Below are 56,005 nucleotides of genomic sequence, written 5' to 3' on the forward strand. Positions count from 1 at the left end.
GGACGACTATCTGCCAAAACCGTTCAACCCGCGCGAGCTGCTCGCCCGGATCAACGCGGTGCTGCGCCGGCACGCGAGCGGTCTCACGGCGGCCTCCACCGCGACGCGGCTGAAGTTCCAGGGCTGGACCATCGATCTGCGCCTGCGGGAGTTGCGCGACCCCGAGGGCGCGCAGGTGCCGCTGACCAGTGCAGAGTTCGACCTGCTGCAAGCCTTCTGCGAGCGCGCCGGCCGTGTGCTCGGCCGCGATAGCCTCCTCAACATGACGCGCGGCCGCCCCGGCGGAAGTTTCGGCCGCAGCATCGACGTGCTGGTCAGCCGTCTGCGCCGCAAGCTCGACCGCACCGAGGGCACATCCGTGATCAAGACCATCCGCACCGGCGGCTACATCTTCACACCGAGGGTGGAGGAAGCATGAGCCGCGCCGCCGACATCCTGACGCTGTTCAGCTTCAGGCGGATCAGCGGTCAGATCGCCGCCCTGATCCTGGTCTCGCTGCTCCTGATCCACCTGCTGATCGCCGGATACTTTCTGCTCAATCGGCCGAAGCTGCTGACGGACACGCCGGTCGAGCAGTTCGAGCTGATCGCGCGGATCATCACCAACACACCCAAGGCGGAACGCGCTCTCGTCCTCGACAGCATCGGCCGGACCTTTCCGGCGCTCAAGCTGCAATTGCGGGACAGTGTTTCCACTTCCGTTACGCCGCTGCCGGCGCGGACACCCCTGCCCATCCCGTCCGCGCTCGGCGGCCGGGCCGAGCTCATCCGCGGCACCGGCGCGGAAGACGATCGCGTCTGGTTCTATCTCGCCAAAGACGACGTGCTCGAAGCGACGATGGGATTGCCCCAAATACCGGCCTTCGTCAGCGGCCTCTGGACCTCGACGCTGCTGTTCCTGGTGGCGAGCGTTACGCTGCTCGGAATCTGGGCCGGCCGCGCGCTGTCCTCGCCGCTGTCGGCCTTCGCGCGCGCGGCGGAGAATTTCAGCCTGAACCGGGCCTCGCCGCCGCTGCCGGAAAACGGACCGGAGGAGATCAGGTCCGCGGCCAGAGCGCTGAACCGGATGCGCGAGCGCATCACCGCACTGATGAACGACAGAACGCGCATGCTCGCGGCCATCAGCCACGATTTGCGCACGCCGATCACGCGGCTGCGGCTGCGCTCGGAATATATCGAGGATCCGGCGCAGCGGACGCAGACCGTGCGTGACCTCGACCAGATGCAGTCGATGCTGGAATCGGTGCTCTCCCTGCTGCGCAGTGAAAGCCCGGTGAAGCCGACGCTGGTGGATGTCGCGGCGCTGCTGCAGATGGTCTGCGAGCAGTTTTCCGACTGCGGCCATGCGGTGACTTATTCGGGCCCCGATCGCGCGGCCTTCGTGCTTCGGCCGGACGAGATCATCCGCGCGGTCACCAATCTCGTCCAGAACGCAACGCGCTTCGGAACCGAAATCGAGGTTGCCTTGTTGGCGGCGGGGGATCATCTCGTCATCGACGTGTCCGATAACGGACCAGGCATCCCCGACGAAAGGAAAGCGGCCATGCTGGAGCCCTTCGTGCGCGGCGAGGACGCCCGCACCATGGACGAGACGGCCGGATTTGGCCTCGGCCTCTCGATCGCGCAGGCGATCGTGACCGCGCATGATGGAACCCTCGAGCTGCTCGACAACGCACCGAAAGGCCTGCGCGTCCGCTTGCAGCTCGCCAAGACCGGCGCGGCGCCGGAGGCGTCCCGGCCATAAAGTCGCGGCAATCGTCGGGCTTGTCGGCCTCACCCTCCTTCATCCTGCTTCCCCGGAGTTCCAATGTCTTCCGCCGACCGGCCGGCGACACGCCTTGCGACGCGGCTTGCCTTCCTCGTCGCGGGCTTCGGCATCGCATGCTGGGCACCGCTGGTGCCGTTCGCGAAGACGCGGCTCGGCGTCGACGACGGCGTGCTCGGGCTGCTCCTGCTCAGCCTCGGCATCGGCTCGGTCGTCGCGATGCTGCTGACCGGCATCATCAGCGCGCGCTACGGCAGCAGGCCGATCATCATGGCCGGCGGGCTTGGTCTCGCGCTGGTGCTGCCGCTGCTGGCGATCGCGAGCACGCCCGCATCGCTGGCACTGGCGCTGTTCGCCTTCGGCGCCGCGCTCGGCTCCATCGACGTCGCCATGAACATCCATGCGGTGGAGGTCGAGCGCGCCGCAAAAATTCCGCTGATGTCGGGCTTCCACGCGCTGTTCAGCATCGGCGGTTTTGCCGGATCGGCGCTGATGACCGCGCTGCTCTCCTTGCGGCTCGGCGCGCTCGTCTGCACGCTGATCTGCTCGGTCCTGATGCTGGCTGCGATGGTGGTGACGTCGCCGCGCCTGCTCCGCTCGGTGCAGGTGCAGGACGGGCCGCTCCTGGTGCTGCCGCACGGCTCCGTGCTCCTGCTGGCACTGCTCGGCGCCATCACCTTCCTCGTCGAAGGCGCGATGCTGGATTGGGGCGCGCTGCTCGTGATCGGCGCGGGTCTCGTCCCGGAGGCGCAAGGCGGGACCGGCTACATCGTGTTCTCGATCGCGATGACGATCGGGCGGCTCGGCGGCGATGCCGTCGTCGCGCGCATCGGAGACCGCGCGACATTGTTCTGGGGCAGCCTCATTTCGATCGGGGGCTTCGTGGTGCTGCTCACAGCTCCCGTTGCGGCGGTTGCGATGGCCGGCTTCCTGCTGATCGGCCTCGGCGCCTCGAACCTCGTGCCGGTGCTGTTCCGCCGCGCAGCATGGCAGACGGTGATGCCAACGGGGCTCGCCGTCGCCGCGATCACGACCGCCGGCTATGCCGGCATCCTCATAGGTCCCGCCAGCGTCGGTTTCGTCGCCCGCCTTGGCGGATTGCCGACGGCGTTCTGGCTTCTGGCCGCGCTGATGTGCCTGGTCACACTGACGGCCCGCATCGTCACGCGCCCCGCGTGAATCGTCTCAAAACCTCTCCAGCCCGATCGATTTGATCATGCGCGCCAGGCTCGCCGAAGTCGCCTCGACGAGGCGCTGGAATTCGGCCGGCTTCGAGTCGCTGTCCGGCTCCATGCCCTCGGCGCGGTAATTGGCCTGCATCGCTTTGTCGGCCATGGCGATGCGCGTCGCCTGCGCGATCCGGTCGATGATCGCATCGTCAGTCTGCCGGGGCGCGAACAGGCCGAACCAGCCGTCATAGCGGAGGCCCGGCATGCCGGATTCGATGGCGGTCGGGATATCGGGGGCCACGCTCAGCCGCTTTTCGGTGGCGACCGCGATCATCCGAATCTTGCCGGCCTGGCTCCACTGCTGCAATTGCACTGACATCACGGCAATGATGAGGGGGATCTGGCCGGCGAGGAGGTCGTTGCTGGCCTGCGCGATGCCCCGATACGGGACATGGACGATGTCCAGCCCGCCCGCCTGCAGCTTGAAGGCTTCGCCGACCAGATGATTTCCGCTGCCGATACCGGGTGTCCCGTAGGACAGCTTTCCCGGATTGGCTTTCGCGTAGGCAATCAGCTCACGCAGATCCGTGACGGGCACCGACGGATGGACGACGAAAACGAGCGCGCTGGTGATGAGGCGGCAGATGGCGCGGAAATCGTCCATCGCATAGGACGGATTTTGCGATAGCAGCGGAATGGCCGCCTGCGTGCTGTCGTTTCCGAGCAGCAGGGAGTAGCCGTCGGGCTTCTCGCGCGCGACCGCCGCCGTCCCGATCGCGCCGCCCGCACCGGTGATGTTTTCGATGAAGACGGGTCCAAGCAGCGACGACATCTTCTCCGCCCAGGGACGCCCGATCTGGTCGCCAGATCCGCCTGCCCCATAGGGAATCACCAGTCGAATGGGACGAGAGGGATATTCGGCGGTGCGCCCGATGCGCGGAATCGCCGCAAGCGCAGCTGCCCCCGACAATGCATGGACGATCTGTCGCCGCGAGAAAGAGAGCATGTTGGAATCCGGACTTCGGGTGTCAATATGGAGGCGGGACCGGCTCCCGGACGATTCCATCGCAGCAATCGGCGACCGGCGTCAATGCTCCGTCCGGACTATTGGACGGCGTCGCCGCCATGCCGCATGCTCTAACCCATTACTTTTAAAACAATATTTCGGAAGGTGGCCGACCCACGCGGTCCACGCAGGGCTGCCGACCCTGCCCACTGCTTTCGGCCAGTTTACTGTACGGTTCGTTCTGATAGACCACAAATGAATACCTTTTGACTCCCGTCGAGGGGGTAATGGTGCGTGCCGGATCGTAGCGAAGACTCGTCCATTTCATTTGGGCCATTTCGACTGTTTCCAAAGTCCCGGCTCTTGGAGAAGGAGGGCGCACCGCTCCATGTCGGCGGCCGTGCGCTCGACATCCTCATTTTCCTGGCCGAGCGGCCCGGTGAAGTCGTCGACAAGAGAGAGCTGGTCAAGCGCATCTGGGCCGACGTCAATGTCGACGAGGGCAGCCTGCGCTTCCATGTCGCAGCGCTGCGCAAAGCGCTCGGCGATACCGGCAAGTCGGCGCGCTACATCGTCAACGTGCCTGGCCGCGGCTATTGCTTCGTCGCCTCGCTCGCCCCGCCGGCCTCGCCCGCCGCGCAGCCGACCATCGATATCCTGCCTCCCCGCGCCCTCCCCGCGCCGCTCTCGAAAATGGTCGGACGGGAGGAGGTCGTCGAAAAGATATCGAACGGCCTCTCGCTGCATCGCTTCATGACGCTGGTCGGCCCGGGCGGCATCGGCAAGACGGCCGTCGCCATCGCTGTCGGGCATCGCCGCTCCCAGGATTTTCGCGGGCGCGTCTTCTTCGTCGACTTCGGCCCGCTCCGGGATGCCAGCCACGTCGCAACCACCATTGCCTCCGCGCTCGGCCTGACCATCAGCGCGGAGAATCCGACGCCGGCCCTGCTGACGTTTCTCAAGGTCGGCCCGGCCCTGCTGATCCTCGACAGCTGCGAACATGTGCTGGACAATCTGGCCCCGCTGGTCGAGCACATCGTTCGCGAGGCGCCGCAGCTTCGCGTTCTCGCAACCACCCGCGAATCGTTCCGGAGCGAAGGCGAGCGTATCTTCCGACTGTTCCCGCTGGATTGTCCGCCCGAGCGCGAAGGACTCGATGTCGCCGAGGTCCTCGCCTATCCCGCCGCCCAGCTCTTCGTCGAGCGCATCGCGCAGAGCTCCGGCCCGTTCCAGCTCAGTGCGGACGAAGCGCCGCTGGTCGCGAGCATTTGCCGGCGCCTCGACGGCATTGCGCTGGCGATCGAGCTCGCGGCGGGGCGGGTCAATGCCTACGGCATCGCCGGCACCGCATCGCTGCTCGACAGCCGCTTCTCGCTGCAATGGCGCGGCCGGCGCACGGCCGTGCCGCGGCACCAGACCCTCGCCGCCGCACTCGACTGGAGCTACGACCTGCTGCCTGCGGCCGAGAGCGCGACCCTGCGCCGGCTGTCGGTGTTCGCCGGGCCTTTCGCCCCGGAGGCGGCTGCCGCGGTTGCATCCGGTGACGGCCTCAGCGCATCGGAAACGTTGGAGGCCATCGACAGCCTGGTCACCAAGTCGCTGATCTCGCCGTCGGGCTCGCGGACGCTGCGCTATCGCCTGCTCGACACGACGCGCGCCTACGCGCATGGAAAGCTCAGCGCCCTCGGCGAAACCAGGCAGTTCGCACGCCGCCATGCCGAGCATTTCCGCGATTTCTTCGCCCACGCTGAGGCCGACACGTCGACGCCGCTGCCTGAATGGCTCGGCATCTACGGCGCGGAGCTGGACAATGTGCGCGCAGCGCTCGACTGGGCTTTCGCGCCCGACGGCGACGCCGAGCTGGGAATCGCGCTGACGGCGGCCGCGGTTACGCTGTGGGTGCGGCTGTCCCTGTTCGCCGAATGCCGCGAGCGAAGCAGGACGGCACTGGCGGCGCTCGGCGACACCGGCGACGACCGTATCCGCATGCAGCTCCTGTCGGCACTCGGCTGGTCGCTGATGTATGGCGAAGGCCGCGCGCGCGAGGCGCGCCCGATCCTGGAGACGACGCTCGAGCTCGCCGACAGGCTCGACGACAAGGATTTCCGGCTGCGCGCGCTGTGGGGCCTGTGCATCGACCAGTTCAACAACGGACAGTTCGGCAAGGCCCGTACGTTCGCCGATCGTTTTGCGAACGCGGCGGCGAACTCTCCCGACCGGACCGACGTGATGCTGGGCGACCGGCTCACGGCCGTCGCCCTGCACTATCTCGGCGACCAGAATGACGCGCGCCTGCGCATCGACCGTGTGCATGCGTCGCTGCATGTGCTGGCGGAGAAGCCGAAGATCTTCCCGCTCGACCTGAGAATATCCACGCAATATTTCCGCGCCCGCATCCTGTGGCTGCAGGGTTTTGCCGACCAGGCCCAGGCGCTCGCCGCCAGAAACATCGAGGAGGGCCGCGCCAACGGCCACGCCCTGACCTTCTGCAGCGTGCTGGGGCAGGCCGCCTGCCCGATCGCCTTCTGGGCCGGCGATTTCGACGCTGCGGAACGCCACGGCACCGAGCTGCTCGAGCACACCGAGCGGCACGCGATCCGGGTGTGGGGACTGTGGGCGCGGGCCTTCAATGCGGCGGTCACCGCCAGGCGCGGCGACGTCGCGAGCGGCCTGCCGCTGCTGCGCGAGGAGCTCAACCGCGCCGGCGATGCCCGCTTCCTGCCGCGCTTCCTTCCGCTTCTCGGCGAGCTTGCGGCCTGCTTTGGCGAGGCCGACCAGCTCGACCGCGGCCTCGACGTGATCGAGGACGTCTTGACCCGCTGCCACGACCGGCAGGAGCTCTGGTATCTGCCGGAGCTGACCCGCATCAAGGGAGAATTGATGCACAGGAGCGCGAAGCATTCGAGCAATGCCGAAGCGCTCTTTCGCGAGGCCATGGGCATCGCGGCCCAGCAGGGGGCGCGCTTCTGGGAGCTGCGCTGCGCGACCAGCCTCGCGCGGCTGATGGGCGAGGCCGGCCAGAGCGCAGACGCTCTGGCCGTTCTGGAGAACGTCTCCGGATCGTTCACGGAGGGTGCCGAGATCGCCGACATGCGCACCGCGCGCGAATTGATGGCGCAACTGCGGAACTGATCGCGCGCTAGCCTCCCACCGCCGCCGCGCGGCGCGGCAGCTTCCAATCCGGTCGGATGAAGTGACAGGTGTACCCGTCGGGATAGCGCTCGAGATAATCCTGATGCTCAGGCTCGGCTTCCCAGAACTCGCCTGCGGGCGTGATCTCGGTGACCACCTTGCCGGGCCACAGGCCCGAAGCCTCGACGTCGGCGATGGTGTCTTCGGCAATCCGCTTCTGCTCGTCGCTGGTGTAGAAGATCGCGGAACGGTAGCTCGTGCCGAGATCATTGCCCTGACGGTTGAGCGTGGTCGGGTCGTGGATCTGGAAGAAGAACTCCAGCATGGTCCGGAAACTCGTCTTCGCGGGATTGAAGATGATTTCGATGGCTTCGGCGTGGCCTTCATGATTGCGGTAGGTGGCGTTCTTCACGTGGCCACCGGTGTAGCCGACGCGGGTGGAGATCACGCCCGGCTGCTTGCGGATGAGATCCTGCATGCCCCAGAAGCAGCCTCCAGCCAAAACTGCGCGCTCAGTCGTCATCTGTCCGCTCCCAATTGATCGCTCCGTCCGTTCTGCATCCGCCGCATCATATGCCTTCGGCCGCCCGGCCGAAAGCCGCGCGTGTCCACCCGGTTCCTAGAACCGGATGGACATTAAAACGCGCCTCTAGCCCAATTTAGCGTCGAGCGTGATCGCGGCGTTGAGTACTTTCGACACCGGGCAATTCTTCTCGGCTTCGCCCGCGATCTTGGCGAAACCTGCTTCGTCGAGGTTCGGCACTTTTGCGCGCAAGGTGAGCGCCGACTTGCTGATCTTGAAACCCTTGCCCTCGGGCTCGAGCGTGACGGCTGCTTCCGTCGAAAGCTCGTCCGGCGTGAAGCCTGCGAGCTGCAGGCCGAAGGCGAGCGCCATGGTGAAGCAGCCGGCATGGGCCGCGGCGATCAATTCCTCGGGATTGGTGCCTTTCTCGTTCTCGAAGCGGGTCTTGAACGAATAGGGCGTCCCGGCAAGCACGCCGGATTCGCTCGACAAATGGCCCGCGCCATCGCGACCGGTGCCCTTCCAGACTGCTGTTGCCTTGCGGATCATCTCAGTTCTCCTTGTTTGTTTTCAAGCACCGGCGCTCCGTACCGGTGGAAGGCGACATCGGCGTGACCGCCTGCCGTGCTCCCAACCGGTCGAGCGCTGCAGCGGTTCCGTCAGGTCCCGATCTGCCCACGTGGAAGCCGAGCCGGCTCGCGACATCGACGAGGTACTTCGTCTCGGCGATGGCCTCGTTGTCGAACGAGAATGCAGTTGCTTCAGGATGGCATCTCCTGGCCGGCCTGCTCGCGCACGATGTAGTCGGCATACCAGTCCGCCCAGTTCTCGTCGTGACCGCCGGTGCGCTTCTCGTGCTCGCCATGCGCCACTGAGGCGCGGCGCAGCGCCGCGGCGAGATCCGTTTGCGATGCGAATGTCGTGTCGTCTGCCGCGATGCGTCCGGGCAGCCGTGTCGTGACCTCCTGGAACAGCCAGCCATTGCCGTCGGGATCGCTGAACGAGGCGAATGAGCTGTAGCTGCCGCGCTTCGGGTCAGCGCCGCTGACCCTGACGCTGCCGAAGAGGTATGGCTCATCGGGTCCTGCATGAACGTCGCCGGCACCGTGGAAGGATTCGCTGACGGCAATGCCGCGGTCGAGCAGATCCTTCCGCGCGGCCTCGAGATCAGAGACGATCAGATACAGACCTCGCGCCGAGCCTGGCGCGGCCGCCGTGACGTTCCGGCCGAAGATCACCGAACAGGCAGAGCCCGGCGACGTGAACTGGATCACGCGCCACTCATCGCCTGAGGCGAAATCGGCGTCCAGTCGCCAGCCGAGGCGCGCGTAGAACGTCTTGGCGCGGTCGACATCGGACACCGGAATGACGACGACTTCGAGCTTCATATCAACGTTGCGCGATGTCGAAGGCTTGGACGTAGCGTCGCGGTCGATTTCGAGTGTGGTCATGTCAAACTCCCGTGGTGTGAGTTGAGGCGATCCTTCAAGCGGCTGGCGTCACGATGGTCACGCGCGTGCCGCCCTGCCCAGCCTCGCCATGCAGCCGCGCGTGGATGCTGCGGGCGAGCCCTTCGAGGATTCGACTGCCGGTGCCCTGGAGCGGAGCGGTCGCGCCAATGCCGTTGTCGGCCACCGTGCAAACCCAGGCGCCGTCGCGTCGCGCGACGTCGATGCGGATCAGGGCACCATTCTTGTTCGGGAAGGCGTGCTTTGCCGCATTCGTGACCAGCTCCGTCAGCATCAACGCGAGCCGATGACATTGAGATGCCGGCAGCACGCCGCCTTCGACTGCGGCCTCGCAGCGGATGCCCGCCGGCTCCAGCACCGCCTCGGAGAGCGCCCCGCACAGATTTTCGAAGAAAGGCGCGACGGAGACCGCCGAGGGATCGTCGTTGTCGGACAACAGCTGATAGAGCCTGCCGAAGGCGACGATGCGCCGCTCGAACCGATCTACCGCCAGCGACACGTCTCGGGTGCCGGCCCGCGTGAAGTCGCGGCGAACTGACGCACCCAGCAGCGTCAGCGTGTTCTTCATGCGGTGATGGGATTCCCGCAGCACGAGCTCCCAATCACGCGACCGATCGTCGAGACCTGCGACAAATTGCGATCGAACGGCACTGCCGTTCGGCATCGAGCCGATGGCGGACATGATGGCCTCTCCGTTGCAACAGGATCTAACTCGAAGGCTATACTGGATGCGTCGCCCGCGATTTGCCCGTTAGACGTTGCAAGATTCTGTTATGATCGCGGCATCGCAAGCCTGCAGCGGAGGCTGTCGTCACGACGGTCAAGTACACTGACGAATTGTCGCGGGCCGCGTCGTAAGCCGCTCGCGCTTAAGCAAAATTTGCGACGGTTATTCCCTGGAGGCTGCGGCGATCGCCACGCCATTTCGCCACTTTCGAGCAGTTTACTCGCAATGTCGTTCTGCTAGACCAAAGTTGCAGACAGCAGCCTTTTCACTGGAACCATTGGCTCGTGCCGGACACTAACGACCAGGATTCGTCCATTTCCTTCGGACCATTCCGGCTGTTTGCAAAGTCGCGGCTGCTGGAGAAGGACGGCGTCCCGCTTCATCTCGGCGGCCGCGCACTCGACATCCTGATTTTTCTTGCCGAACGCGCCGGCGAGGTCGTGGACAAGCGGGAGTTGATCAAGCAGGTGTGGTCCGACGTGAACGTCGACGAAGGCAGCCTGCGCTTCCACATCACGACGCTGCGCAAGGTCTTGAATGACAAGGCCCTGGGCGATGCCGGCGAAGGATCGCGCTACGTCGTCAACGTTCCCGGACGCGGCTACTGCTTCGCTGCCCCGCTGCCCCGCCCCGCTGCTTCGGACGGCCGGGCCAGCCCTGTCGCTTCGCCCCACGCGCTGCCGTCGCCGCTTGCGCGCATGATCGGTCGGGACGACGCCGTCGAGAAGATTTCCGCCGAGCTCGCCCTTCATCGCTTCGTCACCATCGTCGGCCCCGGCGGGATCGGCAAGACCTCGGTCGCAATCGCCGTCGCGCATCGCGAGCTGGAGGCCTTCCACGGCCAGGTGTGCTTCGTCGATTTCGGCGCGCTCACGGATGCCCGCCTCGTTCCCGGAACGATCGCCGCCGCTCTCGGCTTGACGGTCAATTCCGACGACCCGATGCCGGGCCTGCTGACCTTCCTGCGCAGCCGGCGCACGCTGCTGGTGTTCGACAGCTGCGAGCACATCCTCGACGAGCTCGCGCCCGTGGCCGAGCGCCTCGTCCAGGATGCAAGCGAGCTGCACGTTCTCGCCACCAGCCGCGAATCCTTTCGCAGCGAAGGCGAGCGCGTGCATCGGCTGTTTCCACTGGAGAGTCCGCCGGAGCGCGACGGGCTCGGCATCGCCGACATCCTTGCCTATCCCGCAAGCCAACTCTTCGTGGAACGCATTGCCGAGAGCCTGAGCGAGTTCGAGCTCAGCGAGGAGGACGCGCCGCTCGTCGCCGAAATCTGCCGGCGGCTGGACGGCATCGCGCTCGCGATCGAGCTCGCGGCCGGGCGCGTCAATGCCTATGGCATCGCCGGGACCGCCTCGCTGCTCGACAGCCGCTTCTCGTTGCTATGGCGGGGACGGCGCACGGCGATTCCGCGGCACCAGACCTTAAGCGCCGCGCTCGCCTGGAGCTATGATTTGCTCCCCGCAGCCGAAAGCGCGACGCTGCGCGGATTGTCGGTGTTCGTCGGGCCGTTCACGCTGGAAGCCGCGCTGGCCGTCGCGGCTTGCCAGGGCATCGGCGAATCCGAGGCGGTCGAGGCGATCTCGAACCTGCTCTCCAAATCACTGATCGCAACCTCGCCTGCGGAGCGGCGGCTGCGCTATCGTCTGCTCGACACCACCCGCACCTTTGTCGGCGACAAGCTCGTTGCGAACGGGGAAGCGGACCGCGTCGCGCGCGCACACGCCGAATATTTCCGCGATCTCCTGCGCGACATCGCGCTCAAATCCTCTGGGCTGCAGACGGCGGGCGGTTTCCTGCCCTATGCGGACCATTTGCCCAATGTCCGGGCCGCGCTGACCTGGAGCTTCTCGGACAGTGGTGACCGGGCGCTCGGCGTCGATCTCGCAGCCTCGGCCGCCCAGTTCTTCCTCGAGCTGACCCTGCTGACGGAGTGTTTTCGCTGGACGCAGCAAGCGCTGACCGCTTCCGATACCGGCACGTTGGACGCTCGCCAGGAGATGGCGCTGCAGGCCGCGCTCGGCGTCTCCGTGATGTTCACGCAAGGCAATACGGAGGCGGTCCGCTCCGCTTTCACGCGCAGCCTCCAGCTTGCCCGCGAGCTCCAGGACCTGCACTGGCAGCTCTGGCTGCTGCGCGGCCTGCACATCTACCTGACCAGGGTCGGAGATTTCCACGGCGCGCTCGGCACCGGCGTCGATGGCGAGAGTGTTGCGCGCAAGCTGAACGATCCCGCTGCCACGCTGAACGTGGAATGGATGCTCGGCGTCGCGCATCATCTGATCGGCAACCAGGACAAGGCCGTGCAGTTCTGCGAGAGCGCGATGGTGCACAATCCCGGCTCGCAGCGGCTGAATATCGGACATCTCGGCTATGACGACCGCATCGTCGCGCTGGTGGCGCTGGCGCGCGGGCTGTGGCTCACCGGGCGGCCCGATCGCGCGATCGAGGCGGCCAGATACACGGTTCGCGAGGCCGAGCTGCTCGAACAGCCGCTCACGCTCGGCATTTCCCTGATCTGGACCATCTACGTCTTTCTCTGGGTCGGCGACTGGGCCAATGCGGAAACCTTGATAGAGCGGCTGATCGATCATTCGGCGCGGCACTTCCTCGGTCCCTATCACGCGGTCGGGATCGGCCAGAAAGGCGAGCTGCTGCTGCGCCGCGGCGACCTTGCCGGCGGCATCGAACATCTGCGACGCAGCCAGGCCACGCTCTATGCGACGCGGCACCGGATCATGACGACGGTGTTTGCGACGGCGCTCGCGGAGGGTCTCGCAGCGCAGAACCAGACCGGCGAGGCCTTGCGCACGATCAATGAGGCCATCGGCCAGATTCCCGATCACGGCGAATCCTTCGACATGCCGGAGATGCTCAGGGTCAAGGGCGATATTCTCGCCCGCTCGGGCAACGCGGCGGAAGCCGAAAGCTGCTTGCGCAAATCGCTCGATCTGTCGCGCCGGCAATGCGCGCTCGGCTGGGAGCTTCGCGGCGCGATCAGCCTCGGCCGCATCTGGCACCAGGAAGGAAAAGCCCGCGACGCACGCGACCTGCTCGCCCCGCTCGTCGCGCGCTACCACGAGGGCCTCCAAACCCGCGATCTCGTCGCCGCCGGGGAGCTCCTGGGCGCGCTGAATTGAGAGCATCTTCAACGGGATACAATCATCCTGCCCGCTCGCAACTCCTAACAACTTCTAACACGCCAAGCCGCAAGCGCCCCGCCATGGTGGTGGCGCTTCACGGTGAATATGGCGCGACATGGCTCTTCTCGACGACGTAATCGATGCCAGCGGCGGTCTGGCGCGCTGGAACAGTTTGAACCGGTTCACGCTCCATTTGTCCGTCGGCGGAACGCTGTTCGCAAGCGCCGGACATGCCAGGGAATTCAAGGATGTGACCGCGGAAGGCTCGACCCGGACGCAATCCGTCCGGTTCACCGGCATCACCGGCGGGGAATACTCGGGCTCCTTTCAACCGGACGCGATCACGATCGAAAGCCCCGATGGCGAGGTGCTGCGGACCTGGGGCAATCCAAACCTGGCATTCCCCGAGGCCGGCTCTGCTGCGCTCGCGGACGAGCTGCACCTCGTCTTCTTCTGCGGCGTCGCGATCTGGAATTATCTGACCAATCCATTCCTGCTCGCCCGTCCCGATGTCGTGCTGGAGGAACTGCCGCCGTGGCAGGAGAACGCCGAAACCTGGCGGCGGCTGCGCGCGCAATTTCCCCCGAGCCTGATCACGCTCGCGCCCGATCAGATCTTCTATTTCGATGAGAACGCGCTGCAACGGCGGACGGATCACGATCTCTTCGGGATGAAGGTCGCTCACTACTCCTGGGCCCATGACAGTTTCGGCGGCATCGTGGTGCCGACGCTGCGGCGAGCGCAGACGTTGCAGCCTGACGGAACGGTGATCGCAAAGCCCGTGCTGATGGATGTCGAGATTTTTGATGCCGTCTTCGAGTAACAGCAGCGGCGCGCCAACGAGTGCGCAGGCCTCGGCAGACGATCTGCGATCAAGCCGTCGCTCGATCAGCTATCACAGCGTCGAGATCCAAGGCCTCAAGATCTTCTATCGCGAGGCTGGGCCCGCGGACGCTCCGACCGTGCTGTTGCTCCACGGCTTTCCCTCGTCATCGCGGATGTGGGAGCCGTTGCTGCCGCTGCTCGCGGACAGATATCACCTGATCGCGCCGGACTATCCCGGCTTCGGCAACAGCAGCGCGCCGCCGCCATGCGACTTCAGCTACACATTCGACAACATCGCCGGCGTGATCGCAGAGCTCACGGCGAAGCTCGGACTCACCAGCTACGTCCTGTTCATGCAGGACTATGGCGGTCCGGTTGGCTTCCGCATGGCGCTGGCACATCCCGAACGTATCCGCGGCATCATCATCCAGAACGCGGTTTCTCATGAGCAAGGGCTGAGCCCGCTGTGGGAAGCGCGTCGCAAATACTGGGCTGATCCCGCGCATGAGTTCGAGGAGCTCAAGGCCAACTTCACGTCCCTGGAGGCGACGCGCCAGCGCCACCTCGGCTCCAGTCCGCGTCCGGAGCGCTACGACCCTGACACCTGGATCGACGAATACGCGTTTCTGACGCGTCCCGGCCAGGCGGAGATCCAGACCACGCTGTTCCTGGACTACCGGACCAACGTCGCGTCCTATCCGAAGTGGCAGGACTGGCTGCGCAGGACGCGGCCACCGACGCTGGTGGTCTGGGGCAAATACGATCCCTCCTTCACCGTCGCCAGCGCCGCCGCCTATCGCGACGATGTGCCCGATGCCGAAGTTCACATGCTCGATGCCGGTCACTTCGCACTGGACGAGGCGACCGACGAGATCGCCGGGCTCGTGCGCGACTTCCTTGCGCGGCTCGACGGGCAAAGGGGCTGAAAGGCGATGGCGTGGCGCCCTCGCACCAGCCCGACCGGCACAAGAAATTGAAAAGCTTGACGAAGTCAGACCAACTGCGACGAGCTGTCACACCCTGTGCGCTCGCACAAAATCTAACACATCCTAATCACCACTAACGGGCTTCTTGTCGGGCCCACGCCTATCCTCCGAGCATGGAAAGCCTTCTCGAAAGCCAAGTGAGGGCTTTGGCCTTGAAAGTTTGCCGGTCGCCGCCAGCGACCGCGATGCGGAGAGGATGAGCGATGTTTACCGACTTGCAGGCGGCACATGCCTGGATCGATCTTCAGGCCGGCCCGCGGGATCACCAGGTGCATCAGGCAGCACAGCCGATTCCCAGAGAGGGCGGATGGCGCCGGCTCGAGCGTGGCCCGAATGCGGCGATCGAGGACATCACGATTTCACAATGGGAGGATTTTAGAGACAGCTCGTCGCATGCCGCGACAACCCCGGAGGATTGCTATTTCGTCGGCATTGCCCTGAAGACAACGCGCGCGAAATTGACGCGCGAGCGCCAGATCATTTTCGACGGCACCATGCCGGCCGGAACGTTGTATGCGAGCGCGCCGTCGAGGCATCTTAGCGTACAATTCCTGGCGCCCTGCGCCTTCCTGCACTTCCACATCCCGGTGGACCAATTCCCGGCTCAATCGCCCGCGACCGACGGGCTTGGCGACCTCGTCCTGCTGCGCGACCCGCTCGCTACCGAGCTCGCCAAGGCGCTGATCGAGCATGGCGATGCCGCGGACCGTCAATTCGCGCGCTGTATCGGCCAGACCCTTGCGATGCATCTCACCCGGTTGGAGCCACCGCGCGCGCGGGTCAATGCGTTGCCGAAATGGCGGCTGCGACGCGTCGAGCAGCATATCGCCGAGCATTTCGACCGCAGCATCAGCCTGTCCGAACTCGCCGGCGTCGCCGGGCTTTCCAGGATGCACTTTGCGGCGCAATTCCGGGCCGCGACCGGCTATCGTCCGCGCGAATATCTGCTCAATCACCGGATCGAGCATGCGAAGACGTTGCTGGCGACGACCGGGCGGCCGCTGGCCGAGATCGCGCTTGCCGTCGGCTTCTCTACGCAGGCGCATTTCTCGACCGTCTTCAAGCGTATCAGCGGCCAGTCCCCGGCACGTTGGCGCCTCGTCAGCAAGGGCGAGCACTGTGAGATCGAAGCGCTGCCGCGGCACCGGCCCGCTGCGGACAGGGACTGGATCGCCAGCGCGGCTGCGTAGCTCGTCATTCCCGTCTTTGGCGCAAGCGTCCTGCCACTTGCGCCGGCTCGCACCCTCTTCCTCCCGGGTCTGTGAGCCAATTGGGGCCGTCCCTGCTCCCACACAGGACGGCCCCTTTTTCCTGGCGTCGGGAATCACCCATGTGCGCCGCTGCGGCCCGACTCGTACAGGAACCAGACCCGTCGTTCGGCCTCGTCGATCCAGTTCTCGATCAGGCTTGCGGTTGCGACATCGCCATATTCGTCGCAGAGTTCGTGCACGCGACGCATCTCGCGCGTGAGCTGCTGGTTGTCGCTGCGCAACTCCGCCAGCATGTCCAGGGGATCGACATAGTCCGCATCGTTGTCGAGGATGCGCTGCTCGCGCGCGATCTGGCCGATCGAGCGCAGCGTCGTGCCACCGATCTTGCGGGCGCGTTCTGCGATCTCGTCGGTCATCGCAAAGATCTGGTCGGCCTGCTCGTCCAGCAGCAGATGATAGTCGCGAAAATGGCTGCCCGACATGTGCCAGTGAAAGTTCTTGGTCTTCAGATAGAGCGCGAAGACGTCGGCGAGCAAAGCGCGCAGCGCGGCGGGAATATCGCGGTTCGCGTTGGCGCCGAGATCGGTCGGGCTTTGAAGGTCTGCTTTGGTCATGTTCGTTGATCCGTCGGTGAGGAGACGAACCCTTAGCAGCGCCGTGCGGGTGGTTCTTTCGACATGCATGCGACGATTTCAAATTCGCACGCGGGGGACTCTGCCCGATTAGCGAGAACGCGTAGCCCGGATGGAGCGAAGCGTAATCCGGGATCTTGCCACAAGCAAAAGCGGTCCCGGATTTCGCTGCGCTCCATCCGGGCTACGCCCTGCGCCTCCTACACCGGATCGAACGCCCGGATCGGCGGCAAATTGCCGGTGAACTTCTCGACCTCGACCGTCGTCAACTGCCCGGTGCAGCCCTGCGCGAAGGACGAGGTACCGATGTCACGGGTGAGCACGTTGGGATTGCCGTGGACGCAGAGCGGGGCGTCGTCCTCGGGATCCATCGGGTCGTACCAGGCGCCGGTCGGAAGCTGCACGACGCCGGCCGCGATGCCGTCGGTGACGTGGACTGCGGCAAGGCACGCGCCGCGGTCGTTGAACAGGCGGATGATGTCGCCGTCCTTGATGCCGCGCGCGTCGGCATCGCGCGGGTTCATGCGCGCGACCTCGCGGCCGCGATGCTTTGCTCCAAGCGAATGCCCGCCGAAATCGAGCTGACTGTGCAGGCGCGTCACCGGCTGGTTGGCGACGAGGAAGCACGGCGCGCCGGGCTTGGGCATGTCGGTCTTCTCCAGCCAGACCGGATGGCCGGGACAATCGGCATCGCCATGCGCCGCGATCTTCGCCGAATAAATCTCGATGCGGCCGCTCGGCGTCGGCAGTGCATGATTGACCGGATCTTCGCGGAAACGGCGCAGCCGGCCGCCGTCGTCGGGCTGCTGCGGCACGACCAGGCTGCCGCGGCGCCAGAATTCGTCGAAGTCAGGCGCCTCCAGGCCACGCTTGGCAAGCGAGGCGCGGGTCGGCTCATAGAGATATTCCAGCCACTGACGCGACGTGCGCCCCTCGGTGAAGGGTTCGCGGGCCCCTAAATGTTCAGCGAGATCGGCAAAGATCTCATAGTCGTCCCGCGCAAGGCCGAACGGCTCGGCGATCTGGTGCATCGCGACCATGAGAGGATCGTTGGTGGAATAGCCGATGTCCTCGCGCTCCAGCGTCATGGTCGACGGCAGCACGATGTCGGCATGCCGCGCCGTCGCGGTCCAGGCAAGCTCGTGCACGACGAAGGTGTCTGCTTTCGCAAACGCCTTGCGCAGGCGGTTGATGTCCTGGTGGTGGTGGAAGGGATTGCCGCCGGCCCAGTAGACGAGGCGGATGTCCGGATAGGTGCGCGTCTCGCCATTGTAGCGATAGGTGGTTCCAGGATTGAGCAGCATGTCGGCGATGCGCGCCACCGGAATGAAATCGGCGACACCGTTGCGGCCCTGCCCCAGCGTCGGCCCCGGCACGTCGTTGACGCGGCGGCCGTAATAACCGATCGCACCGAGCGAATAAGCGTAGCCGCCGCCGGGAAGGCCGATCTGGCCGAGGGCTGCCGCCAGCACCATGCCCATCCACAACGGCTGCTCGCCATGTTCGGCGCGCTGGAGCGAGTGCGAGACGGTGATCAGCGCGCGCTTCCCGGCGGCGCGGCGCGCAAGCTTGCGGATGGTGTCCGCCTCGACGCCGCAAATCGCGGCGGCCCATTCGGCATGCTTTGTCTGACCATCGCTCTCGCCGGTGAGATAGCGCAGAAAGACGGGCCAGCCCTCGGTGTAGCGATCGAGGAAGGCCTGGTCGTGCAGCCCTTCCGCGACCAGCGTGTGGACGATGCCGAGCATCAGCGCTGTGTCGGTGCCGGGCACGCAGTTCATCCATTCGGCACCGGACTCGACCGGCAGATCGTCGCGCAGCGGGCTGACCAGAATGAATTCGCAGCCGCGCCGGCGCGCCGCCGCCATGGCGCCGCGCTCGACATGCTTGCTGATCGAGCCGCCGGCCACCATCGAATTCTTCAGCGCCATGCCGCCGAATGCCAGCACGACATCGGTCTCGGTCGCAATCTGCTCCCAGGTGACGTTACGCTTGGTGATGTCCTCGTAGCCCGCCAGGATCTGCGGCAGCAGCACCGAGGACGCGCCGGAGGAGTACGTGTTCACCGAACGCACATAGCCGCCCATCGCGATGTTGAGGAAGCGATGTACCTGGCTCTGGGCATGATGGAAGCGGCCCGCGCTCGACCAGCCATAGGAGCCGCCGAACACGGCGCCGGGTCCGCGCGTGTCGCGGATGCGGCAGAGTTCGCCGCCGAGAAGGTCGAGCGCCTTCTCCCAGCTCACCGACACGAATTCGTCGCGGCCGCGGCGGTCGTCCGGGCCGGGCCCGCGCTCGAGCCAGCCGCGGCGGATCGCCGGCTGCGCAATGCGCGCCTGGTGACGGAGCGCACCGGGGAAATTATCGATGATGCCGTTCGGATCGGGATCGCCCGCATAGGCCCGGACCTCGAGCCCGGCCGCGCCGTTGCGCGCCGAGAATACACCCCAATGGGAGGTGTGCGGCTTGAAGCCGTCCGAGAGGTCGAGGCCAGGGTCGGGGAAGCCAATCGTATCGTCCATCGCGAGATCCTTGTTCCGGGGCATGGCGCGGTTCAGCTGCCCGAGTCAATTCCGGTGGCAGTATACCGATCCACCCCCCGATGTCGTCGGGCTCAGGGTCGGCGGAAATGCTGGGCTCTCGTGCGCAACTACATCTTGGTGAAGGTTCAGCGGGCGATCGACGACGATTCCGCCGCCAATTTATTCTTTTATTTTCAAAGCCTTATCGGATCGTCATCGGAGTGCCCCGGTCGAACCATTTGCAAGCACGCGAAATCTCCCGCAGCGACACCGACATGGAAATGTGCGATATGCCGCCCGTCCCCTCAAGCAAACATCGGCCTCATCATGATCCAGCGCGTCTTGCCCTATGAAGGACTCCTCCACGAAGTGGTCGAGCACAACGGTGTGCTCTACATCGGCGGAATCGTCCCCGAGGACACCAGCCTCGACATGTCGGGCCAGGCCAGCGACGTCCTCGGGCAGCTGGCGCGCCTGCTGAAGACGCTCGGATCAGACCTGGCCAACGTCCTTCAGGTGACCATCTACATGACCGACCTGAAGGAGAAGGCGCAGTTCAATGCGGCCTGGAAGGCGCACTTCGCGGAAGCGCATCTGCCGGCACGGGCCGCAATCGGCGTGGCCGATCTCGGTCCAGGCGTGAAGCTCGAGATGACCGCGATCGCTGCGCGGCAATAGCCGCGCGCGGGCGGTTGATCAGATGACCTTCCTCCCCGGCGTCATTCCTGGAGCGCTTCCTCGCGCCGCGCGCGGATCGTCGGCAGCATGATCAGGATGATCGCAATGGCGGCCGCGGCCAGCAGGCTTGCCGAGATCGGCGACGTCAGCAGCACGGTGGCATCGCCCCGCGACAGCACCATGGCGCGGCGGAAGTTCTCCTCGATGGCCGGGCCCAGGACCAGGCCCAGCAGCAGCGGCGCCGCCGGCAATTGCAGCTTGATGAGAATGTAGCCGAACACGCAGAACACAGCCGCCTCATAGACCTCGAACGTTCCGCTGTTGATGGAATAGACGCCGATCGAGCAGAACACCATGATCGCGGGGAAGAGATAGCGATAGGGGATGGTGAGCAGCTTCACCCAGAGGCCGACGAGCGGAAGGTTGAGGATCAGCAGCATGAGATTGCCGACCCACATCGAGGCGATCAGGCCCCAGAACAGCGTCGGGTTCTTCGTCATCACCTCCGGGCCCGGGTGGATGTTGTGGATGTTCATGGCGCCGACCATCAGGGCCATCACGACGTTGGAGGGAACACCGAGGGTCAGCAATGGAATGAACGAGGTCTGGGCGCCGGCATTGTTCGCGGACTCCGGGCCCGCAACGCCCTCGATGGCACCCTTGCCGAACTGCTCGGGATGCCGGGACAGCTTCTTCTCCAGCGTATAGGACGCAAAAGACGAGAGCACCGCACCGCCGCCGGGCAGGACTCCCAGCAGCGTGCCGAGCGTCGTGCCACGCAGCATCGCCGGCACCATGCGACGGAAGTCGTCGCGGGTCGGAAACAGGTTGGTGATCTTCTGCGTCACCAGCGACAGCTTATCGTCCTGCTCGAGGTTCTTGACGATCTCGGCGAAGCCGAAGATGCCCATCGCCAGCGGCACGAAATCGAGACCGTCGAACAGCTGGGGAATGCCGAAGGCAAAGCGCTGGCTGCCGCTGTTGAGGTCAGTGCCGACGAGGCTCAAGAGCATGCCGAGCACGACCATGCCGATGCCCTCGATGAACGGACCGCTCGACAGCACCGAGGCAAGGATCAGGCCCAGGATCATCAGCGCGAAGAATTCCTTGGGACCGAACAACAGCGCAGTCGCGGTCAGCGGACCTGCGAGGGCTGCAAGAGCGAGCGTCGCCACGCATCCGGCGAAGAAGGAGCCGATGGCGGCGGTCGAGAGCGCGACGCCAGCGCGGCCCTGCTTGGCCATCTGGTAGCCGTCGATCGTGGTCACGACGGACGAGGACTCGCCGGGCAGATTGACCACGATGGCCGTGGTCGAGCCGCCATACTGGGCGCCGTAATAGATGCCGGCGAGCATGATCAGCGCGGCGTCCGGCTGCAGCGCATAGGTGATCGGCAGCAGCATCGCGATGGTCGCAAGCGGACCGAGCCCGGGAAGCACACCGATCAGGGTGCCGAGCAGGCAGCCGAAGAAGGCGTAGAGCAGATTGGCGGGCTGGGCCGCCGTGGCAAAGCCGATCGCCAGATTGTGGAAGAGATCCATCGCCCGGCTCGCTCAGTTGAGAAGGGACGGCCAGACGGGCAATGGCAGCCCGAGACCATAAACGAAGACGGCAAGGCACAGCACGATGAGCACCGCCGCGTTCGTCAGCGCGCCGATCCAGGTGAATTCGTGACTGGCCCTGCTCGACACCATGATCAGAACGAACAGCGCGCCGACCAGGCCAAGGGGGAACAGCAGGGCACCGAACAGGATCACGGATCCGGTGATCCAGGCGAGGCCATTGAGGTCCCATGCGCGCAGCGCCTCCCGGCCCGCAGCCGGCTTCATCGCGCCGAGGATCACGACGAGACCGATGGCGGCGAGCACGATCGCGAGCAGGCGCGGGAAATAGCCCGGCCCCATCTTCGCGGCCGTGCCTGCGGGGTACTGCAGCGCCGTCACGAAGAAGAAGATTGCAAAGGCGAGAAACAGGGCGCCGGACGCGAAGGCCCGGTGATTGCGGATCGCCAGTCCCTTCATGTCCGCCCTCCCTCACCCGATGCTTTGCCGCCCTCGCCTGCACCGGCCTTTGGGGCACGCTCCTCGAGGGCCTCCATCAGAACCGGCACGCCGATGGCGCAGGCATGGACGCCGAGATGCGCCGTCATCTGGAGAACCTGGCGGATCTCCCGCTGGTCGATGCCGAGGCGCAGCGCCCGCCTGATCTGCACACGCAGCCCATGCGGATCGAGCGCGGTGAAGCAGGCGTTCAATGCGATCGAGATCAGACATTGCGAGCGCCGGTCGAGACCGTCGCCTGCGGACCGGTCCGCGAGGAGATCCAGCAGGACGGCGAAATAGCCGGGATCGCTCCGCAGCCACTGCTCGCAGAATTCCGGCCAGTCCCCGAATTGCGCGACGTAGACATCGTGCAACGCCTGCTGCTCCTTCGTGAGCTCGGAACGATCCGGCTGGATTCCGGCGCTCGCCAATTCTTCCGCGAGGATGCCGATGCCGACGTTGCAGCCGTCCAGCCCCTGAGCCGTCGCCAGACGAAACACGTCGATGATCTCCCGCGCTGTGGCTCCCGCCTGAAGCGCAAGGCGCAGATGCAGCGCGAGGCCTGAGCGGAACAGATGCGTCGACGATCCGTCGAGCGCGACGTAGATCAGCTCGCACATCTTCGGCGACAGCGGTCCGTTCTCCGCGGCATAGCCGGCATATTTGCCGTAAGTCTCGAGAAACGCAGGATCGAGCCGCAGCAGTCCCTCGGTCCAGGGCCGCCAATAGCCGCGCGCCTTGATGTAGGCCTCTTTCAGCACCTGCTGTTCCGGCGTCAGGTCGGACATCGCGCTTGTCCCGTCAGGCAATGTTAGTCAGGGTGATGCCGCCATCGACGGTGAGCACCTGCGCCGAGATGAAGCCGGCCTCGTCGCCGGCGAGGAAGCAGATCGCCTTGGCGATGTCGTCGACCGTGCCGAGCCGTCCCAGCGGTGTTCGTGCGACCCGGCGCGCGTCGAGCTCGGCATTGCGGTTGCGCATGGTTCCTTCGGTCGGAATAGCGGAGGGCGCCACCGCATTGACGCGGATGTTGCGCGCACCGAGTTCGGCAGCGGCGGCCCGCGTGATGCCCATGACGCCGGCCTTGATGCCGCTGTAGACGATGCTGTTCTTGGCCGAGATCAGGCCGGCGACCGAGGCCACGTTGACGATGGCGCCGCCGCGCTCAGCATCCATGACCTCCGCGGCTGCCTGGATTCCCCAGATGATCGCCTTGAATCCGATGTTGAGCATGCGATCGACGGTTTCCGGAGCGATGTCCGGAACGGATTGATAGCGCACCCACGCCGCATTGTTGACGAGGATGTCGAGGCGCCTTTGACTCTCCGCCAATCCGAGAACCGCCTGCCGCATGCCGTCGCGGCTGGAAACGTCCTGCGTGACGGCGATCGCGTTGCCGCCCGCTGCCTTGATCGCTTCCACGGTGCTATCGACGAATTCCGGCTTCAAGTCATTGACGCCGACAATCGCGCCGCGCGCGGCGAGCTTCAACGCAGTTGCGCGACCGATGCCGTTTCCGGCGCCGGTGACGAGTGCGACGCGGCCGGCAAGCGTGTGATCCCTGGTTTCGGTCATGGCTGTCTCCCTCACGCTCCTGCCTCGGCAAACGGAGCAACTTCCGATACGTAACGGCGGCCGAACGTGCTGATCAGGCCGCTGGCATCACCCTGTGCCTGGAGCGTGCGAATGCGGCGCAGATGGCGATGCACCGGCACGTCCCAGGTGAAACCCATGCCGCCATGAATTTGGAGCGCGCCCTCGCTGATCGAACTGCCATAGGTCACTGCTGCCAGGAACGCGGCATCGCGCTGCACCGGACCGCCATCCCTGGACAGGCTGCGCGTGATCGCGTGACGGATGCTCTCGAGACCGAGCTTCTGGCGCGCCAGCGCATGGCGGATGGCCTGGTTGTAGGACAGAGCGTGACCGAACTGGCGGCGTGTCGACGCATGCTCCTGCGCGAGCGCCAGACACGCTTCGGCCGATCCCAGGATGGCCGCGGCACGAAGCACATTGGCATCCGAGCTGAGCAGATCCCAGGTGCCGGCCGGCAGGATGGAGCCGATGGGAACCTCGACCTTCTCCAGCCGCACCACGTGCTCCGGCACCGTCAGATCGAGGCCGGCCGCGTCCTCCACCACAACGCCTTTGGCATCGGCCGGGATCAGCGCCGCGGCGCCGCCGCTCATCCGCACCAGGATGTGGTCGACCGACGCCGCGCCAGGCGCGCGCGCGAGCGAACCGTTCAGCAGCAACAATCCGCCGTCCCGTTCGGAAATAGCCTCACCCTGCCAGGCGATCGTTGCCAGTTTCTCGCCGGAAACGATCGCGGCGGCAAGACGCGTCAGCGATGATTGGAGCAGCCGGCCGACGAGAATGGTCTCCAGCAGGGGAAAGCCGAGCAAACCGGAGTGAGCGGCCGCGATCACCGGCACCGCGAAACCGAGCGGCAGGGCCAGTCCGCCCACCTCTTCGTCCGCGATGATTCCGAGCAGACCATCGCCGGCGAGATTTTGCGCCTGCTCGCGTACGCCCAGACCGGCACAGGCGGTCACTGCGCGTGCCGCGGTTGCCGCGAACTCGTCGGGCTGAAGTCCTTCGGCCATGCTCATCATTGTCCTCTTCGAATACCTTGCGACACCAATCGTTCACTAGGCGAGATAACCGCCGTCGACCGGCAGGATGACGCCGTTGACATAGGAGGCCATCGCCGATGCCAGAAAGATCACCGGCCCTGCGATCTCGTCGGGCTGTCCCACACGCTTCATCGGGGTGCGCGCCATCAGCCCGGACAGCCTCGCCGGATTGTCGCGCGTGCTCTCGCTCATCTCGGTCGCGATGATGCCGGGCGCGACGGCGTTGACGCGGATGCCATCGGGCGCGAGGTCGCGGGCAAGCGCCTGCGTGAACAGCCTCACCGCGCCCTTGGATGGCGAATAGCCGAGCGCACCATTCATGCCGCCAAAGGCCGCGACAGAGGCGACGTTGATGATGGTCCCTCGCGTCTTGCGCAGCGCGGGGATGAAGGCGTGAACCACGTTGAAGGTGCCGTTGACGTTGACGTCGAAGACCTGGCGCCAGTTCTCGTGGGCGCGCGGGCTGTCGATCGGCTCACGAATGATGATACCGGCATTGTTGACGACGACATCGGCAGGGCCGATCTCCTCGTCCACGCGCTTCGCCACGTCACGACACGCTTGAGCATCCGTGACATCAAGGGAATAGGCGACCGCCTCTTTGCCTCCGTCCCGTAACTCGCGAGCGGCGGACTCTGCCCGGTCCTGCCGCAGATCGATCAGGACCACCCTCGCCCCGGCAGCGGCGACGCCGAGCGCTATGGCGCGTCCGATCCCCTGGCCCGCCCCCGTCACCACGACGAGACGATCGTGCAGCAGGCCCGCGACCTTGCCCTGCGTGGCCATTATTTGCCTCGCGACAGCTGGAGGATGCGGTCGGCGATGATGCCGAGCTGGATCTCGGTCGTGCCGGCATAGATCGTCTCAGCGCGGGCCGCGAGATAGATCGCCTCGAACCGTCGCCGCGCCACCTTGATCGCCGGGTTCTGCGGCAGCGAGGCCTGCGACAGCAGTTCGATCGCGAGCGCGGCAAAGCGCTGATGCGATTCGCTCCAATAGAGTTTTGCCAGGCTGCCGCGCGCGCCGATCTTGTCGCCGCTCGCGAGCGCCTCGACGGCGGTCTCGACATGCGCCTTCAACACCTCGATCTCGACGGCGACCTCGCCGAGCCTGACCGCGTAGTGCCGGTCCTCAACCATCGCCGACAGCGCAATGTCAGCCTTGCAGGCCGAAATCAGATGACGCAGCTCATTCTCGAAGCGCCAGGCGCGATACATGCGGTTGGTCGCCCGCTCGATCTCCAGCACGCGGATGGCCGCGGCCCAACCCTCGTCGGGCGCGCCGATCGCGTCAGCCTGGGCAATTTCGACCTCGTCGAAGAAGACCTCGCAAAAACTTTCGCGACCGTCGATCGACTTGATGGTGCGCACGCGCACGCCCTTGGCATCGAGCGGCACCGCGAACATGGCAAGTCCGCGATGGCGATCCTCCAGCGGTCCGGTGCGCGCGAGCACCAGGCAGCGTTGCGCGCGATATGCGCCGCTGGTCCAGATCTTCTGGCCGTTGATGCGCCAGCCATCGCCGTCCCGCGTGGCACGCGTGCGCAGACCCGCGAGATCGGAGCCGGCCTCGGGCTCGGAAAATCCCTGGCACCAGATGTTGCGCATCTCGAGAATCGCCGGCAGGAAACGCCGCTTCTGCTCCTCGGTACCGACGGCCAGGATGATCGGGCCGGCGAGCTCCTTGCCGATCGAGTTGACGCTCTCCGGCATCGCAAGCCGCCCGATCTCCTGATTGGCGACGAGATGTTCGCGCAAGGAGCGGCCGTGCCCGCCATAGGCCCGCGGCCAGGTGATGCCGGTGAGGCCGGCGCGGTACATCGCCGCCTCCCAGGCGACGGACTGCGGCAGTGTGGGCGGCGCGAACGCGGCGCTGTCGCTGCGGAAGCTGGCGGGCAGATTGGCATGCAGCCAGCGATGCATCGCATCGCGATAGGCTTCGCCCGTCAGGCTCTCGCCCGCGATGGATTGCGTCGATACCGCTTCAAGTACACTCATCGCCTGCTTCCCGCTTTTCGCCATACGTCCCGTCAAGTCCTGCCGGCTATTCGTTCTTCACTGCGACTTTGAGAAGGTCGCAGGCACTTTCCGACGCCGGCCGCCACGCATCCTCGGGCGCGATCGTGCCGGTGATCTCGTAATAATCGTAGGTGTACTTGGACTCGGCCGGCGTCTTGATCCGGGCGACGTAGAGCGGACGCATCACCTGGCCGTCGGCCCGGATGCTGACGTTCTTCATCTCGAAATCGTTGACCGGCGTGGTCTTCATCTGCCGCATCACGGCATCGCCATCGTCGGAACCGGCGGCGGCGACCGCCTTCAGGTAATGCGTGATGGCACTGTAGGTGGCCGACTTGCCCTCGTTGAGCAGCTGACCGCCCGTCGCCTCGGCATAGCGCTTGGCGAAGGCGCGGCTCTCCGGCGTCATGTCCCAGTAGAAGGGCGTCGTCAGCCGCACGTTCTGGAGGTCCTTGAGGCCGATCCCGTGCGTCTGGCTGATCATGAGGCCGAGCGGAATGAGCAGCTGCGACTTGGTCAGCCCGAACTCCTGCGCCTGCTTGATCGCATTGGCGAAATCCGAGCCCGAATTGGCGAGCGCAATCGCCTTGGCGCCACTGGCCTGCGCCGTCAGCAGGAACGAGGAGAGATCCGACGCGTTCAGCGGATGCAGCACCGAGCCGACCACCTTGCCGCCGCCGGCCTTGATGAAGTTGGTCGCATCAGTCTGCCACGCCTTGCCGAAGGCGTAGTCGACGGTCAGGAAGAACCAGCTGTCGACGCCCTGTGCGAGCAGCGCTTTCACCGTCGCCTTCGGCTGCGCGTAGGTATCGACCACCCATTGCGTGGTCATCGGCGAGCATTTGTCATTGGTGAAGAACGAGCCCGCCGTGCCGGCCAGCATGTAGGGCTTTTTGCGGTTTTTCATCATCTCCTGCACCGCCAGCGCGATCGAGGAGGCCGAGCAGCCGACGATGGCATCGACACCCTCGTTGTCGACCCAGCGCATGGCGATGGCGACGCCGACATCGGGCTTGTTCTGGTCGTCGGCAATGACGAGCTCGATCTTCTTGCCGCCAACCGTTCCGCCGAAATCGGCGACCGCGAGCTTGGCGGCCGCGACCGAACCAAGACCGCAATTGTCGGCATAGGGGCCATTCTGGTCGTTCATGATGCCGATCTTGACGACTTCGCCCGAGATCCCCTGTGCGGACAGGGGCGCGTGCGCGAACAGCAAGGCCATCATGCCGAGCGCCGCAATCATCGATCTCACCATCTCATCCTCCTGCTTGCTCGCGTTTCCTCTGGGGCCGCTTTTGTGGCCTCTTGTCGTTGAGTTCAGTGACTTTGCACCTGCCGCTCTCCGTGAGGGATCAGCAGTGCATCGAGTGCTACGGCGCCCTCGCCCCTGGCGCGGAGCAGCAGCGGGTTGACATCGATCTCCGCAACCGTGTCGGCATTGACGACGGCAAAGCGCGACAACGCGGCGACGGCCCGGGCCGCGGCGTCGAGGTCGGCGCGCGGCCGCCCGCGCGCACCGTCGAGCACCGCGAAGGCCTTGAGCGATTTCAGCATCGCCATGGCCTGCATCTCGCTGACCGGCGCCATCTGCACGGCAGTGTCCTGGAGGATCTCCGCGAAAATGCCGCCGAGACCGACCATCACCACTGGACCGAACACCGGGTCGATGCGGCTGCCGAGGATCAGTTCGGCGACGCCCTTGGCCATCGGCGCCACGATCACGCCGTCAATCGCAGCGTGGGGGGCCTTGGTGGCGACGCGGTCGCGCATCTGGGCATAGGCGCGCCGGACCTCGGCTTCCGAACCGACGCCGACGACCACGCCGCCCGCCTCCGTCTTGTGCGGCAGATCGGGCGAGGCGATCTTCAGCACCACGGGATAACCGATCTCGGTGGCGGCACGCGCGGCGGCGTCCGCATCCTGCACGAGACGTTCGGCCAGCACCGGAACGCCGGCATCGGCAAGCGCGCGCTTGGCGCCAAGCTCGTGGCGAAAGGCGTCGGCAGCAAGCGGCGTTGCTTGCGCGACCGCCACAGGCTTGTCCTGCGGCCGCTGCGCCGCGGCCTGCAACCGCACCAGCGCGGCAACGGTCGCACAGCAACCGTCGAAGCTGGCGATCGTCGGAAAGCCCAGCGCGTGCAGCTCGGCCAGCGCGTCATCCGGGCCATCGACGCACAGGACGATCGGACGGTGCGGAAATTGTGCGCGCATGTTGCGTAAGCTGTCCATGTAGATGGAACGCAAGCGCGGCAGGTGCAGCGAGAACGGCAGCGGCAGGATCACCGTATCGGCGCGCTCGTCCGCGACGACGGCAGTCATGATCTTCTCCAGGAGATCAGGACGGCTCGACATCTGCGCGGTGGCGTCGACCGGATTGCGGGCCGAGGCAAAGGGCACCAGCTCCAGGATCTGGCGCTGCGTCTCCTCGCCGAGTTCCGGCAGGGTCAACCCGACCGATTGCGCGGCATCCGCGAGCAGCACGCCGAAGCCGCCCGACGCCGTGAGAATTGCGATGCCCGGCCCCTTCGGCAACCGGTCCGGCAACAGGATCGATGCGGCGTGACCGAGATCGATCAGCTCGTCGATGCTGCGCACACGTACCGCCCCGCAACGGGCAAACAGCGCGTCGAACACGGCATCGGATCCGGCCATGGCTCCGGTGTGCGAGGCCGCGGCCGCCTGGCCTGCCGCAGACGTGCCGATCTTCATGGCAATGACGGGCTTGCCGGCTTCGCACGCCTCATCCAGCGCGGCGATCAGGCGGCCGGCGTCGCGGCATGCCTCGAGGCAGCACAGGATCACCTTGGTGGCGGGATCGCGCGCCATCCAGGCGATGCCGTCGGCGATATCGATGTCGCACTCGTTGCCAGTGGTGATGAAGCGGCTGACGCCGACGCCGCGCTCGCTGGCGAGGCGCATGGTGTAGCTGCCGAGATTGCCGCTCTGCGACACGATGCCGAGCGAACCAGCGGCCGGCATGCCGTGCTCGAGCACGATCGAGAACGTCGCGATGCTCTTCTCGGCAATGCTGACCGCGCCGAGGCAGTTCGGCCCCAGCAGGCGCATGCCGCTGCCCCGCGCAGCAACGCGCAGCCGCTCCTGCATGGCGCGGCCCTGCTCGCCCAGCTCGGCAAAGCCCGAGGAGAAGACGACGACGCTGCGGACACCGCGCGCGGCGCACTGCTCCACCGCCTCGCCCGCGCGCTCCGCATCGACTGCGATGATCGCGAGATCCGGCGCCTCGGGCAGGTCGGCGACGGAGGCGTAGGCCTTGAGCCCCTGCACCGTCGCGGCCCTGGGATTGACCGGATAGATGCGTCCGGCATAGCCGTGCCGGCGTAACAGATCGACCGGCCGGCCACCAATCTTGGTCGGCTCCTGCGAGGCGCCAATCACCGCGATCGAGCGCGGCGACATCAGCGCGTCGAGACCTTCTCCCGGCCGCATCTCAGCGCCCTTTGAACACCGGCGCGCGCTTCTCCAGGAACGCCATGCGCGCTTCCTTGGCGTCCTCCGTCTTGGAGAGTGCCATGGTGATGTTCTGCTCGAAGCGGTAGGCATCGCGCGGCGGCATCAGCTCGACCATGTTCGCCGCGTTCTTGGCGTACTCCATCGCGATCGGGCTCTTGGAGGCGATCTCACGCGCGAGCTTCATCGCTTCGGGGAGAAGGTTTTCCTTGGTCGTGCAGGCCTCGATGATGCCGAGACGATAGAGCTCGGCGGCCGGGACGCGATAGCCGGTGAAAAACATCCGGCGCATCAGGGAGCGGCCGAACAGCGTGTTCAGCATGGCCGCACCGCCGGCGAGACCCACGTTGATCTCGGGCATGCCGAACACGGCTTCCTCGCAAGCGTAGAAGATGTCGCAGGAGGCCATCAGGCCGACACCGGCGCCCAGCGCGACGCCGTTGATCGCCGCGATGACGGGCTTTGCGCATTCGCGGATGCAATTGCCGGTCTCGCGCGTGATGCGGTTGTGGCTGTGAAACGCGCCGATCTTGGTCGGGTCCGGCCGGTCCTTCAGATCCGCGCCGCTGCAGAACACCTTTCCGGCGCCGGTCAGGATCGCAACCCTGACGTCCTGGCGCTCGGAGATCTCGTCGAACACGGCCACGATGCGGTCGCGCATGGCGCGATCGAGCGCGTTCACCGGAGGCCGGTTCAGCGTCACCAGCGCGATGTTGTCGGACACTTCGAGGGTGACGATATCTCCTGACATGGGCTTCCTCCTTTGGCTTCTGTTCGTATTGCTCGCGGCCGTCTTAGCGGCCTGACCGATCGGTCAGCTTTTTGCGCTGATAACACCAACTGCGGTCGCTTGCAACATCCTGTCGACGTCCTATTGACCGACCGATCGGTCAGCCGATAGATTTCGCGGCAACCAAGAACAACGTTGAGGAGGATTTTCATGCCCAGGATCAGCCGACGCCAGGCGACAGCTCTGATCGCCGGCGCGCTCGCCGCGCCGCTTGGCGCACCCGCAATCGTCAGGGCGCGTGCGTCGCAGATCTTCATCATCGTGCCCTATGCGCCGGGCGGCTCGATCGACAGCCTGATGCGCTCGATCGCAAAAGCGATGGCAGAAACCCTCGATCAGCCGGTCCTGGTCGACAACAAGCCGGGCGCCAACGGCATCGTCGGTTCACAATACGTCGCGCGCGCGCCGAAGGACGGGTCGGTCCTGCTCGCCGGCGGCACCGGGCCGATTTCGCTGAACGTGCTGTTGCGAAAGAATCTGCCCTACAAGCTCGAGGACTTTGCCTCCGTCGCCATGCTCTGCAACGGGCCGCTGTCACTGACCGTGAACGCGCGCACGCCAGCCACCGACGTCAAGAGCTTCGTCACCTACGCCAAGGGCCGCGACAAGCCGCTGTTCTACGCCACGCTCGGTCCGGGCAGCGTCACGCATTTGTTCGGAATCATGATGGGCAAGACGATGGGATTTGCCGTCACCGAGGTTGCCTATCGCAACAATCCGGCCTCCATCATGGAGACGCTGTCCGGAGAATGCGATCTCAACTTCGCAACGCCCGCGGCCGTGATCGAGCATGCGCGCGGCGGCCAGCTCCGCATCCTCGCAGTCTCATCGGAAAAGCGCATGGCGACTCTCCCGGATATCCCGACGCTGGCGGAATCCGGCTATCCCGACCTCACGGCCTCGTTCTGGACCGCGCTGCACGCGCCCGCGGGCACGCCGCGCGATGTCGTCGCGCGGCTGAACGCGGCGGCCAACGCCGCGATGCAGAAGCCGGAGATCGCAAAGCAGCTCGAGACCGACGGCCTGATGGTGGATACCGGCGCACCGGAACGGCTCGACGCCCAATTGACCAAGGACGCGGCGCTCTGGGGGCCGGTGATCAAGGCGCAGAACATCGTCTTGGAGTGAGGCGCGGCTGCCGTCCGCCGGTCAACGCGACTTGCGCCGGCCGGCCTTGGGCGGCTCCGCCCCAGGGAGCTCGACAAGCTGGCCGCTGCGCAGGCCATTGAAGATCATGTCGAAGAAAATGTCCGCGATCTGCTCGGGCGTTGCGGACTTGTTCGGATTGTACCAGCGATGCATCCAATTGAGCGAGGACAGGATCAGCCGGCCGGTCATGGGAACATCGACCTTGCGGATTTCGCCGGCATCGATGGCTTCCTGGATCAGACCGCGCAGGAAGTTTTCGAAGCGGTCGCGGCGCGTCAGCCGTTCCTTGTGCCGGTGACGGTCGGGATCGTTCCAGAACGCGGTCGTCGAAGCGATCCAGGCCCAGCGGTAACGCCGGAAATATTCCGCCGTGGCGACCATGAAAGCGCGGATCTTCTGCGACGGCGGCCCGTCGGGAATCCGGTCGCGCACGAACAAATAGAGCTCGAGCGTCGAGCCGACCGCGACACGCGCGTAGATCTCGTCCTTGTTGGAGAAGTGATGATAGAGCAGCGACTTGGAGATGCCGCAGGCGAGCGCGATGTCGCGCATCGAGGTGCCCTCGAACCCCTTGCTGGCGAACAGCCGCCCGGCCTCGGCGAGGATCTGCAGCACGCGGTCCGAGGCCTCGGCCTGGTTCGCAACGCCATCCTTCATCGTTGACAGTTCAGTCATGAACTCCGCAATCCATTCGTCAGCCTGAGAGTCTTTAGAATGAAACTAGGTTTTCACCGACCGATCGGTCAAGTCCGGCGATTCCCGCGGAAGGAACCATGAGCGCCGTCCGGATCACGCGCATCGGCGCCACCAAGGACCAGCTCGGCGAGAGCCCGGTTTGGGATGAGCGCGGGCGACGCCTCTACTGGATCGACTCCCTCGCCGGATTGATCCATAGGCTCGATCCCGTCACCGGCGCGGCCGAGCAGTTCGATGTGCCCGCGCCGATCGGCTCGCTGGCGCTGCGAGGCGACAGCGGCGCGGTCCTGGCTCTGCGCAACGGATTTGCGGCTTATGATTTCGACAAGCGCGCGCTGACGGAAGGCCCAATGATCGGGCTCGACCATCCGAAGGTGCGGCTCAACGACGGCAAGGCCGATCCGCATGGCCGCTTTCTGGCGGGCACGATGCATGGCGACCGCGCCCCGGATGAGTCGCCGCTCGGCGGCCTCTATCGGCTGGACGCATCAGGCGCGCTGCAACTGCTGGCGACGGACCTCGCCGTGAGCAACGGACCGTGCTTCAGCCCCGACGGCCGGACCTTCTATCTCGCCGACAGCGCAAGGCGGATTATCTGGGCCTATGACTACAGTGCGGAAGGTCCCCTTGCGAACAAGCGCGTCTTCGTCGACACGGAGGCGCAAGGATCCGGCTGCGACGGCGCAACGGTCGATGCGGACGGACATCTCTGGTCCGTGCTCGTGCGCATCGGCAAGATCGCGCGGTTTGCGCCGGACGGAAGGCTCGTGCGAACGATCGACATGCCGGTCCGTCATCCGACCAGCGTGAGCTTCGGCGGCCCCGATCTCGATCTTCTCTACGTGACATCGATCTCGCGCAGCCACGCGCTCGCCGACGACCACCCCGATGCCGGCGGCCAGTTCGCCGTCGAGGGCCTCGGCGTTCGCGGCCTGCCGGCACACAGGTTTGGCGCGGGCTGACCGGCCGCGCGGCTACCGCGCCGATCTCTTGACCTGCTTCGGCACGTGCTCCGCCATGTAGTCCACGAACACCCTGATCTTCTCCGGCAAGTAGCTGCTCTGGAGAAACGTCGCATACATGCCCTCGTCGAAGGTGGAATTCGTCACCCGGAAGCCCGGCAGCAGGCGTCTCAGGCGCCCGCTCTTCAACTCGTCCGCCACGGTGTAATCATCCAGCAGGGCGATGCCGTGCCCGCCGGCGGCGAGGTCGCAAAGCACCACCCCGTTGTTGCTGCTGAAGGACGACGGCACGACGATCTCACGCAGCCTGTTCCTGTGCATGAACTTCCAGACCACGTCGTCCGGGCCCATCCAGTAGGTCAGGCAATTGTGGCGGGTGATGTCCTCCGGTTCGCGCAATTTCGGCATCCGGGCGACATAGTCCGGTGAAGCCACGAGAATCCGCTCGCTCCGCAGCAGTCTTCGCTGCATGAGGGCCGGGTCTTTCGCCGCCTGGATCTGGAAGTCGACGTCGAATTCATCTTCGCGAAGCTGGGGACGCCGCTCGGACAGGCGCAGCTCCACCTTCAATTCCGGATAGAGCTTCTGAAAACCCGGGATCAGCGGCGACAGCACCTTGATGCCGAACAGCGTCCGCGAGTGCACCCGCAGCGTGCCGCGCGGCGCGGTCTGCAGTGCGAGCGCCGCAGCTTCGGCATCCTCGATGCCGTGCAGCACCTGCTCGGTGCGTTGGAAGAAGATCTTGCCGGCATCGGTCAACCCGAGATGGCGTGTGCTGCGGTTCAACAGCTGCACGCCGAGCTGCGCCTCGAGCTCGCCGATATAGCGCGACACCGACGCCGGCGAGAGCCCTACGCGGCGCCCGGCGGCCGAAAAGCTGCCCTCACGGACGGCGCTGACGAACAATTCCATGGCCTGGAGGCGATTCATCGATCTTTTCAGATTCTGCAAAGGACATGCTCAGATTACGTCAATTGTTCGAAAATGCTCAAGCCCCTAACGTGATGAGAACGCGTCGCAAGAGCGACCAGGTGGAGGAAGCAATCGATGGAATTCGGCGTATTCATTCTGGCGCAGCAGCGCGGCTATCATCAGAGCTCGCAGCAGGTGATCAACAACGCCGTCGAGCAGACGGTCGCCGCCGAGCAGGCCGGCTTCAATACGGCGTGGTACGCCGAGCACCATTTCAACAATTACAGCCTCTGCCCCTCGCCGTTGATGATGGTCGCGCATTGCGCCGGCCTGACCAAGCGTATCCGCCTCGGCACCGCCGTCTGCGTGCTGCCGCTGTATCATCCGGCGCGGCTGCTCGGCGAAATCGGCTTCGCCGATACGGTCTCGAACGGACGCCTCGATCTCGGCATCGGCTCCGGCTACCAGAAATTCGAGTTCGACCGCTTCGGCGTGGACCTCGACCATTCGCATGCGCTGTTCGCCGAATTTTACGACGTGCTCGAGGCCGGCATGCGCGAGCGCATCTTCTCCTATGACGGTGAACATCTGAAGATGCCGCCGACCGCCATCGCCGTGCGCACGGTGCAGAAACCGATGCCGCCGATCTGGGTCACGTCCGGCCACGGCGAGACGCTCGGCCGCGCCATTCGCGACAACCACAACCTGTTCGTCACCGCGCTACTGAACGGCCTCGACGCGATCAAGGCGTTGCGCGAACGTCTCGAGGGAATCGCGGCGACGGAAGGCCGCTCCATCGGCGACACGCATTTCGGCTTCCTGCGCTGCGCCTATGCCAGCGACAATGACAGCGAGATCCAGTCCTATCTGGACAACGCGCGCTTCCAGCGCCGGCTCTCCGAAAGCCTGAAGTTCCGGCGCGCCCAGAGCGACGACGGCTATCTGATCAAGGAAGAGGCCGGGCCGAACGACATGAGCCTGGAGACGATGCGGAAGAACCTGCCCGTCGGCAGCGTCAACCAGGTGATCGACCGCATGCTGGAAGAGATCAGCATTCTCAAGCCGACCCACATCGCGCTGCAGACCCAGCTCGGCGATTTCGATCAGCGCACGATGCTGCGCCAGATCGAATTGTGGGGCAGCAGGATCATCCCCGCAATCCGGAAGGAACTGAAATCCGGTCGCAGCAAGGTCGCGAGCGAAGCGGTCTCAGCTTAGGCGCGACCGGCGAGGCGCGAGGTTCGGAGGCACGTCATGGGATGCCAGATGTCTCAAATGACCGATTTCCGCTCGGTCGAAGCCGCCGAGTTTCGGCTGGCCATGCGCAACCTCGCGAGCGGCGTCGCAATCGTGGCGACGGGAACGGAAACCACACGGCGCGGGCTGACGGTCAGCTCCGTCACTTCGCTGTGCATGGACCCGCCCTGCCTTCTCGTCGGCGTCAATTCAAGCTCCGAAACGCATGCCGCCATCCTCGCCAACGGCCGCTTCGGGATCAGCCTGCTCGGCAGCGGGCAGGAGGATCTGGCGCTGCGTTTCGCCGGCGGCGCCAAGGGCATCGATCGCTTCGCCACTGCGCCATGGGAGCAAGGCATTCTCGATGTGCCGCTGCTAGAACCGGCGATCGGCGCACTGGAATGCGTGCTGCACCACCACCAGGTGGTGGGCACGCACGGTCTCTTCATCGGCCGGATCGTGGCCACCCGCGGCGGCAACGGCGATCCCCTCGTCAATTTCCAGGGCGCATTGCGCGCACTGCCGCAAGCCTAGTTGCATCCCTGATGGCGATCCTGGCATCGTCACCAAACAGGCCGTGAGCGCAAGAAGGAGCCGCGCCGTGATCATCGAATGCCAGGACGGCGGTGCCGTCCGTCTGACCGAGCCATTCGACTTCAGAAAATTCAAGCTGGTCCTGCGCGCCGATGTCCGCGCCGATACACAGAGCTGGAACGGCATCACGCTTCTCGACGATCGTGATGCGCTCGTCTCGATCGATCTGGTCCCGACCCTGCCGGGCCGCCCCGACGATGCAAGCTGGGATCAGGGCTACGCGGTGATGGTGGCCAAGGCCCGCGAACATGGCTGGATCGATGCCGAGCGACAGGCGATCCGCGCTCACATCGAACGAATGTTCTAGCCGCAGTCGTCCCAGAGTCAATCCAGCTTGATCCACACCCCCTTCGTTTGCAGGTATTCGTCGAGATGCTCGGTGCCGCCCTCGCGGCCATAACCGCTCATCTTGTAGCCGCCGAACGGCATGGCGGGATCCAGCGCGTGATAGGTATTCACCCACACCGATCCTGCGCGCAAGCTGCGCGAGATGATGTGGGCCTTGCTCACGTCGCGCGTGAAGACACCTGCCGCGAGCCCGTACGGCGTCGCATTGGCTCGTTCCACGGCCTCGTCGAGGGTGTCGAACGGCAGTGCGGAAATGACCGGGCCGAAGATCTCGTCACGTGCGATCTGCATGTCGTCGGAGACGCCGGCGAAGACGGTCGGCTCGACGAAGTTGCCCTTGGCAAGACTGCCCTCCTTCGCACGCCGGCCGCCGGCCACCACCTTCGCGCCCTCGTCGCGCCCGCTTTGCAGGAAGCCCTCGACCTTGTCGAGTTGTCGCTGGGAGACGAGAGGCCCGATCTCCGTCGCCGGATCCGCGCCATCGCCGATCTTCAGCGCCGAGGCGAACTTCCCGAGCCGCTCGACCAATTCATCATGGATTTTACGCTCCACGAACAGGCGCGAGCCGGCGATGCAGATCTGGCCCGAATTGGCGAACGCGGCCATCGCGGCGGTCGGCACGGCCTTGTCGAGATCAGCATCGGCGCAGACGATGACCGGTGACTTTCCGCCAAGCTCGAGAGACACCCGCTTGAGGTTGCCGGCCGACGCACGAATGATCGCCTGGCCGGTCGCAGTGGAGCCGGTGAAGACGATCTTGTCGACACCGGGATGCTCGGCCAGAGGCGCCCCGGCCTCCGCCCCGGTTCCGGTCACCACGTTGACGACGCCGGGCGGCACGCCGGCCTCGTTCATCAGATCCGCGATCAGCAGCGGCGTCAGCGGCGCCTCTTCCGACGGCTTGAGCACGATCGTGCAGCCGGTGGCGAGCGCGGGTCCGATCTTCCAGACCGACGCGGCCGTCGGCGCATTCCACGGAATGATGGCGCCGACGACGCCGATGGGCTCCTTCCGCGTGAACGAGACGATGTCTCCCGGAAGCGAATTGTCTACCGTCTGCCCGTGGAGCGCGGTCGCCATGCCGGCGTAGTATCGCAGCATGCCGATCACGCGGAGCTTGTTCGCCCGCGTCCGGGCGATCGGCATCCCCATATCGGCCGTATCGGACTGGCTGATCTCCTCCCAGTGCTTCTCGAACAGGTCGGCGATACGCAGGAGCAGCGCCTGCCGCTCGAACGGCTTGAAACGGCTCCACGGTCCGACGAAGGCGCGACGGGCCGCGCCGACCGCGGCGTTGATATCGGCCGACTCGCCGCAGGGGACACGCCCGATGACCTCGCCGGTCGCGGGGTTGCGCGTCTCGAAGAGCTTGCCCGAGCGGGCATCCACCCACGCGCCGTCGACGAACATCTTTCTGGCTCGGCCGTCGATCGGAAATCGGATCTCAGCTTTCGTCATCGCAGTACTCCTGTCTCAACAGAGGCGATGGACCGATGCCACGCCGTTGCTTGATTTCGCGCTTTCATAGCGGTGATTCTTTGCCTCGGGCAGGGTCCGTCAATGTCAGGTCTGCCCCGCCTTGGAAGGATCGATCGATATCTGGCGCTTCAGGGTGCGCAGGCCGAACGTCGTCCGCGACTGCCGGATGCCGGGTATCCTGTACAACGCTTGTCGCAGGAAGCGCTCGTAGTGATCGGTGTCCCGTACCACGACCTTGATGAGATAATCGTACTCGCCGGTCACCAGATAGGCTTCCATCACCTCCGGAATTCGCGACAGCGCCGTACCGAAGCGCTCGAGCACCTTGTCGTCGTGCTTGTCCAGCGATATCTCGACGAAGGCGATATTGTTGTATCCCAGATTGGCGTGATTGAGCACCGCGACATATTTCTCGATCGCGCCGTTTTCCTCCAGGCGCTTCACCCTGGTCCAGCACGGCGAGCTCGAGAGCCCGACCTGCTCGGCCAGCGCACTCGTCGTCAAGCGGCCGTTCTCGCAAAGCGCCGAGAGAATCCGGCGATCCAGCTGATCGAGCTCCTCGACGGGGCTGCGCTTGGAGGGCATCGGGAAATCCTTCTGTCATTTCGTATTTTACCGGGAAAACCTTCCGTCATTTTGGCACATCTGTCTGGATTTTGGGAAGTTTTCTTGAAACAGGAGATTATCATGTGTCGCGAGAGAACGTGACATGCAGCCTCAGCAGCCCCGGCGCGTCAGCGTGATGGCCACCACGCCCGACCCCTTTGACGGGATCGTCCGGCTTGTGCTCGACGCGGCGCGTTTCGGCTTCGGCGTCGACCAGGTCGCGATGACGACGCACTCCGATGGGAACCGAACCATACGGATGGTTCTTGAAATCCAGCCGTCGGCCGACTGCGCGGACCTTGCGGAACGGCTGTCGCGGCATCCGGCGATCACCGGCCTTCACGTCGTGGAGCTCGCGCGTGAAGACTCCGGTCGGCCAGGCGTTGCCTCTTCAGAACCCGCAAACGAGCGGATGCTCCCATGACCAGCCCCACGCCCCTTCATTTTCACGTTCCGGAGCCTGCAAGCCGACCGGGAGGCAAGCCGGATTTCTCGGGCGTCTCGATCCCGAAGGCAGGCTCGGTCCGGCGTCCACCGGTCGACGTGCTCCCTGAGGAGATTCGTGATCTCGCCTACTCCATCATCCGCGTCCTCAATCACGAGGGCCGGGCAATCGGGCCATGGGTGCCGGACCTGTCCCAGGACGAGCTGGTCGCCGGCCTGCGCCACATGATGACCCTGCGCACGTTCGACGCGCGCATGCAGATGGCGCAACGTCAGGGCAAGACGTCCTTCTACATGCAGCACACCGGCGAGGAAGCGGTGAGTTGCGCTTTCCGCATCGCGCTCGGTCCAGACGACATGAACTTCCCGACCTACCGCCAGGCCGGGCTTCTGATCGCACACGACTATCCGCTGGTCGACATGATGTGTCAGATTTATTCCAATGAGCATGACCCGCTAAAGGGCCGGCAATTGCCCGTGATGTACTCTTCGAAAAAACACGGCTTCTTCTCGATTTCGGGCAACCTCGCCACGCAGTTCGTCCAGGCGGTCGGCTGGGCCATGGCATCGGCGATCAAGCGCAACCACCGCATTGCCGCCGCCTGGATCGGCGACGGCTCGACGGCGGAGTCGGATTTCCATGCGGCGCTTGTCTTCGCCTCGACCTACAAGGCGCCGGTCGTCCTCAACGTGGTCAACAATCAATGGGCCATCTCGACCTTCCAGGGCATCGCGCGTGGCGGCTCGGGCACCTTCGCGGCGCGCGGCCTCGGCTTCGGCATCCCCGCGCTCAGGGTCGACGGCAACGACTATCTCGCGACCTATGCCGTCGCAAAATGGGCGATCGAGCGCGCCCGGCTCAACCTCGGGCCAACACTGATCGAATACGTCACCTACCGCGCCGGCGCGCATTCGACGTCGGATGATCCGTCCGCCTACCGGCCGAAGCACGAGTCCGAGGAGTGGCCGCTGGGCGATCCCGTGATCCGGCTCAAGCAGCATCTCATCGCAGCCGGCGCCTGGTCGGAAGAGCGCCACAAGCAGACCGAGGCCGAGATTCTTGCCACCGTCATCGCCGCGCAGAAGGAAGCCGAGGCCTTCGGCACCCTGCATTCCGGCGGCAAGCCCTCGGCGCGCGATATCTTCGAGGATGTCTATGCCGAGCTACCGCCGCATCTGCGTCGGCAGCGCCAGCAGATCGGAGTTTGACGCGATGCCGCGCATGACGATGATCGAGGCAATCCGCTCCGCGCTCGACGTCTCGATGGCTCGTAACGATGACGTCGTGGTCTATGGCGAGGACGTCGGCTTTTTCGGCGGCGTATTCCGCTGCACGCAGGGCCTGCAGCAGAAATACGGCGTCTCGCGCTGTTTCGACGCGCCGATCAGCGAATGCGGCATCGTCGGCACCGCGATCGGCATGGCCGCCTATGGCCTGCGCCCCTGCGTCGAGCTTCAGTTCGCCGACTACATGTATCCGGCTTACGACCAGATCGTCTCGGAGGCCGCTCGCCTGCGTTATCGTTCGGCCGGCGACTTCACCTGTCCCCTGGTCATCCGCATGCCCACGGGCGGCGGTATCTTCGGTGGGCAAACCCACAGCCAGAGCCCCGAGGCGCTGTTCACACATGTCGCGGGGCTGAAGACCGTGGTGCCGTCAAATCCCTATGACGCGAAAGGCCTCCTGATCGCGGCCATCGAGGATCCGGACCCCGTCATCTTTCTGGAGCCGAAACGGCTCTACAATGGCCCGTTCGACGGTCATCACGATCGCCCTGTCACCGCATGGGCCAAGCATGAGCTCTCCGAAGTGCCGGAAGGACATTACACCACGCCCCTCGGCAAGGCGGTGACGCGACGCGCCGGCGAGGCCGTCACCATCCTTGCCTACGGCACCATGGTTCACGTCGCTCTCGCCGCAGTCGAGGAGACGGGCGTCGATGCCGAGGTGATCGACCTGCGCACCCTGCTTCCGCTCGATCTCGAGACGATCGCGGCTTCCGTCGCCAAGACTGGCCGCTGCATCGTGCTGCACGAAGCAACCCTGACCTCCGGCTTCGGCGCGGAGCTCACGGCGCTGGTGCAGGAGCACTGTTTCTATCATCTCGAAGCGCCGGTGATGCGCGTCACCGGTTGGGACACGCCCTACCCGCACGCGCAGGAATGGGACTATTTCCCCGGCCCTAGCAGACTCGGGCAGGCGTTGCGCGACATCGTGGAGACACGCTGATGGGCGAGCGCAGCGTCAAGCTCCCGGATATCGGCGAAGGCATTGCCGAAGCCGAGCTGGTCGAATGGCACGTCAAGGTGGGCGATCTCGTTCGCGAGGACGATCTGCTTGCCACCGTGATGACCGACAAGGCCTCGGTCGAGATTCCCTCGCCGCTCGCGGGCGAGGTCAGCTGGATCGGCGCCCAGATCGGTGAAGCGGTGGCAATCGGCTCCACGCTCGTGAAGCTCAAGGTGGCCGGCGACGACGCCTCGGAGCCTGCAGACGAGGCGCCGACGCAAGACGTAGCAGTGCCATCGCCTGGGACGAAAGCCGAAACCCCGGACGCTCGGCCGGCGCCCCCTGCCCGCGTTCCCCCCGCGGCGACCGAGGCCCGGCCGGCGGCCACATCTGCGGTGCGCCGCGCGCCGGGCGAGAAGCCGCTGGCTTCGCCCGCCATACGCCTCAAGGCGCGCGAAGCCGGCATCGACCTGCGCCAGGTCCACGGCACGGGCCCCGCCGGACGCATCACCCACGAGGACATCGACGCCTTCCTGTCGCGTGGACCAGCGCCGGTCCACGGTCGCGGCATGACCCCAAAGACCGCCATCACCGACGTCAAGGTGGTGGGCTTGCGCCGCCGCATTGCCGAGAAGATGGCGCTGTCGAAGTCGCGCATCCCGCACATCACCATCATCGAGGAGGTCAACGTCTCGCCGCTGGAGGATTTTCGCGCGTCGCTGAACAAGAAGCCGGCGACGGAGCATCCCAAGCTGACGCTGCTGCCCTTCCTGATGCGCGCCATGGTCAAGGCGCTTGCCGAGCAGCCCGCGCTCAACGCGCTCTATGACGACGAAGCCGGCATCGTGCATCAGCACGCCGGCATCCATATCGGCATCGCGACCCAGACCCCGTCGGGCCTCGTTGTCCCCGTGGTGAAGCACGCGGAGGCGCGCGACTTGAGGGACTGCAGCATCGAGCTGAACCGCCTCGCGCAGCGCGCCCGCGAGGGCACCGCGACACGCGAGGAGCTGACCGGATCGACGATCACCATCACCTCGCTCGGCGCACTTGGCGGCCTTGCGACCACGCCCGTGATCAACCACCCCGAGGTCGCCATTGTCGGTGTCAACAAGATTGCAGTGCGTCCGGTCTGGGACGGCACGCAGTTCGTGCCCTGCAAGATGATGAACCTCTCCTCCAGCTTCGATCACCGCGTCATCGACGGCTGGGACGCCGCCGTCTTCGTGCAGAGGCTCAAGGAGCTGCTGGAGAACCCGGCGACGATCTTCGTCGACCCCTGAGGCAGAAGAAGCAATGACCGAGATCACCTGTCAGCTTGTCGTTATCGGTGGCGGCCCCGGCGGCTATGTGTGCGCAATCCGCGCCGGCCAGCTCGGCCTCGACACCGTCCTCGTCGAACGCGGCAAGCTGGGCGGAAGCTGCCTGAACGTCGGCTGCATTCCCTCGAAGGCGATGATTCACGTTGCCGAGGAATTCGAGAAGCTGACCGAGGCGGCGAAAGGCAAGACGCCGTTCGGCCTGACGGCGGCAGAGCCCGCGCTGGAATTCAAGCAGGCGATCGCCTGGAAGGACGGCATCGTCCAACGGCTGAACAACGGCGTCGCCGCGCTGCTGCGCAAGGCCAAGGTCAAGATCGTTCAGGGCCATGCACGCTTCCGCGACGGCAAGACGATCGTCGTCGAGACCGAGACCGGCCCGAAGACGATCAAGGCCGAAACGGTTGTGATCGCGACCGGCTCGGCGGCCGTCGAGCTGCCGTCGCTGCCGTTCGGCGGCAGGGTCATCTCCTCAACCGGCGCCCTCTCGCTCGCGGAAGTGCCGAAATCCCTTGTCGTCGTCGGCGGCGGCTATATCGGGCTCGAGCTTGGGACCGCCTTCGCCAAGCTGGGGAGCAAGGTGTCCGTAGTGGAGGCGCAGGACAACGTCCTGCCGCTCTACGATGCCGAACTGACGGCTCCGATCACGAGGCGCCTGAGCGCGCTTGGCGTCGAGGTGCTGACCGGCGCCCGGGCCCTTGGCCCGACCGCCCAGGGCGACGGACTGCGCATCGAGACGGCCGACGGCCGCGAGCGGAGCCTCTCGGCTGACAAGATTCTCGTCACGGTCGGGCGCGCACCGGTCACCGCCGCATTGGGGCTGGAGCAGCTCGTCCTCGACATGGACGGCCGCTTCATCCGGATCGGCCAGCATTGCGAGACCTCGATGCGCGGCATCTATGCGATCGGCGATGTCACGGGAGAGCCGATGCTGGCCCATCGCGCCATGACGCAGGGCGAGATGGTGGCGGAAATCGCCGCCGGCCTGCCGCGCGCGTGGGACAAGCAGTGCATCCCGGCGATCTGCTTCACCGACCCCGAGATCGTCTCCGCCGGCTTGTCGCCGGAAGAGGCTCGCCAGGCCGGCATCAACACCAAGGTTGGGCAGTTTCCCTTTGCAGCCAATGGCCGCGCGATGACGCGCCATGGCGAACCCGGCCTTGTGCGCGTCGTCGCCAGGGCCGACAATCAACGCGTCCTCGGTATCCAGGCCGTTGGACAGGGCGTCTCGGAGCTTTCTGCCGCGTTTGGCCTGGCGATCGAGATGGGCGCGGTCTTGCAGGACATCGCCGGCACGATCCACGCGCATCCCACGCTGGGCGAAGCAATCCAGGAAGCGGCCTTTAGGGCACTCGGCCACGCGATCCACGTCTAGGCCCCCCGAGGCGGAGGCCAGACGAAGGGCGGCTCAGGCGCCGATGACCTTGGCCATTGGCGCCAGCGTGACGCCTGCTGCGGCAAGGCGCGCCTTCAGGCGCTGCGCCATCGCGACTGCGCCAGGCGTATCACCGTGGACACAGACGCTGTCGATGCGGGTCGGTAATTGCGCTCCCGACAGGCACGTGATCGCGCGGTCCTCGATCATGCGAATGACCCGTTCGGACGCGACCTCCGCATCGTGAATGACAGCCCCGGCGAGGCGGCGCGACACCAGATTGCCATTGTCGGCATAGGCGCGATCGGCATAGATCTCGCGCACCAGCGGCAGGCCGAATTTCTCCCCGGCCCGCTCCGTCTCCTGGCCGGGCATCACCACGAAGATCAGGTTGCGGTCGATGGTGCGGATCGCACGCGCCACGGCTTCGGCGAGGTCGCGATCCTCCGCGGCGATGTTACCGAGCGCGCCGTGGGTCTTGACGTGGCGGACGGGGTGACCGGCGTCGGACGCCAGCGCCATCAGCGCGCCCACCTGGTAGAGCACGATCTTCTCGATGTCGGCGGGGCGCTCGCCCTGGATCGGCCTGCGGCCAAAACCCCAGAGATCGAGAAAGCCGGGATGCGCACCGGCCTGCACACCATTGGCCTTCGCCTCGCTCAGGGTGCGATGCATGACGAGCGGATCGCCGGCATGAAAGCCGCAGGCGATGTTGGCGGAGGTGACGGTCCGCAGCATCTCTGCATCATCGCCGAGGCTATAGACGCCGAAACCTTCACCCATGTCGCAGTTCATATCGATCAGAGTCATCGTCGTCCTCATTTGGCGTGCAGGTTCGATATACCCATGATACGCGGTGTGCGTCACGAAAAATTCGGCGCGCCGCTTGCATGGGGCGTTGTCGCAGAGCATGGCTACGTCCAACGATCTCACCAGGGCCTCAATGAGCATGGCCAATGATGCACTCTACGCGGTGCCGCGATTCCGCCGATCCGGCGACGCTGCGCTGACGGTCGAAGTCGGCGACGGCATCGACGCCGATGTCAACGCGCGCGTCGTCGATCTCGACCGTGCGCTGGCCGAGCGTGCGCTGCCTGGCATCGTCGAGATCGTGCCGACCTACCGCACGCTGCTGGTTTGCTTCGATCCGGTCATGCTGTCACGGCGCGACATCGAGGCAGAGATCATGGCGCTGTGGCCGCCGGTCGCCCCGATAGGACAGGTCCGCCGCCGCTGGACCGTTCCCGTCGCCTATGGCGGCGACAACGGGATGGACCTCGACTGGCTCGCACGGCGACTCGACACGACCACGGACGAGATCGTAGCGCGGCACAGCGCAGCCGAATACCGTGTCTACATGATCGGCTTCATGCCGGGATTTGCCTATCTCGGCGGGCTCGATCCCGCGCTTCATGTCGACCGGCGCCCGGAGCCGAGGCTCGTGACGCCCCCGTGCAGCGTCTCCGTCGGAGGGCAGCAGGCCGCGGTCGCGCCGCCGCTCGCCTCGCCCAGCGGCTGGCACATGCTTGGGCGCACGCCGGTACGCTCCTATGACCCGCGACGCACACACGAGCCCTTCCTGTTTCGCGCCGGCGATCTGCTGCGGTTTCATCCCATCGCTGCTGCCGAATTTGCCGCGCTGGAGCGCGCGGCCGAAACAGGTGCGATCATCGCCGAGAGAGAAGAGTTGACGGTCTGAGCTGCGCAATGTCTGTTGATCTCGAAATCATCGAGCCCGGTCTTTCAACGACGCTCCAGGATCTTGGCCGCCGCGGCTTCCAGCGCTTTGGCATCTCGGCGTCGGGCGTGATGGATCCGATTGCGCTCGCAACCGCCAACGCCTTGGTTGGCAACAAGCTCGAGACGGCTGCCCTCGAAATCACCCTCGCAGGACCCACGCTCACCTGCACCAGTGCCGAGATCCGTTTCGCGCTTGCAGGCGCAGACTTCGCTGTCGCCATCGACGGCCGGCCGGTTTCGTCGCACGAAACGCACGATCTGAAGGCAGGCCAGCGCCTCTCGATCGGAACCGCGCGGGATGGCACACGCGCCGTCCTCGCCGTCTCCGGCGGTTTTCAGAGCGCACCGATTCTCGGCAGCGTCTCCACGCATTCGCGCAGCCAGCTCGGCGGGCTCGACGGTGGCCCCTTGCGTGCCGGCGATCGATTGCCGCTGGCAGCTCCTGGACTGCCCGCGCGGCCACATCTGATGGTATCCCCGGCGCACCGCCGCCGCGCGCAGGGCGCGGTTCGCGTCCTCCTCGGCCCGCAGGACGATGCCTTCAGCGCCGAGGGGATCGCGACTTTCTTCGCCTCCGACTACACCGTCACGGCCCTGTCCGATCGCATGGGATGCCGGCTCGAAGGGCCGCGCGTCCAGCATGCGGGCGCGGTGGGCATCGTCTCAGACGGCACGGTGTTCGGCAGCATCCAGATTCCGGGAAATGGTCAGCCGATCATCCTGCTCGCCGATCGCCAGACCACCGGAGGATATCCAAAGATCGCAACCGTGATCTCGGCGGACCTGCCGCGGCTTGCTCAGCTCCGCCCCGGCGAACGTGTCCGCTTTCAGGCGGTCGAGGAAGACGTCGCCGTGCAGCTCGCCCGCGACATGCGCGAGCGGATCAGGCGCATCGACGCATCCCTGGTCGAGATCCAGCGCACCGCCGCGCCCACGAGCGATCATTTGCTGGCGTGCAATCTCATCGGCGGCGTGATTTCCGCGTTTGACTGAACAGAGGTCGGCGCCGAGCGCCTTCGCGTCACTTCGGGTTTGGTTCCGCCAGGCCTGCGCCCGGCTCGTCCAGCCGCCCCTCCCTTGCCAGCCGGACCGCATTTCCCAGCGCGCGGGCCGTATTCAGTACCTCTTGCTGAAATTCGCGGTCTTCGTCCAGCTCCTGATGTGACGTGGCATATGTCTCCATATAGCCGACGTAGCCGTCGAGTTCGCCGAAGCGACCCGCCGAGATCAGGTGCATGTCCGTCAGCCAGTCAGACAGGGTTCGGCGCACCCCCTCGGCGCCGACGCTGTCGCCATGAACCACGAGGCCAAAATGGCGGCCGGCGAGATGACGCGGATAGGGCCAGCCTTTCAGCTCGATCGCCTTGGCCTCATCCGCCTTCTTGCCATGCGTCGACGTCGGATCGGGATTTCCCCCATCGGCGCACACGAGCCGGTCCATCATCGCCTTGAGCCCGGCCGGGACATGGTACCAGTTCACGGGCGTCACGATGAGAACGCCGTGGGCGGCGACCCAGAGCGGATAGATCTCGTTCATCCAGTCGCTGGCCTGGCCCAGCGCGTAGTTCGGATAGCAGCTGCACGGCCAGTGGCAGAGCGGCATGGCGGTGGACACGCAGGCTTTGCAGGGATGGATGTTCTTGCCGAACTCAGAGGTCAGGCGGGAGAGATCAAGGATATCTACCGCAAAGCCCATCTCGATGAAGACCGGCTCGGCCATCTTGACCATGCGCCAGGTCTTGGACATCTCGCCAGGACAGGTGTGCTCGCTGCGCGCCGACCCGTTGATGATGAGGACGCGGGGAGGCGCACTGGCATCATCATGCCACCGTTGCGCCTCGAGGACCGCAGACCGGGCATTCAGCCAGTCAACCGCGAGATCGTAATCCGGATCGGAAAAGCCCGCCCCTGCCTTTCGGGTCACCGGCGCCTTGCGCGAATGACTGTAGGCATCCCAGGCCGCTCCGATCACAGCATCCAGCTCATGCTGCAGGGGCGCAAACGAGGGATCGACAAACTGGTCCCTGTAGCAGCGCTCAAACGCCTCGCGCGACAGCTTGACGGGCGGCATTCCCTTGCGAATGTCCGGTTGGGTCATGCCGTCTCCTCCGGGTATCGGTGCGATCCGATCAACCGGAGAATGCTGCGTGCGGTTCCTAAGGCAGGTGGCCGAAGCTGCATTGCTATTCGCGCCAGAATTCCGCGAGCTCCTCGGCGGTCACCAGATCGACCTGACCATGGAAGCGCGTGCGATACATCGTCATGAGCGCGTCATGGCCGACGTCGGATGAGCTGCACAGAGCGTCCTCCACGATCACCACCCTGAAGCCGAGATCGACCGCGCTCAAGACCGTCGACAGGACGCAAACGTCGGTTTCGGCGCCTGTGATGACCACCGTCCCGACTCCTTTTTCGATCAACGAGGTCGCCAGCGCCGGATTGCTGAACGCCGAATAGGCCGGCTTGTCGATGACACGAGCCGGCGGAACGTGACGCGCCAAGGCCGGTACCAAGTCCAGCGCTGATGCTGAAAGATGGTTGCGCGTAGCCTGCTCCCAACGCCGGAAATAGCTGCGCCATTGCCCGGGACGGTCCTCGGGGTGTTGCGGCGTGATGAAGCGCGAAAACACGGTTCGAGCCTCAAAGCGCGATACGATCGTGACGATCGTTGGCAGGACTCGCTCCATCCACGGAGTCTCCCAGAGACCACCGGGAGCAAAGATGTTCTGCATGTCGATGCAGAGATGAACGGCGTCGCGAATCTCCGCGACCTCCGACTTGCTATCCCTCATTATCTGTCACCGTCCGCCTGCATGACCCGTACGCACGAGCCCGGCCGATCCGCTTGCAGCGCCCACGCCAGACGCGCGATGCGGCGTCGCGGACTAATGTCCGGCCACTGCAGGCCCCTGCCCAAGAAACCTGAAACAAGAATGCTGGTTCCAAGACGTTCGGAACCTTGCGCCTCGTCAAATCCACATAGAGCGAAAGCCCATGAATGGCTCTCGATCCGGCATCGGCGACCGCGCGTCCATGCCCGCTCCGCCCGCGAGGAACAAGCAGGAGCCGGACTTCTTAACCGAACAGAACGACGTCGGAGGTCAGCATGGGCGACACCACGATCAAGAAAGTTTCGGCTAGCCACTCCCCAGTCGGGGAGATGGGACAAACGTACCTCGTGTCCGGAAAGCACGTTTCAATGCGCTTGTGGCAGAACGAGGCGCCGCAACAGGGCGCCACGACGCAGCGAGAGTACGAGACCGTTGGCTATGTCATTGCGGGGCAAGCCGAGCTCACGCTTGAAGGGCAAACTATCAATCTGAAGTCCGGCGATTCCTGGCTTGTTCCAGCGCAGGCAAAGCACGCCTACCGGATTCAGAAGACCTTTACCGCGATCGAGGCGACAGCACCGCCGGCGCAGGTGCACGGGCGCGACGATTGAACGGCGGCGCCGAGCGGCGCGAAGATGAACCGGCAAAGTGTCATTGCGTGACGCTCCTCGCGCCAATCGTATGGCCTTGGATATAGCCGGCAGTGTCGCCTCCTCTCCTGAAAGGTACGTAACGCTGACCGCCCCATGAAACGACTGTATCCGCCACGAGGGATGACGTCGTGTGGACGGCCTTCCTGGATTACCCACCGGCCTGATTAGGAACCCCCGCGACGACACCGAATTGGTACCGCACAATTCGGAGGATTTCGCATGGATGGGATCATTTATCTCGTTGGGTTGATCGTAATCATCATGTTCATCCTGTCTCTGTTCGGCTTGCGGTGACCACGATGGAAACGCTGGTTGGAGCCGGACAAGCGACGGTGCGCGAGCAAGACCGAGTACCGCCGTGGAGTTTGCAATGGACGCCGGTCGTCGCCGGCGCCTTGGCAGCATCAGCGCTCTCCCTGATCCTGATCGCGTTTGCGACCGCTCTCGGGCTTGGCGTCGCCTCGTCGGCTCCGACTTGGCGAGACACGTCGTTTGCGCTCTGGCTGCTCTCGGGCGTCTACCTGATCTTTCAAGCTCTCATCAGCTTCGGCTGTGGCGGCTATTTTGCCGGACGCATCCGGGCGCCCTATGTTTCCGCCAACGAGGACGTCGCAACGCGTGACGGGATGCATGGCGTTGCCTCGTGGGCGCTTGCCGTCGTGATCGGCGCCGTCCTGACCGCCTTGGTTGCATGGGCGGCCAGCAAGCCGTCCTCGACGATGCAAGTGTCTTCGGTTTCCGAACCATCGGTTCTCAGTTTCGAGCTCGATCGCCTGTTCCGTGCGCCGCGTCGGCCGCCGAACGTCGATCTGAGCGCCGAACGAGCCGAAGCCGCACGCATCCTGATGACGTCGTCCAGCCACAGCGGCGTTGCGACCGACGATCGCGCCTACCTCGTCCAGCAGGTCACCGCGCTGACCGGCCTGACCGGGCCGGATTCGGAGAAGCGGGTCGATGCGACGATTGCGAACGCCAAGCAAGCCATTTCGAGGGCGCGCGCGGCGAGCATCATCCTGGCTTTTTCGGCAGCCGCTGCATTGCTGTTTGGAGCCGTTGCCGCCTGGGCCGGCGCCGCGGCAGGCGGACGCCACAGGGATGGCGAACCACTTTCCGCCTGGATGACGCATTCGAACCGCTGGTCAAGCCGCCCGGCAAAGACGCCGCAGTCCATGCCTTAGAGCGAATTGAAGGACGATCACAAAAAAGGGCGCTCCGGTAACGGGGCGCCCTCGTTCATCAGAACCCAACGACAGGCGACCGCGATCAGCAGCCCTCGTCGTCGGCAGCGGTTGACTTGCTGGCGTCGGCCGCAGTGGACTTGGTCGATTGCTCGGCAGCCGTCGGCTGGCTTTGCATCTGACGCTGGGCATCCTGCGACGAGGTCGCGGTACTCTCGGTCGCCTTGTTCATGGCCGAGGTCGGCGGATGCTCCTTCGCACTCGATGAAGCAACTCCCGTCGTTTCACCGGCTTTCCCTGTTGTCACCGGTCCGGAGCCGGCATCTCGGCTGGCCGTATTGCAGGGGCCGCCGAGCGCGATGGTCGAACTGAGCGCGAGCAGAGCGCCGACCAACATTGACTTTTGAAACATGACAATCTCCTTCCTCGCTTTCACCGGCTAGTGCTTGGCGGAGCCGGGTTCCGCCATCTTGCTATGCTGCTCAACGTCGTGCCGCACTCCACGTTCCAGCCGCGGACGCGCGCCGCTGTCGCTCATCCGGCTTTGCACCTCTTGCCCTGAGTCGCTTCGCTGATTTGACGGATTCGGCCTCCATCGGCTCCATGATCAGCATTCGCAAAACGCCTTGATCAGCGAGACGCTGTTCGTCCCCCGTTCAAACAGGTTTGGCTGGATGTGCCGTGCGCGGATGGCGATCGTGCAACAGTCGCGCAAGCGCTTCACGCTCCGAGGCATGCCCCTTCATCGCCGTCTCGAACAGCGCTTCCTGGACGTCGCGCGGCATATCACCCCAGACGGCCATGGCGGCCTGGCCCAGCAGATAAGCGAAGCGTTCGTCGGCCATGTCGACCCTCCCTCTCGTGCTTGAGGATAGGAACTGCAGGCGCCAGCCCGCGTTCCGTTTCCTCATGACCAATTTGAACGGGCAGAAATAGCCGCTGCATGTTCGATCGGCCGATATCCGGCGGCCAGGACGAGACTTCGACAATTCTTAGCCAAGCGCCTGGCTGGCAAGCGCGTAGGTTACAGGCGTCTGTCCGGAGCGATCATTGGGATCACGAAACTCTCCTCCCAGCGACATCGTCGTGACGGTGTCGAAAAAGACAAGGCCACACCGGGCCAGGAAGGAGGAGAACTCACCATCGGCCAGATGCGTGTCGACCCTCAGAAACTGTCCTTCATGAGCGGCGACATGCGGGGCAACCACCTGGATCGCATCCTCGTCGCTTGACGCGACGACAGGCCCCACGACGTGCCCTCGCCCAAACGGGCGGCACAATGCGAACGCTTCGAGACGACCTTGCCGATAAAGGCCGACCCCGGCGGATTGTCCGAGGAGCGCCGCAAGCAAATCGAGGCGCGCGGCGCCAAACGCCTGCGCATCCAGTTGAGCGATCGCCGGCAGGTCCTTCCGAGCCAGCTTCCGCAGTTCGCCCCCTTCGGAGGGACTGGGCACTTCGCCGGATCGCTGCACCTCGGCTTGCCGCTGGAATACCGTTCGTTCGCGACGAAAGCCGAGCGACAGATAGAGCTTGCGCGCTGCACGCGTGGCATTGAGGCGGAGATTGCGTCCCTTGGCGGCGGACAGAATGCGCTTCATGAGCCACTGGGCTGTGCCAAGCGCCTGAAGACGGGGTGAGGTGATGACCATGCCGACAGTGGCAAAATCCGTCCCATGGGGAAACCACATGGCCGATCCCAGCACCCGCCCGATTTCATCATGAACGACGATGCCGTGGCCGGTGTCACGCAGAAACTGCCAGTCCTCCGGGCGGTGCGGCCAACCGACGCCGATCGAGAGGGTGTAAAGTTGATCGAGTTCGACCGTGTCGATATCAACCGCACGCGCATCGAATGCGTCGATCGTCAGCGAACGCGTCGTGCGGGATTTCATGTCTTTCCCTGATCGGCCTGGCATTGGTCGCAGCAGCGCCTTCTCGGTTCGCTCCAGAGCCGGCGCTCAGCATAAACCGCGCTTCGCCGCAGATTACGTTTCAGAACAGCCATCTGGCGAAACAATCCACCAAATCGCGATTGCATTCGGCACCGGATGGAACGCCGCTCCGATAGCATAGTGCAATCGGGTGAATTCGCCATCCCTGCCTGTGAAAATCCCCGCCGAACGGTGCCGCTCGCGCGGTCATCGACAACATCAAGCGATATGAAGAGGCTTCGACCTCGTCGGGCTCTTGGATCGGACTTGTGATTACTTGAGAGGAGCCCAACTTGCTGCTGAAACGGATTGATCCCAACCCGAATTTCGCACCGAAGGAATCCGGCCCGATCCCGGAGCGGCTCATTGCCGGCGCGCCGCACTTCAAGACCTGGGCGCAGGACGAGGCCAAGGGTGAGCTGGTGCATACCGGCGTATGGGAAGCAACGCCGGGCGAGACGCGCTCGATCAAGGGCGAGACCTTCGAATTCTGTCACATCCTCGCCGGCAGGATCGAGATCACGCCGGATGGCGGCGAGCCGATCACATTCAAGGCCGGCGACAGCTTCGTCATGAAGCCCGGCTTTACCGGCGTTTGGAAGACCATCGAGACCGTCCGCAAGATCTACGTCACGGTGTCATGAGCCTGAGCTTCGATCCCGACCGGATACAGCTGCCGATCGGCCATTTCATCGGCGATCGGCTGCTGGAGTCTCCCGGTCTGCTCCCGCTGCACCGGCCTTCGGACGGCGCGTTCTACGCCGAGTGTCCGGTCGCCTCGGCGGAGACTGTGGACGAGGCCGTCCAAACCGCCCGGAAGGCGTTGAAGACCAGCAATTGGGGCGGTGTGCGCCCGCGCGAACGAGCCAGCGTCCTCACGCGCTGGGCCGACCTCATTGAGCACGAAGCCCAGATGCTCGCCAAGGTCGAGGCGATTTCGTCCACCCGTCCGGTCGGTCAACTCGTCGCGGGAGACATCGCGATCACTGCGGAGCAGATCCGCTTCTTCGCCGAATTCGCCGACAAGGAGGGCAGTGTCCTGGTGCCCACCGACGACGAGCACCTCGGCATGATCATGACCGAGCCGTACGGGATTGTGGGCGCGATCACGCCCTGGAATTTTCCCGTGAACATGGCGGGATGGAAACTCGGGCCGGCCCTCGCCGCGGGAAATGCGGTCGTGCTGAAGCCGTCCGAGATGACGCCGTTCTCGTCCATCCTGCTCGCCCAATTGGCGGTGAAGGCGGGCATGCCTCCGGGGCTCATCAACATCGTGCTCGGCGACGGGCCGACGACCGGCGCAGCCATCACCGGACATCCCGACATCGGCAAGGTGAGCTTCACTGGATCGACCCGCGCGGGCGCTGCCATCATGGCCAATATCGCGCGGACGGGCATCAAACCCATGACCCTCGAACTCGGCGGCAAGAGCCCGCAGCTCGTCTTCGCCGATGCCGATCTCGATCAGGCCGCCGCCGCGATTGCGGGCAGCATCCTCGCAAATGCAGGCCAGGCTTGTGTCGCCGGATCGCGGCTCATCGCCCACAGTTTTGCGGCCGAACCGCTTGTCGAAGCCATCATCGCCCGCATGCAAGCCGTCCAGGCCGGCCCCACCTGGGAGGCCGCGACGACCTATTCCCCGATCATCTCCGAGAAGCAACGATCGCGGATCGACGCGATCGTGCAGGCAGCCCGCGCAAAGGGCGCCGAATGCCGCACCGGCGGCGGACCGATGGAGGGCAAGGGCTTTTTCTACACGCCGACCCTGCTTGCGAAGGTCGAGCGGTCCTCTCCCGCCATTGCCGAAGAGATCTTCGGGCCGGTGCTGACGCTCCAGACATTTGTCACCGAGGAAGAAGCCCTCGCGCTCGCCGACCATCCGACCTACGGCCTTGCCGCCGGACTTTTCACCCGCGACGTCTCGCGCGTCATGCGGATCACGCGTGCGCTCCCGGCAGGCACCGTCTGGGTGAACCGCTACGGCCGATCGCGCGATCACATCCTGCCGACGGGCGGCTACAAGCACTCCGGCATTGGCAAGGATCTCGGGCGCGAAGCCTATCACGCCAACCGCCGCTCCAAGAGCGTACTCGTCCACGTCGAGAGGCATTCATGAAAACTTATGCGATCGCACGCATCCCCGGCGACGGCATCGGCAGCGACGTCACGGACGCCGCGTGGACGGTGCTCGAAGCCGCCGCCAGGCATTCGAGCTTTGCACTGAGCGGAACGACGTTTCCGTGGTCCTGTGCGTTCTATAAGGACACCGGCACGATGATGCCTGCCGACGGCATCAAGACGCTCGCGACATTCGACGCAATTCTGCTCGGCGCGGTCGGCTGGCCGGCGGAGGTGCCCGATGCCGTGTCCCTGCACGGCCTGCTGCTCCCGATCCGGAAAGGGTTCACGCAATATGCCAATGTCCGGCCACACCGCCTGCTCCCTGGTGTCAACGGCCCGCTGAAGACCACCGAGTTCGACATTCTCTGCATCCGCGAGAACACCGAAGGCGAATATTCGGGCGCCGGCGGGCGTGTGCATCAGGGCACCCCCGCGGAGATCGCGGTCGAGACCTCGGTGTTCACGCGCGCCGGCGTCGAGCGGATCCTGCGGTTCGGCTTCGAACAGGCGCGCAAGCGGCGCAAGAAGCTTGCCTCGGTCACCAAGTCGAATGCGCAGAAATACTCGATGGTCTTCTGGGACGAGGTGACGCGACTGGTTGCTGCCGACTATCCGGACGTCGAATGCACGAGCTACCATGTGGACGCGCTCGCCGCGCGCATGGTCATGGCGCCGGAGAGCCTCGACGTCGTCGTCGCTTCCAACCTGTTCGGCGATATCCTGACCGATCTCGGCGCAGCCATTCAGGGCGGTCTCGGCTTCGCCGCCTCCGCCAACATCAATCCGGAGCGCAATGCTCCTTCGATGTTCGAACCCGTTCACGGCTCGGCGCCCGACATCGCCCATCTCGGCACGGCTAATCCGATCGCAGCCATCTGGTCGGGGGCCATGATGCTCGAGCATCTTGGCGAGGCCAAAGCCGCAGCCCGCGTCATGGCCGCACTGGAGGCCACGACGTCCAGCGGCATCGGTACGGTTCCTGGCAAGGAGCGCACGGAGGCTATCACGACAGCCGTACTTTCCCGTCTCTCCTGATCGAAAAGGCGCAACAGATGCAGAACCTGAGTGACAAGCAGCTCTTCCGCCAGCAGGGCCTGATTGGCGGCCAATGGCAAGCGGCGCTTTCGGGCGCGACGATCGACGTGATCGACCCGGCGACGCAAACCGTTCTCGGGACCGTGCCGGACATGGGACGGGACGACACACGCGCCGCCATTACTGCTGCCGCGAAGGCCTACACCGCCTGGCACGCGAAAACCAATGCCGAGCGCGCCGTGCTTCTGGAAGCCTGGCATGGCCTCATGATCGCGCATCTCGACGATCTCGCGCGCATCCTGACGCTTGAACAGGGCAAGCCGTTGGAGGAGGCCAAGGGCGAGATTCGTTACGGCGCCTCCTTCGTCAAATGGTTCGCCGAGGAAGCCCGGCGGATCGCCGGCACCACAATCCCCTCGCCC

The 56,005-nt window shown here is 65.2% G+C and carries 54 protein-coding genes (2 of these 54 only partly in view); 27 read left to right on the forward strand and 27 right to left on the reverse strand.

Annotated elements, in window-relative coordinates; genetic code table 11:
- The 3 genes from JQ592_RS27265 to JQ592_RS27275 form a co-directional block, all read left to right on the forward strand.
- A protein-coding gene (locus tag JQ592_RS27265) for a response regulator (RefSeq protein ID WP_211405861.1) crosses the window boundary here: on the forward strand, nucleotides 1-418 show its 3' portion. 296 nt of this gene lie to the left of the window's left edge; only the last 418 of its 714 coding nucleotides appear in the window; its start codon lies off the left edge, out of view; the stop codon is at nucleotides 416-418.
- Complete coding sequence (locus tag JQ592_RS27270) at nucleotides 415-1,743, forward strand: ATP-binding protein (protein ID WP_211405862.1); 1,329 nt, start codon at nucleotides 415-417, stop codon at nucleotides 1,741-1,743. Before JQ592_RS27265 ends, JQ592_RS27270 begins: the two co-directional genes overlap by 4 nt.
- Before the next feature lie 63 nt (nucleotides 1,744-1,806).
- A complete protein-coding gene (locus JQ592_RS27275; RefSeq protein ID WP_211405863.1) occupies nucleotides 1,807-2,943 on the forward strand; it encodes an MFS transporter in 1,137 nt (378 codons plus the stop codon).
- Nucleotides 2,944-2,949: 6 nt separating this feature from the next.
- Here the strand turns inward: JQ592_RS27275 and JQ592_RS27280 are convergent, their stop codons facing one another.
- Entirely contained in the window at nucleotides 2,950-3,939 is a 990-nt protein-coding gene (locus tag JQ592_RS27280; protein WP_211405864.1) for a Bug family tripartite tricarboxylate transporter substrate binding protein, read from the reverse strand.
- 294 nt (nucleotides 3,940-4,233) lie between these two features.
- Here JQ592_RS27280 and JQ592_RS27285 point away from each other — a divergent pair, with 294 nt between their 5' ends.
- Complete coding sequence (locus JQ592_RS27285; RefSeq protein ID WP_211405865.1) at nucleotides 4,234-7,071, forward strand: ATP-binding protein; 2,838 nt, start codon at nucleotides 4,234-4,236, stop codon at nucleotides 7,069-7,071.
- Between the two features lie 7 nt (nucleotides 7,072-7,078).
- Here the strand turns inward: JQ592_RS27285 and msrA are convergent, their stop codons facing one another.
- The 4 genes from msrA to JQ592_RS27305 all read right to left on the reverse strand — a co-directional run bounded on the left by msrA (nucleotide 7,079) and on the right by JQ592_RS27305 (nucleotide 9,745).
- The gene (gene msrA, locus JQ592_RS27290) at nucleotides 7,079-7,594 is read right to left on the reverse strand and encodes a peptide-methionine (S)-S-oxide reductase MsrA (RefSeq protein ID WP_211405866.1); all 516 of its coding nucleotides are present in this window, start codon (nucleotides 7,592-7,594) and stop codon (nucleotides 7,079-7,081) included.
- Between the two features lie 126 nt (nucleotides 7,595-7,720).
- Complete coding sequence (locus JQ592_RS27295) at nucleotides 7,721-8,143, reverse strand: OsmC family protein (protein ID WP_211405867.1); 423 nt, start codon at nucleotides 8,141-8,143, stop codon at nucleotides 7,721-7,723.
- A 212-nt stretch (nucleotides 8,144-8,355) separates the two neighbouring features.
- A complete protein-coding gene (locus tag JQ592_RS27300) occupies nucleotides 8,356-9,045 on the reverse strand; it encodes a VOC family protein (protein WP_211405868.1) in 690 nt (229 codons plus the stop codon).
- A 34-nt stretch (nucleotides 9,046-9,079) separates the two neighbouring features.
- A complete protein-coding gene (locus JQ592_RS27305; protein WP_211405869.1) occupies nucleotides 9,080-9,745 on the reverse strand; it encodes a sensor histidine kinase in 666 nt (221 codons plus the stop codon).
- 329 nt (nucleotides 9,746-10,074) lie between these two features.
- Here JQ592_RS27305 and JQ592_RS27310 point away from each other — a divergent pair, with 329 nt between their 5' ends.
- From JQ592_RS27310 to JQ592_RS27325, 4 genes are all read left to right on the forward strand, one after another.
- Nucleotides 10,075-12,930, forward strand: a complete 2,856-nt coding sequence (locus JQ592_RS27310) for an ATP-binding protein (protein WP_211405870.1) — start codon at nucleotides 10,075-10,077, stop codon at nucleotides 12,928-12,930.
- Nucleotides 12,931-13,048: 118 nt separating this feature from the next.
- Nucleotides 13,049-13,756, forward strand: coding sequence for a hypothetical protein (locus JQ592_RS27315; protein WP_211405871.1), 708 nt, complete (start codon nucleotides 13,049-13,051; stop codon nucleotides 13,754-13,756).
- A complete protein-coding gene (locus JQ592_RS27320) occupies nucleotides 13,740-14,684 on the forward strand; it encodes an alpha/beta fold hydrolase (RefSeq protein WP_211405872.1) in 945 nt (314 codons plus the stop codon). The genes JQ592_RS27315 and JQ592_RS27320 overlap by 17 nt, the downstream gene beginning before the upstream one ends.
- Nucleotides 14,685-14,947: 263 nt before the next feature.
- Nucleotides 14,948-15,934, forward strand: a complete 987-nt coding sequence (locus JQ592_RS27325) for a helix-turn-helix domain-containing protein (protein WP_211405873.1) — start codon at nucleotides 14,948-14,950, stop codon at nucleotides 15,932-15,934.
- Nucleotides 15,935-16,068: 134 nt separating this feature from the next.
- Here the strand turns inward: JQ592_RS27325 and JQ592_RS27330 are convergent, their stop codons facing one another.
- Together JQ592_RS27330 and JQ592_RS27335 are read right to left on the reverse strand one after the other, a co-directional pair.
- A complete protein-coding gene (locus tag JQ592_RS27330) occupies nucleotides 16,069-16,569 on the reverse strand; it encodes a Dps family protein (protein WP_211405874.1) in 501 nt (166 codons plus the stop codon).
- Between the two features lie 218 nt (nucleotides 16,570-16,787).
- Nucleotides 16,788-19,109 (reverse strand): molybdopterin guanine dinucleotide-containing S/N-oxide reductase, encoded by a 2,322-nt coding sequence (locus JQ592_RS27335; RefSeq protein ID WP_211405875.1) that lies wholly within the window; start codon nucleotides 19,107-19,109, stop codon nucleotides 16,788-16,790.
- Nucleotides 19,110-19,229: 120 nt separating this feature from the next.
- On the opposite strand from JQ592_RS27335, the gene JQ592_RS38770 reads away from it, so the two are divergent.
- Nucleotides 19,230-19,787 (forward strand): RidA family protein, encoded by a 558-nt coding sequence (locus JQ592_RS38770; protein ID WP_349630500.1) that lies wholly within the window; start codon nucleotides 19,230-19,232, stop codon nucleotides 19,785-19,787.
- Nucleotides 19,788-19,828: 41 nt separating this feature from the next.
- Here JQ592_RS38770 and JQ592_RS27345 read toward each other — a convergent pair whose 3' ends face one another.
- The 10 genes from JQ592_RS27345 to JQ592_RS27390 form a co-directional block, all read right to left on the reverse strand.
- Nucleotides 19,829-21,328, reverse strand: coding sequence for a tripartite tricarboxylate transporter permease (locus JQ592_RS27345; protein ID WP_211405876.1), 1,500 nt, complete (start codon nucleotides 21,326-21,328; stop codon nucleotides 19,829-19,831).
- Between the two features lie 12 nt (nucleotides 21,329-21,340).
- On the reverse strand, nucleotides 21,341-21,808 hold the full coding sequence (locus JQ592_RS27350; protein ID WP_211405877.1) for a tripartite tricarboxylate transporter TctB family protein: 468 nt from the start codon (nucleotides 21,806-21,808) through the stop codon (nucleotides 21,341-21,343).
- Complete coding sequence (locus tag JQ592_RS27355) at nucleotides 21,805-22,617, reverse strand: carboxymuconolactone decarboxylase family protein (protein WP_211405878.1); 813 nt, start codon at nucleotides 22,615-22,617, stop codon at nucleotides 21,805-21,807. The genes JQ592_RS27350 and JQ592_RS27355 overlap by 4 nt, the downstream gene beginning before the upstream one ends.
- A 13-nt stretch (nucleotides 22,618-22,630) precedes the next feature.
- Nucleotides 22,631-23,404, reverse strand: coding sequence for an SDR family NAD(P)-dependent oxidoreductase (locus JQ592_RS27360; protein ID WP_211405879.1), 774 nt, complete (start codon nucleotides 23,402-23,404; stop codon nucleotides 22,631-22,633).
- An 11-nt stretch (nucleotides 23,405-23,415) separates the two neighbouring features.
- Nucleotides 23,416-24,441, reverse strand: a complete 1,026-nt coding sequence (locus tag JQ592_RS27365) for an acyl-CoA dehydrogenase family protein (RefSeq protein ID WP_246820700.1) — start codon at nucleotides 24,439-24,441, stop codon at nucleotides 23,416-23,418.
- A gap of 39 nt (nucleotides 24,442-24,480) precedes the next feature.
- Entirely contained in the window at nucleotides 24,481-25,251 is a 771-nt protein-coding gene (locus tag JQ592_RS27370) for an SDR family NAD(P)-dependent oxidoreductase (protein ID WP_211405881.1), read from the reverse strand.
- Nucleotides 25,251-26,462: an acyl-CoA dehydrogenase gene (locus JQ592_RS27375; RefSeq protein WP_211405882.1), complete on the reverse strand. Its 1,212-nt coding sequence runs from the start codon at nucleotides 26,460-26,462 to the stop codon at nucleotides 25,251-25,253. The genes JQ592_RS27370 and JQ592_RS27375 overlap by 1 nt, the downstream gene beginning before the upstream one ends.
- Nucleotides 26,463-26,508: 46 nt before the next feature.
- Entirely contained in the window at nucleotides 26,509-27,738 is a 1,230-nt protein-coding gene (locus tag JQ592_RS27380) for an ABC transporter substrate-binding protein (RefSeq protein WP_211405883.1), read from the reverse strand.
- A gap of 62 nt (nucleotides 27,739-27,800) precedes the next feature.
- Nucleotides 27,801-29,930 (reverse strand): acetate--CoA ligase family protein, encoded by a 2,130-nt coding sequence (locus tag JQ592_RS27385; RefSeq protein WP_211405884.1) that lies wholly within the window; start codon nucleotides 29,928-29,930, stop codon nucleotides 27,801-27,803.
- 1 nt (nucleotide 29,931) lies between these two features.
- On the reverse strand, nucleotides 29,932-30,702 hold the full coding sequence (locus JQ592_RS27390) for an enoyl-CoA hydratase/isomerase family protein (RefSeq protein WP_211405885.1): 771 nt from the start codon (nucleotides 30,700-30,702) through the stop codon (nucleotides 29,932-29,934).
- Nucleotides 30,703-30,891: 189 nt separating this feature from the next.
- On the opposite strand from JQ592_RS27390, the gene JQ592_RS27395 reads away from it, so the two are divergent.
- A complete protein-coding gene (locus JQ592_RS27395; RefSeq protein ID WP_211405886.1) occupies nucleotides 30,892-31,869 on the forward strand; it encodes a tripartite tricarboxylate transporter substrate binding protein in 978 nt (325 codons plus the stop codon).
- Nucleotides 31,870-31,890: 21 nt separating this feature from the next.
- Here the strand turns inward: JQ592_RS27395 and JQ592_RS27400 are convergent, their stop codons facing one another.
- Complete coding sequence (locus JQ592_RS27400) at nucleotides 31,891-32,565, reverse strand: TetR/AcrR family transcriptional regulator (protein WP_246820701.1); 675 nt, start codon at nucleotides 32,563-32,565, stop codon at nucleotides 31,891-31,893.
- 98 nt (nucleotides 32,566-32,663) lie between these two features.
- Between JQ592_RS27400 and JQ592_RS27405 the strand changes: the two genes are divergently transcribed.
- A complete protein-coding gene (locus JQ592_RS27405; protein ID WP_211405887.1) occupies nucleotides 32,664-33,548 on the forward strand; it encodes an SMP-30/gluconolactonase/LRE family protein in 885 nt (294 codons plus the stop codon).
- Nucleotides 33,549-33,560: 12 nt separating this feature from the next.
- On the opposite strand, the gene JQ592_RS27410 is transcribed toward JQ592_RS27405, so the two are convergent.
- Nucleotides 33,561-34,478, reverse strand: coding sequence for a LysR family transcriptional regulator (locus tag JQ592_RS27410; RefSeq protein ID WP_211405888.1), 918 nt, complete (start codon nucleotides 34,476-34,478; stop codon nucleotides 33,561-33,563).
- A gap of 117 nt (nucleotides 34,479-34,595) precedes the next feature.
- Here JQ592_RS27410 and JQ592_RS27415 point away from each other — a divergent pair, with 117 nt between their 5' ends.
- The 3 genes from JQ592_RS27415 to JQ592_RS27425 all read left to right on the forward strand — a co-directional run bounded on the left by JQ592_RS27415 (nucleotide 34,596) and on the right by JQ592_RS27425 (nucleotide 36,597).
- Nucleotides 34,596-35,678, forward strand: coding sequence for an LLM class flavin-dependent oxidoreductase (locus JQ592_RS27415; RefSeq protein ID WP_211405889.1), 1,083 nt, complete (start codon nucleotides 34,596-34,598; stop codon nucleotides 35,676-35,678).
- A gap of 57 nt (nucleotides 35,679-35,735) precedes the next feature.
- On the forward strand, nucleotides 35,736-36,230 hold the full coding sequence (locus JQ592_RS27420) for a flavin reductase family protein (protein ID WP_211405890.1): 495 nt from the start codon (nucleotides 35,736-35,738) through the stop codon (nucleotides 36,228-36,230).
- Nucleotides 36,231-36,297: 67 nt separating this feature from the next.
- Nucleotides 36,298-36,597 (forward strand): hypothetical protein, encoded by a 300-nt coding sequence (locus tag JQ592_RS27425; RefSeq protein ID WP_211405891.1) that lies wholly within the window; start codon nucleotides 36,298-36,300, stop codon nucleotides 36,595-36,597.
- A 17-nt stretch (nucleotides 36,598-36,614) separates the two neighbouring features.
- Here JQ592_RS27425 and JQ592_RS27430 read toward each other — a convergent pair whose 3' ends face one another.
- Together JQ592_RS27430 and JQ592_RS27435 are read right to left on the reverse strand one after the other, a co-directional pair.
- Nucleotides 36,615-38,096, reverse strand: a complete 1,482-nt coding sequence (locus JQ592_RS27430; RefSeq protein WP_211405892.1) for an aldehyde dehydrogenase family protein — start codon at nucleotides 38,094-38,096, stop codon at nucleotides 36,615-36,617.
- A 105-nt stretch (nucleotides 38,097-38,201) separates the two neighbouring features.
- Complete coding sequence (locus JQ592_RS27435; RefSeq protein WP_211405893.1) at nucleotides 38,202-38,702, reverse strand: Lrp/AsnC family transcriptional regulator; 501 nt, start codon at nucleotides 38,700-38,702, stop codon at nucleotides 38,202-38,204.
- A 124-nt stretch (nucleotides 38,703-38,826) separates the two neighbouring features.
- On the opposite strand from JQ592_RS27435, the gene JQ592_RS27440 reads away from it, so the two are divergent.
- The 5 genes from JQ592_RS27440 to lpdA are packed head-to-tail and all read left to right on the forward strand — an operon-like array spanning nucleotide 38,827 to nucleotide 44,091.
- The gene (locus tag JQ592_RS27440; protein WP_211405894.1) at nucleotides 38,827-39,147 is read left to right on the forward strand and encodes a hypothetical protein; all 321 of its coding nucleotides are present in this window, start codon (nucleotides 38,827-38,829) and stop codon (nucleotides 39,145-39,147) included.
- Entirely contained in the window at nucleotides 39,144-40,376 is a 1,233-nt protein-coding gene (locus JQ592_RS27445; protein WP_211405895.1) for a 3-methyl-2-oxobutanoate dehydrogenase (2-methylpropanoyl-transferring) subunit alpha, read from the forward strand. The genes JQ592_RS27440 and JQ592_RS27445 overlap by 4 nt, the downstream gene beginning before the upstream one ends.
- Before the next feature lie 4 nt (nucleotides 40,377-40,380).
- On the forward strand, nucleotides 40,381-41,397 hold the full coding sequence (locus JQ592_RS27450) for an alpha-ketoacid dehydrogenase subunit beta (protein ID WP_211405896.1): 1,017 nt from the start codon (nucleotides 40,381-40,383) through the stop codon (nucleotides 41,395-41,397).
- Nucleotides 41,397-42,680, forward strand: a complete 1,284-nt coding sequence (locus JQ592_RS27455) for a dihydrolipoamide acetyltransferase family protein (protein WP_211405897.1) — start codon at nucleotides 41,397-41,399, stop codon at nucleotides 42,678-42,680. Before JQ592_RS27450 ends, JQ592_RS27455 begins: the two co-directional genes overlap by 1 nt.
- A gap of 13 nt (nucleotides 42,681-42,693) precedes the next feature.
- Nucleotides 42,694-44,091 carry a dihydrolipoyl dehydrogenase gene (lpdA, locus tag JQ592_RS27460; RefSeq protein ID WP_211405898.1) on the forward strand — a complete coding sequence of 466 codons (1,398 nt, stop codon included), beginning with the start codon at nucleotides 42,694-42,696 and terminating at the stop codon, nucleotides 44,089-44,091.
- A gap of 33 nt (nucleotides 44,092-44,124) precedes the next feature.
- Here lpdA and JQ592_RS27465 read toward each other — a convergent pair whose 3' ends face one another.
- On the reverse strand, nucleotides 44,125-44,901 hold the full coding sequence (locus JQ592_RS27465; protein ID WP_211405899.1) for a LamB/YcsF family protein: 777 nt from the start codon (nucleotides 44,899-44,901) through the stop codon (nucleotides 44,125-44,127).
- A gap of 133 nt (nucleotides 44,902-45,034) precedes the next feature.
- Here JQ592_RS27465 and pxpB point away from each other — a divergent pair, with 133 nt between their 5' ends.
- Complete coding sequence (gene pxpB, locus JQ592_RS27470; RefSeq protein WP_211405900.1) at nucleotides 45,035-45,790, forward strand: 5-oxoprolinase subunit PxpB; 756 nt, start codon at nucleotides 45,035-45,037, stop codon at nucleotides 45,788-45,790.
- Nucleotides 45,791-45,798: 8 nt separating this feature from the next.
- Nucleotides 45,799-46,824 (forward strand): biotin-dependent carboxyltransferase family protein, encoded by a 1,026-nt coding sequence (locus JQ592_RS27475; RefSeq protein WP_211405901.1) that lies wholly within the window; start codon nucleotides 45,799-45,801, stop codon nucleotides 46,822-46,824.
- A gap of 28 nt (nucleotides 46,825-46,852) precedes the next feature.
- Here JQ592_RS27475 and JQ592_RS27480 read toward each other — a convergent pair whose 3' ends face one another.
- Together JQ592_RS27480 and JQ592_RS27485 are read right to left on the reverse strand one after the other, a co-directional pair.
- A complete protein-coding gene (locus tag JQ592_RS27480) occupies nucleotides 46,853-47,929 on the reverse strand; it encodes a flavodoxin family protein (protein WP_211405902.1) in 1,077 nt (358 codons plus the stop codon).
- Nucleotides 47,930-48,014: 85 nt separating this feature from the next.
- Complete coding sequence (locus JQ592_RS27485; protein WP_211405903.1) at nucleotides 48,015-48,623, reverse strand: cysteine hydrolase family protein; 609 nt, start codon at nucleotides 48,621-48,623, stop codon at nucleotides 48,015-48,017.
- Nucleotides 48,624-48,937: 314 nt separating this feature from the next.
- Between JQ592_RS27485 and JQ592_RS27490 the strand changes: the two genes are divergently transcribed.
- Nucleotides 48,938-49,273, forward strand: coding sequence for a cupin domain-containing protein (locus JQ592_RS27490; protein ID WP_211405904.1), 336 nt, complete (start codon nucleotides 48,938-48,940; stop codon nucleotides 49,271-49,273).
- A gap of 341 nt (nucleotides 49,274-49,614) precedes the next feature.
- Nucleotides 49,615-50,493: a hypothetical protein gene (locus tag JQ592_RS27495; RefSeq protein ID WP_211405905.1), complete on the forward strand. Its 879-nt coding sequence runs from the start codon at nucleotides 49,615-49,617 to the stop codon at nucleotides 50,491-50,493.
- Nucleotides 50,494-50,578: 85 nt separating this feature from the next.
- Here JQ592_RS27495 and JQ592_RS27500 read toward each other — a convergent pair whose 3' ends face one another.
- From JQ592_RS27500 to JQ592_RS27510, 3 genes are all read right to left on the reverse strand, one after another.
- Nucleotides 50,579-50,905 carry a hypothetical protein gene (locus tag JQ592_RS27500; RefSeq protein ID WP_211405906.1) on the reverse strand — a complete coding sequence of 109 codons (327 nt, stop codon included), beginning with the start codon at nucleotides 50,903-50,905 and terminating at the stop codon, nucleotides 50,579-50,581.
- 244 nt (nucleotides 50,906-51,149) lie between these two features.
- Nucleotides 51,150-51,338: a hypothetical protein gene (locus JQ592_RS27505; protein WP_211405907.1), complete on the reverse strand. Its 189-nt coding sequence runs from the start codon at nucleotides 51,336-51,338 to the stop codon at nucleotides 51,150-51,152.
- A gap of 147 nt (nucleotides 51,339-51,485) precedes the next feature.
- Entirely contained in the window at nucleotides 51,486-52,388 is a 903-nt protein-coding gene (locus tag JQ592_RS27510; RefSeq protein WP_211405908.1) for a GNAT family N-acetyltransferase, read from the reverse strand.
- Between the two features lie 332 nt (nucleotides 52,389-52,720).
- On the opposite strand from JQ592_RS27510, the gene JQ592_RS27515 reads away from it, so the two are divergent.
- The 4 genes in view from JQ592_RS27515 to JQ592_RS27530 are tightly spaced (at most 17 nt apart) and all read left to right on the forward strand, a layout consistent with a single transcriptional unit that may run on beyond the window.
- On the forward strand, nucleotides 52,721-53,071 hold the full coding sequence (locus JQ592_RS27515) for a cupin domain-containing protein (RefSeq protein WP_211405909.1): 351 nt from the start codon (nucleotides 52,721-52,723) through the stop codon (nucleotides 53,069-53,071).
- Nucleotides 53,068-54,543, forward strand: coding sequence for an aldehyde dehydrogenase family protein (locus JQ592_RS27520; RefSeq protein WP_211405910.1), 1,476 nt, complete (start codon nucleotides 53,068-53,070; stop codon nucleotides 54,541-54,543). Before JQ592_RS27515 ends, JQ592_RS27520 begins: the two co-directional genes overlap by 4 nt.
- Complete coding sequence (locus tag JQ592_RS27525) at nucleotides 54,540-55,583, forward strand: tartrate dehydrogenase (protein ID WP_211405911.1); 1,044 nt, start codon at nucleotides 54,540-54,542, stop codon at nucleotides 55,581-55,583. Before JQ592_RS27520 ends, JQ592_RS27525 begins: the two co-directional genes overlap by 4 nt.
- 17 nt (nucleotides 55,584-55,600) lie before the next feature.
- Nucleotides 55,601-56,005: the start of an NAD-dependent succinate-semialdehyde dehydrogenase gene (locus JQ592_RS27530; protein WP_211405912.1), read on the forward strand. The gene runs 1,053 nt beyond the window's last position; 405 of the gene's 1,458 nt are visible here — the first part of the coding sequence; it begins with the start codon at nucleotides 55,601-55,603; the stop codon falls past the right edge of the window.

The organism is Bradyrhizobium iriomotense, assembly GCF_018129405.1.
Lineage (GTDB): Bacteria > Pseudomonadota > Alphaproteobacteria > Rhizobiales > Xanthobacteraceae > Bradyrhizobium > Bradyrhizobium iriomotense_B.

Coding starts and splice junctions, on each gene's coding strand:
- JQ592_RS27345 (WP_211405876.1), bottom strand. CDS start 21,328: ATGGATCTCTTCCACAATCTGGCGATCGGCTTTGCCACGGCGGCCCAG.
- JQ592_RS27360 (WP_211405879.1), bottom strand. CDS start 23,404: ATGACCGAAACCAGGGATCACACGCTTGCCGGCCGCGTCGCACTCGTC.
- JQ592_RS27490 (WP_211405904.1), top strand. CDS start 48,938: ATGGGCGACACCACGATCAAGAAAGTTTCGGCTAGCCACTCCCCAGTC.
- JQ592_RS27395 (WP_211405886.1), top strand. CDS start 30,892: ATGCCCAGGATCAGCCGACGCCAGGCGACAGCTCTGATCGCCGGCGCG.
- JQ592_RS27270 (WP_211405862.1), top strand. CDS start 415: ATGAGCCGCGCCGCCGACATCCTGACGCTGTTCAGCTTCAGGCGGATC.
- JQ592_RS27520 (WP_211405910.1), top strand. CDS start 53,068: ATGAGCCTGAGCTTCGATCCCGACCGGATACAGCTGCCGATCGGCCAT.
- JQ592_RS27495 (WP_211405905.1), top strand. CDS start 49,615: ATGGAAACGCTGGTTGGAGCCGGACAAGCGACGGTGCGCGAGCAAGAC.
- JQ592_RS27280 (WP_211405864.1), bottom strand. CDS start 3,939: ATGCTCTCTTTCTCGCGGCGACAGATCGTCCATGCATTGTCGGGGGCA.
- JQ592_RS27415 (WP_211405889.1), top strand. CDS start 34,596: ATGGAATTCGGCGTATTCATTCTGGCGCAGCAGCGCGGCTATCATCAG.
- JQ592_RS27335 (WP_211405875.1), bottom strand. CDS start 19,109: ATGGACGATACGATTGGCTTCCCCGACCCTGGCCTCGACCTCTCGGAC.
- JQ592_RS27485 (WP_211405903.1), bottom strand. CDS start 48,623: ATGAGGGATAGCAAGTCGGAGGTCGCGGAGATTCGCGACGCCGTTCAT.
- JQ592_RS27350 (WP_211405877.1), bottom strand. CDS start 21,808: ATGAAGGGACTGGCGATCCGCAATCACCGGGCCTTCGCGTCCGGCGCC.
- JQ592_RS27450 (WP_211405896.1), top strand. CDS start 40,381: ATGCCGCGCATGACGATGATCGAGGCAATCCGCTCCGCGCTCGACGTC.
- JQ592_RS27440 (WP_211405894.1), top strand. CDS start 38,827: ATGCAGCCTCAGCAGCCCCGGCGCGTCAGCGTGATGGCCACCACGCCC.
- JQ592_RS27300 (WP_211405868.1), bottom strand. CDS start 9,045: ATGACCACACTCGAAATCGACCGCGACGCTACGTCCAAGCCTTCGACA.
- JQ592_RS27355 (WP_211405878.1), bottom strand. CDS start 22,617: ATGTCCGACCTGACGCCGGAACAGCAGGTGCTGAAAGAGGCCTACATC.
- JQ592_RS27325 (WP_211405873.1), top strand. CDS start 14,948: ATGTTTACCGACTTGCAGGCGGCACATGCCTGGATCGATCTTCAGGCC.
- JQ592_RS27305 (WP_211405869.1), bottom strand. CDS start 9,745: ATGTCCGCCATCGGCTCGATGCCGAACGGCAGTGCCGTTCGATCGCAA.
- JQ592_RS27390 (WP_211405885.1), bottom strand. CDS start 30,702: ATGTCAGGAGATATCGTCACCCTCGAAGTGTCCGACAACATCGCGCTG.
- JQ592_RS27365 (WP_246820700.1), bottom strand. CDS start 24,441: ATGAGCATGGCCGAAGGACTTCAGCCCGACGAGTTCGCGGCAACCGCG.
- JQ592_RS27370 (WP_211405881.1), bottom strand. CDS start 25,251: ATGGCCACGCAGGGCAAGGTCGCGGGCCTGCTGCACGATCGTCTCGTC.
- JQ592_RS27500 (WP_211405906.1), bottom strand. CDS start 50,905: ATGTTTCAAAAGTCAATGTTGGTCGGCGCTCTGCTCGCGCTCAGTTCG.
- pxpB (WP_211405900.1), top strand. CDS start 45,035: ATGAGCATGGCCAATGATGCACTCTACGCGGTGCCGCGATTCCGCCGA.
- msrA (WP_211405866.1), bottom strand. CDS start 7,594: ATGACGACTGAGCGCGCAGTTTTGGCTGGAGGCTGCTTCTGGGGCATG.
- JQ592_RS27465 (WP_211405899.1), bottom strand. CDS start 44,901: ATGACTCTGATCGATATGAACTGCGACATGGGTGAAGGTTTCGGCGTC.
- JQ592_RS27435 (WP_211405893.1), bottom strand. CDS start 38,702: ATGCCCTCCAAGCGCAGCCCCGTCGAGGAGCTCGATCAGCTGGATCGC.
- JQ592_RS27410 (WP_211405888.1), bottom strand. CDS start 34,478: ATGAATCGCCTCCAGGCCATGGAATTGTTCGTCAGCGCCGTCCGTGAG.
- JQ592_RS27380 (WP_211405883.1), bottom strand. CDS start 27,738: ATGGTGAGATCGATGATTGCGGCGCTCGGCATGATGGCCTTGCTGTTC.
- JQ592_RS27295 (WP_211405867.1), bottom strand. CDS start 8,143: ATGATCCGCAAGGCAACAGCAGTCTGGAAGGGCACCGGTCGCGATGGC.
- JQ592_RS27430 (WP_211405892.1), bottom strand. CDS start 38,096: ATGACGAAAGCTGAGATCCGATTTCCGATCGACGGCCGAGCCAGAAAG.
- JQ592_RS27375 (WP_211405882.1), bottom strand. CDS start 26,462: ATGAGTGTACTTGAAGCGGTATCGACGCAATCCATCGCGGGCGAGAGC.
- JQ592_RS27385 (WP_211405884.1), bottom strand. CDS start 29,930: ATGCGGCCGGGAGAAGGTCTCGACGCGCTGATGTCGCCGCGCTCGATC.
- JQ592_RS27330 (WP_211405874.1), bottom strand. CDS start 16,569: ATGACCAAAGCAGACCTTCAAAGCCCGACCGATCTCGGCGCCAACGCG.
- JQ592_RS27505 (WP_211405907.1), bottom strand. CDS start 51,338: ATGGCCGACGAACGCTTCGCTTATCTGCTGGGCCAGGCCGCCATGGCC.
- JQ592_RS27455 (WP_211405897.1), top strand. CDS start 41,397: ATGGGCGAGCGCAGCGTCAAGCTCCCGGATATCGGCGAAGGCATTGCC.
- JQ592_RS27445 (WP_211405895.1), top strand. CDS start 39,144: ATGACCAGCCCCACGCCCCTTCATTTTCACGTTCCGGAGCCTGCAAGC.
- JQ592_RS27400 (WP_246820701.1), bottom strand. CDS start 32,565: ATGACTGAACTGTCAACGATGAAGGATGGCGTTGCGAACCAGGCCGAG.
- JQ592_RS27480 (WP_211405902.1), bottom strand. CDS start 47,929: ATGACCCAACCGGACATTCGCAAGGGAATGCCGCCCGTCAAGCTGTCG.
- JQ592_RS27475 (WP_211405901.1), top strand. CDS start 45,799: ATGTCTGTTGATCTCGAAATCATCGAGCCCGGTCTTTCAACGACGCTC.
- JQ592_RS27420 (WP_211405890.1), top strand. CDS start 35,736: ATGACCGATTTCCGCTCGGTCGAAGCCGCCGAGTTTCGGCTGGCCATG.
- JQ592_RS27315 (WP_211405871.1), top strand. CDS start 13,049: ATGGCTCTTCTCGACGACGTAATCGATGCCAGCGGCGGTCTGGCGCGC.
- lpdA (WP_211405898.1), top strand. CDS start 42,694: ATGACCGAGATCACCTGTCAGCTTGTCGTTATCGGTGGCGGCCCCGGC.
- JQ592_RS27510 (WP_211405908.1), bottom strand. CDS start 52,388: ATGAAATCCCGCACGACGCGTTCGCTGACGATCGACGCATTCGATGCG.
- JQ592_RS27320 (WP_211405872.1), top strand. CDS start 13,740: ATGCCGTCTTCGAGTAACAGCAGCGGCGCGCCAACGAGTGCGCAGGCC.
- JQ592_RS27525 (WP_211405911.1), top strand. CDS start 54,540: ATGAAAACTTATGCGATCGCACGCATCCCCGGCGACGGCATCGGCAGC.
- JQ592_RS27405 (WP_211405887.1), top strand. CDS start 32,664: ATGAGCGCCGTCCGGATCACGCGCATCGGCGCCACCAAGGACCAGCTC.
- JQ592_RS27275 (WP_211405863.1), top strand. CDS start 1,807: ATGTCTTCCGCCGACCGGCCGGCGACACGCCTTGCGACGCGGCTTGCC.